Annotated in this window: 56 protein-coding genes and 1 rRNA gene (1 of these 57 running past the window's edge); 31 read left to right on the top strand and 26 right to left on the bottom strand. The window is 35.0% G+C overall.

The window, feature by feature from the left end:
• Positions 1-687: the 5' portion of a sensor histidine kinase gene (locus tag LY01_RS00290; protein ID WP_104513823.1), read on the bottom strand. The gene continues 519 nt to the left of window position 1, outside the view; the window shows 687 of its 1206 coding nt (coding positions 1-687); it begins with the start codon at positions 685-687; the stop codon falls past the left edge of the window.
• A gap of 784 nt (positions 688-1471) precedes the next feature.
• Here LY01_RS00290 and LY01_RS00285 point away from each other — a divergent pair.
• The 7 genes from LY01_RS00285 to LY01_RS00255 all read left to right on the top strand — a co-directional run bounded on the left by LY01_RS00285 (position 1472) and on the right by LY01_RS00255 (position 6850).
• Positions 1472-1879 (top strand): RrF2 family transcriptional regulator, encoded by a 408-nt coding sequence (locus tag LY01_RS00285; protein WP_104513822.1) that lies wholly within the window; start codon positions 1472-1474, stop codon positions 1877-1879.
• 414 nt (positions 1880-2293) lie between these two features.
• A complete protein-coding gene (locus LY01_RS00280) occupies positions 2294-2581 on the top strand; it encodes a DUF2061 domain-containing protein (protein WP_104513821.1) in 288 nt (95 codons plus the stop codon).
• Positions 2544-3170, top strand: a complete 627-nt coding sequence (locus tag LY01_RS00275; protein WP_104513820.1) for a phosphoadenosine phosphosulfate reductase domain-containing protein — start codon at positions 2544-2546, stop codon at positions 3168-3170. The genes LY01_RS00280 and LY01_RS00275 overlap by 38 nt, the downstream gene beginning before the upstream one ends.
• Positions 3154-4065, top strand: a complete 912-nt coding sequence (gene cysD / locus LY01_RS00270) for a sulfate adenylyltransferase subunit CysD (RefSeq protein WP_394340822.1) — start codon at positions 3154-3156, stop codon at positions 4063-4065. The genes LY01_RS00275 and cysD overlap by 17 nt, the downstream gene beginning before the upstream one ends.
• Before the next feature lie 11 nt (positions 4066-4076).
• Positions 4077-5312 carry a sulfate adenylyltransferase subunit 1 gene (locus tag LY01_RS00265; RefSeq protein WP_104513818.1) on the top strand — a complete coding sequence of 412 codons (1236 nt, stop codon included), beginning with the start codon at positions 4077-4079 and terminating at the stop codon, positions 5310-5312.
• A 146-nt stretch (positions 5313-5458) separates the two neighbouring features.
• The gene (locus tag LY01_RS00260) at positions 5459-6526 is read left to right on the top strand and encodes an NAD(P)/FAD-dependent oxidoreductase (protein WP_104514692.1); all 1068 of its coding nucleotides are present in this window, start codon (positions 5459-5461) and stop codon (positions 6524-6526) included.
• Positions 6527-6850 (top strand): 2Fe-2S iron-sulfur cluster-binding protein, encoded by a 324-nt coding sequence (locus tag LY01_RS00255; protein ID WP_104513817.1) that lies wholly within the window; start codon positions 6527-6529, stop codon positions 6848-6850.
• Positions 6851-6948: 98 nt separating this feature from the next.
• On the opposite strand, the gene LY01_RS00250 is transcribed toward LY01_RS00255, so the two are convergent.
• The 3 genes from LY01_RS00250 to LY01_RS00240 form a co-directional block, all read right to left on the bottom strand.
• Positions 6949-7554: a DUF2911 domain-containing protein gene (locus tag LY01_RS00250; RefSeq protein ID WP_104513816.1), complete on the bottom strand. Its 606-nt coding sequence runs from the start codon at positions 7552-7554 to the stop codon at positions 6949-6951.
• 80 nt (positions 7555-7634) lie between these two features.
• Positions 7635-8441 (bottom strand): tRNA pseudouridine synthase A, encoded by an 807-nt coding sequence (locus LY01_RS00245; RefSeq protein WP_104513815.1) that lies wholly within the window; start codon positions 8439-8441, stop codon positions 7635-7637.
• A 42-nt stretch (positions 8442-8483) separates the two neighbouring features.
• Positions 8484-9137, bottom strand: coding sequence for an HD domain-containing protein (locus LY01_RS00240; protein WP_104513814.1), 654 nt, complete (start codon positions 9135-9137; stop codon positions 8484-8486).
• A 406-nt stretch (positions 9138-9543) separates the two neighbouring features.
• Here LY01_RS00240 and LY01_RS00235 point away from each other — a divergent pair, with 406 nt between their 5' ends.
• Both LY01_RS00235 and LY01_RS00230 read left to right on the top strand, forming a co-directional pair.
• A complete protein-coding gene (locus tag LY01_RS00235) occupies positions 9544-9909 on the top strand; it encodes a hypothetical protein (protein WP_104513813.1) in 366 nt (121 codons plus the stop codon).
• Complete coding sequence (locus tag LY01_RS00230; protein WP_104513812.1) at positions 9906-10415, top strand: endonuclease V; 510 nt, start codon at positions 9906-9908, stop codon at positions 10413-10415. The genes LY01_RS00235 and LY01_RS00230 overlap by 4 nt, the downstream gene beginning before the upstream one ends.
• A 442-nt stretch (positions 10416-10857) precedes the next feature.
• Here LY01_RS00230 and LY01_RS00225 read toward each other — a convergent pair whose 3' ends face one another.
• Positions 10858-11265, bottom strand: coding sequence for a BLUF domain-containing protein (locus LY01_RS00225; RefSeq protein ID WP_104513811.1), 408 nt, complete (start codon positions 11263-11265; stop codon positions 10858-10860).
• Between the two features lie 106 nt (positions 11266-11371).
• Here LY01_RS00225 and LY01_RS00220 point away from each other — a divergent pair, with 106 nt between their 5' ends.
• From LY01_RS00220 to LY01_RS00200, 6 genes are all read left to right on the top strand, one after another.
• Positions 11372-11878, top strand: a complete 507-nt coding sequence (locus tag LY01_RS00220; protein WP_104513810.1) for a GbsR/MarR family transcriptional regulator — start codon at positions 11372-11374, stop codon at positions 11876-11878.
• Positions 11879-12103: 225 nt separating this feature from the next.
• Entirely contained in the window at positions 12104-12310 is a 207-nt protein-coding gene (locus LY01_RS14975; RefSeq protein WP_146080348.1) for a hypothetical protein, read from the top strand.
• Positions 12311-12356: 46 nt separating this feature from the next.
• Entirely contained in the window at positions 12357-13235 is an 879-nt protein-coding gene (locus LY01_RS00210; protein ID WP_104513808.1) for an SAM-dependent methyltransferase, read from the top strand.
• Positions 13236-13260: 25 nt separating this feature from the next.
• On the top strand, positions 13261-13653 hold the full coding sequence (locus LY01_RS15205) for a hypothetical protein (protein ID WP_211289251.1): 393 nt from the start codon (positions 13261-13263) through the stop codon (positions 13651-13653).
• A gap of 48 nt (positions 13654-13701) precedes the next feature.
• Positions 13702-14088, top strand: coding sequence for a hypothetical protein (locus LY01_RS15200; RefSeq protein ID WP_211289250.1), 387 nt, complete (start codon positions 13702-13704; stop codon positions 14086-14088).
• Positions 14089-14098: 10 nt separating this feature from the next.
• Positions 14099-15037, top strand: coding sequence for a TIGR01777 family oxidoreductase (locus LY01_RS00200; protein WP_104513807.1), 939 nt, complete (start codon positions 14099-14101; stop codon positions 15035-15037).
• Here the strand turns inward: LY01_RS00200 and LY01_RS00195 are convergent.
• The 3 genes from LY01_RS00195 to LY01_RS00185 are packed head-to-tail and all read right to left on the bottom strand — an operon-like array spanning position 15026 to position 18113.
• A complete protein-coding gene (locus LY01_RS00195; RefSeq protein WP_104513806.1) occupies positions 15026-15412 on the bottom strand; it encodes an RDD family protein in 387 nt (128 codons plus the stop codon). The genes LY01_RS00200 and LY01_RS00195 overlap by 12 nt on opposite strands.
• A gap of 1 nt (position 15413) precedes the next feature.
• Complete coding sequence (locus LY01_RS00190; RefSeq protein WP_104513805.1) at positions 15414-17081, bottom strand: M1 family metallopeptidase; 1668 nt, start codon at positions 17079-17081, stop codon at positions 15414-15416.
• Positions 17082-17108: 27 nt separating this feature from the next.
• Positions 17109-18113: a glycoside hydrolase family 113 gene (locus LY01_RS00185; RefSeq protein ID WP_104513804.1), complete on the bottom strand. Its 1005-nt coding sequence runs from the start codon at positions 18111-18113 to the stop codon at positions 17109-17111.
• 376 nt (positions 18114-18489) lie between these two features.
• On the opposite strand from LY01_RS00185, the gene LY01_RS00180 reads away from it, so the two are divergent.
• The gene (locus LY01_RS00180; protein ID WP_104513803.1) at positions 18490-19830 is read left to right on the top strand and encodes an NAD(P)/FAD-dependent oxidoreductase; all 1341 of its coding nucleotides are present in this window, start codon (positions 18490-18492) and stop codon (positions 19828-19830) included.
• Positions 19831-19860: 30 nt separating this feature from the next.
• On the top strand, positions 19861-21489 hold the full coding sequence (locus LY01_RS00175) for a 4Fe-4S binding protein (protein ID WP_104513802.1): 1629 nt from the start codon (positions 19861-19863) through the stop codon (positions 21487-21489).
• A 156-nt stretch (positions 21490-21645) separates the two neighbouring features.
• Here the strand turns inward: LY01_RS00175 and LY01_RS00170 are convergent, their stop codons facing one another.
• The 4 genes from LY01_RS00170 to tamL form a co-directional block, all read right to left on the bottom strand.
• Positions 21646-22608 (bottom strand): YpdA family putative bacillithiol disulfide reductase, encoded by a 963-nt coding sequence (locus LY01_RS00170; RefSeq protein WP_104513801.1) that lies wholly within the window; start codon positions 22606-22608, stop codon positions 21646-21648.
• A gap of 210 nt (positions 22609-22818) precedes the next feature.
• A complete protein-coding gene (gene accD, locus LY01_RS00165; RefSeq protein WP_104513800.1) occupies positions 22819-23682 on the bottom strand; it encodes an acetyl-CoA carboxylase, carboxyltransferase subunit beta in 864 nt (287 codons plus the stop codon).
• A 115-nt stretch (positions 23683-23797) separates the two neighbouring features.
• Positions 23798-24865 (bottom strand): class II fructose-bisphosphate aldolase, encoded by a 1068-nt coding sequence (gene fbaA, locus LY01_RS00160; protein ID WP_104513799.1) that lies wholly within the window; start codon positions 24863-24865, stop codon positions 23798-23800.
• Positions 24866-24921: 56 nt separating this feature from the next.
• The gene (tamL, locus tag LY01_RS00155) at positions 24922-27474 is read right to left on the bottom strand and encodes a translocation and assembly module lipoprotein TamL (protein ID WP_104513798.1); all 2553 of its coding nucleotides are present in this window, start codon (positions 27472-27474) and stop codon (positions 24922-24924) included.
• A 28-nt stretch (positions 27475-27502) separates the two neighbouring features.
• On the opposite strand from tamL, the gene LY01_RS00150 reads away from it, so the two are divergent.
• Positions 27503-28231: a TrmH family RNA methyltransferase gene (locus tag LY01_RS00150; RefSeq protein ID WP_104513797.1), complete on the top strand. Its 729-nt coding sequence runs from the start codon at positions 27503-27505 to the stop codon at positions 28229-28231.
• On the opposite strand, the gene porT is transcribed toward LY01_RS00150, so the two are convergent.
• Positions 28218-28919 carry a type IX secretion/gliding motility protein PorT/SprT gene (gene porT, locus LY01_RS00145; RefSeq protein ID WP_104513796.1) on the bottom strand — a complete coding sequence of 234 codons (702 nt, stop codon included), beginning with the start codon at positions 28917-28919 and terminating at the stop codon, positions 28218-28220. The two genes, LY01_RS00150 and porT, sit on opposite strands and share 14 nt — an antisense overlap.
• A gap of 1 nt (position 28920) precedes the next feature.
• Positions 28921-29655 carry a bifunctional demethylmenaquinone methyltransferase/2-methoxy-6-polyprenyl-1,4-benzoquinol methylase UbiE gene (ubiE, locus tag LY01_RS00140; RefSeq protein ID WP_104513795.1) on the bottom strand — a complete coding sequence of 245 codons (735 nt, stop codon included), beginning with the start codon at positions 29653-29655 and terminating at the stop codon, positions 28921-28923.
• 161 nt (positions 29656-29816) lie between these two features.
• On the opposite strand from ubiE, the gene trkA reads away from it, so the two are divergent.
• Both trkA and LY01_RS00130 read left to right on the top strand, forming a co-directional pair.
• Positions 29817-31166, top strand: coding sequence for a Trk system potassium transporter TrkA (gene trkA / locus LY01_RS00135; RefSeq protein ID WP_104513794.1), 1350 nt, complete (start codon positions 29817-29819; stop codon positions 31164-31166).
• Entirely contained in the window at positions 31166-32671 is a 1506-nt protein-coding gene (locus LY01_RS00130; RefSeq protein WP_104513793.1) for a TrkH family potassium uptake protein, read from the top strand. The genes trkA and LY01_RS00130 overlap by 1 nt, the downstream gene beginning before the upstream one ends.
• Positions 32672-32749: 78 nt before the next feature.
• On the opposite strand, the gene LY01_RS00125 is transcribed toward LY01_RS00130, so the two are convergent.
• Positions 32750-33937: a pyridoxal phosphate-dependent aminotransferase gene (locus tag LY01_RS00125; RefSeq protein ID WP_104513792.1), complete on the bottom strand. Its 1188-nt coding sequence runs from the start codon at positions 33935-33937 to the stop codon at positions 32750-32752.
• Positions 33938-34033: 96 nt separating this feature from the next.
• Here LY01_RS00125 and rsmG point away from each other — a divergent pair, with 96 nt between their 5' ends.
• Positions 34034-34678 carry a 16S rRNA (guanine(527)-N(7))-methyltransferase RsmG gene (rsmG, locus tag LY01_RS00120; RefSeq protein ID WP_104513791.1) on the top strand — a complete coding sequence of 215 codons (645 nt, stop codon included), beginning with the start codon at positions 34034-34036 and terminating at the stop codon, positions 34676-34678.
• Positions 34679-34761: 83 nt separating this feature from the next.
• On the opposite strand, the gene pruA is transcribed toward rsmG, so the two are convergent.
• The 5 genes from pruA to LY01_RS00090 form a co-directional block, all read right to left on the bottom strand.
• Positions 34762-36390, bottom strand: coding sequence for an L-glutamate gamma-semialdehyde dehydrogenase (gene pruA / locus LY01_RS00115; protein ID WP_104513790.1), 1629 nt, complete (start codon positions 36388-36390; stop codon positions 34762-34764).
• A gap of 142 nt (positions 36391-36532) precedes the next feature.
• Positions 36533-36919: a Co2+/Mg2+ efflux protein ApaG gene (apaG, locus tag LY01_RS00110; RefSeq protein ID WP_104513789.1), complete on the bottom strand. Its 387-nt coding sequence runs from the start codon at positions 36917-36919 to the stop codon at positions 36533-36535.
• 3 nt (positions 36920-36922) lie between these two features.
• Positions 36923-38116, bottom strand: coding sequence for a DUF3667 domain-containing protein (locus LY01_RS00105; RefSeq protein WP_104513788.1), 1194 nt, complete (start codon positions 38114-38116; stop codon positions 36923-36925).
• Between the two features lie 56 nt (positions 38117-38172).
• A complete protein-coding gene (locus LY01_RS00100; RefSeq protein ID WP_104513787.1) occupies positions 38173-39492 on the bottom strand; it encodes a hypothetical protein in 1320 nt (439 codons plus the stop codon).
• A gap of 523 nt (positions 39493-40015) precedes the next feature.
• Positions 40016-41275 carry a type IX secretion system plug protein gene (locus LY01_RS00090; RefSeq protein ID WP_104513785.1) on the bottom strand — a complete coding sequence of 420 codons (1260 nt, stop codon included), beginning with the start codon at positions 41273-41275 and terminating at the stop codon, positions 40016-40018.
• Positions 41276-41459: 184 nt separating this feature from the next.
• Between LY01_RS00090 and LY01_RS00085 the strand changes: the two genes are divergently transcribed.
• The 6 genes from LY01_RS00085 to nqrF are packed head-to-tail and all read left to right on the top strand — an operon-like array spanning position 41460 to position 47404.
• Positions 41460-42803 carry a Na(+)-translocating NADH-quinone reductase subunit A gene (locus tag LY01_RS00085; protein ID WP_104513784.1) on the top strand — a complete coding sequence of 448 codons (1344 nt, stop codon included), beginning with the start codon at positions 41460-41462 and terminating at the stop codon, positions 42801-42803.
• Between the two features lie 3 nt (positions 42804-42806).
• A complete protein-coding gene (locus tag LY01_RS00080; protein WP_104513783.1) occupies positions 42807-43982 on the top strand; it encodes an NADH:ubiquinone reductase (Na(+)-transporting) subunit B in 1176 nt (391 codons plus the stop codon).
• Positions 43983-43984: 2 nt separating this feature from the next.
• A complete protein-coding gene (locus LY01_RS00075; RefSeq protein WP_104513782.1) occupies positions 43985-44710 on the top strand; it encodes a Na(+)-translocating NADH-quinone reductase subunit C in 726 nt (241 codons plus the stop codon).
• Positions 44711-44755: 45 nt separating this feature from the next.
• On the top strand, positions 44756-45457 hold the full coding sequence (locus LY01_RS00070) for an NADH:ubiquinone reductase (Na(+)-transporting) subunit D (protein ID WP_104513781.1): 702 nt from the start codon (positions 44756-44758) through the stop codon (positions 45455-45457).
• An 18-nt stretch (positions 45458-45475) separates the two neighbouring features.
• Positions 45476-46090: an NADH:ubiquinone reductase (Na(+)-transporting) subunit E gene (gene nqrE, locus LY01_RS00065; protein WP_104513780.1), complete on the top strand. Its 615-nt coding sequence runs from the start codon at positions 45476-45478 to the stop codon at positions 46088-46090.
• Positions 46091-46117: 27 nt separating this feature from the next.
• The gene (gene nqrF, locus LY01_RS00060) at positions 46118-47404 is read left to right on the top strand and encodes an NADH:ubiquinone reductase (Na(+)-transporting) subunit F (RefSeq protein WP_104514691.1); all 1287 of its coding nucleotides are present in this window, start codon (positions 46118-46120) and stop codon (positions 47402-47404) included.
• 141 nt (positions 47405-47545) lie between these two features.
• Here the strand turns inward: nqrF and LY01_RS00055 are convergent, their stop codons facing one another.
• The 5 genes from LY01_RS00055 to LY01_RS00030 form a co-directional block, all read right to left on the bottom strand.
• Positions 47546-47950: a RidA family protein gene (locus LY01_RS00055; protein ID WP_104513779.1), complete on the bottom strand. Its 405-nt coding sequence runs from the start codon at positions 47948-47950 to the stop codon at positions 47546-47548.
• Positions 47951-48026: 76 nt separating this feature from the next.
• Positions 48027-49421 carry an FAD-dependent oxidoreductase gene (locus LY01_RS00050; protein ID WP_104513778.1) on the bottom strand — a complete coding sequence of 465 codons (1395 nt, stop codon included), beginning with the start codon at positions 49419-49421 and terminating at the stop codon, positions 48027-48029.
• A 452-nt stretch (positions 49422-49873) separates the two neighbouring features.
• Positions 49874-50398, bottom strand: a complete 525-nt coding sequence (locus LY01_RS00040) for a hypothetical protein (RefSeq protein ID WP_146080347.1) — start codon at positions 50396-50398, stop codon at positions 49874-49876.
• A gap of 71 nt (positions 50399-50469) precedes the next feature.
• Complete coding sequence (gene kynU / locus LY01_RS00035) at positions 50470-51732, bottom strand: kynureninase (protein WP_104513775.1); 1263 nt, start codon at positions 51730-51732, stop codon at positions 50470-50472.
• Positions 51732-52433, bottom strand: a complete 702-nt coding sequence (locus LY01_RS00030; RefSeq protein ID WP_104513774.1) for a selenophosphate synthetase — start codon at positions 52431-52433, stop codon at positions 51732-51734. The genes kynU and LY01_RS00030 overlap by 1 nt, the downstream gene beginning before the upstream one ends.
• Positions 52434-52539: 106 nt before the next feature.
• Here LY01_RS00030 and LY01_RS00025 point away from each other — a divergent pair, with 106 nt between their 5' ends.
• Entirely contained in the window at positions 52540-53832 is a 1293-nt protein-coding gene (locus LY01_RS00025) for a multidrug effflux MFS transporter (protein WP_104513773.1), read from the top strand.
• A 136-nt stretch (positions 53833-53968) separates the two neighbouring features.
• On the opposite strand, the gene LY01_RS00020 is transcribed toward LY01_RS00025, so the two are convergent.
• Positions 53969-54865, bottom strand: a complete 897-nt coding sequence (locus tag LY01_RS00020) for an anti-sigma factor (protein WP_104513772.1) — start codon at positions 54863-54865, stop codon at positions 53969-53971.
• Positions 54866-54988: 123 nt separating this feature from the next.
• Between LY01_RS00020 and LY01_RS00015 the strand changes: the two genes are divergently transcribed.
• The 3 genes from LY01_RS00015 to LY01_RS00005 all read left to right on the top strand — a co-directional run.
• Positions 54989-55684, top strand: a complete 696-nt coding sequence (locus LY01_RS00015) for a response regulator transcription factor (RefSeq protein ID WP_104513771.1) — start codon at positions 54989-54991, stop codon at positions 55682-55684.
• Positions 55685-55686: 2 nt separating this feature from the next.
• Positions 55687-57177, top strand: a complete 1491-nt coding sequence (locus tag LY01_RS00010; RefSeq protein ID WP_104513770.1) for a sensor histidine kinase — start codon at positions 55687-55689, stop codon at positions 57175-57177.
• A 430-nt stretch (positions 57178-57607) separates the two neighbouring features.
• Positions 57608-57671 (top strand): 16S ribosomal RNA (locus LY01_RS00005); the annotation flags it as partial.

Genomic DNA, 57671 nt, shown 5'->3' with positions numbered 1-57671 from the left:
TTTTTTGAGATAACTAAGGTATTCTCTACCTGAATCATCTAAAATACTCGAGTATTTTTTATTTAAAATATCAGAAGTCACAATAAGATTTGCCAGTGGCATTTTCATATCATGTGATACGGTACCTGCAAAATCTTTTAAAAGATCATTGTGTTTTTTTAAATGGGATCTAGACACTTTAAGCTCTGTATTGAGTACGTGTAGTTTTAAGAGCTCTTGAACCTGTTGAGCTAGGTTAAGTAAGCCTTTTCTTTGTTTATCACTCAGTTTTTTAGGCTTGTTATCTAGTACACAAAGAGTTCCTAACGCAAATCCTGTCTGGTCTAGTATAGGTACACCTGCATAAAATATTACAGGATTATCCTTATCATGCACAAGTGGATTATTTTTAAATCTAGGGTCTTCTAGAGCATTAGGGATTTCCATCAACTCACTAGGATTATGAATAGCGTGTGCACAAAAACTAACCTCTCGTGGCGTCTCACAAACTGCCATACCTAGATTAGATTTAAACCACTGTCTGTTCTCGTCTACTAAAGAAATTACCGCATTACGAGTGCCACATATATAGGACGCAAGTTCAGTAATATTATCATATTGCTGTTCTGGCAAAGAGTCTAAAATGTTAAGGCTTTCTAATGCCTTCATTCTAGCTTTTTCATTAAGTGGCAAGGGTGCTGCAATCATAAAGTGAAATTCGTGGTTTTTGCAGTTCTATGTTTGAAGTAAAACTCATTCAAAGTTAAGGGTTAAGATTGGTGTTTAGGTTAAGTAGATCGGTATTTTCGATAACATGATGTTTTGGAAATTATTTATATTCAGTTGTTTACAGGAGTATTGGTGATTTTTTTCTTGTAAGAAAAAAAATATATAATTTGTTTTATTTTCAGTTCTAATTAAGTCATTAACTAAAACAATGTTTTAAGAATCAGTGGTTTTTCAATAATTTATAAAATTTAATTTGTAGGAAAAAATATACAATACACTAATTTATTACATCTGTTTTTACATGAGTAACTAGTCATATGATCAATAATCATTCATGCCGTTTATCGATTAATTTTAATTGATTTGAGTGTGTTACTTTAACTTTTGTTCTTTTTATTCGTTTTATTGCTTGTCTTTTTTGAGCTGTTTTAGTTTAATTAGCAACAATCTACCGGTAGTTAATAGCTATGAGTTTATCTTATTCTTGATCTTTTATTTAAGATAAGAGCTATAAGTATTATGGCTATGAAACAGTTAGAGCTTGTGTAATCTATTGTTTCAAAGAATTTTATATTGATTTAATTACTTGTTTCATGATGATGAATGAAAATCTAATACCTCTTACTATATAATTACTGGTTAGAACTACTATATGTAGTTGTGAGATGATTAGATAATACTATTGTATTAATGTAGATCGGTTTTGATAAAAGAAACGTTTCTATCTGTTAACGTAGAATCTAAGAATGTATTAAATTTGAGAATGCTATCTAGAAAAACAAAATACGGTATAAAAGCACTCACTTATCTTGCTAGACAAGAAGATCAGGTGCCTACTTCTATTGCTACTATTGCAGAGTCAGAAAAAATTCCACACAAATTTCTTGAAGCTATTCTTTTAGAACTACGTAAGAACAGTATTCTAGGTAGTCGCAAGGGAAAAGGTGGTGGTTATTATCTAATGCAATTACCTGAGAAAATTAGAATGTCCACAGTGCATCGCATTTTAGAAGGTCCTATTGCTATGTTGCCTTGTGTCAGTCTTAATTTCTATGAAAAGTGTGAAGACTGTGTGGATGAAGATGCTTGTGCTGTTAATAAGTTAATGATTCAGGTAAGAGATAATACGCTTGCAATTTTAGAAAATCAAACGCTTAAAGATTTGATCTAGATAGGCTGTAATCATTAAAATAATCAGTTTTGTGTGATAGGATTATCATATCCTCAAAATTTAATTAGCAAAATATTAATACGATATTATCCTATAAGGCTTGTAGGGTTTAAAAATTGTTATATATTTGCACTGTTAAGTTTTAACAATAGTTTTGGATAGGTCACACAACGCGAGTAGCTTACGATATTAAGATGGGCTGTTTTCTTATTATAACTGCTCGCGGCTGGCCGTTCAAAAACAATCACTCTCCATCTACTTAGATGGATTTTTTGTTTCTACCAATTTCTCATTTTCTAAACCGACTTTACGATTTAAATAAACACCTTAGAATATTTATTTGAATAATTACTCTACGAACCCTATAGGGTAAATCTTTTATTCTTTAATTTTGCATTTTAAATAGAAGTTCCTTTGATTTTAGATAGAATTTATAAACCTGAATTTTTTGATAATGAAAAATCTAGTGATCCCAACTGGAAAATTGCATTATGGAAAACAATAAGCTGGCGTGTCATAGGTACATTAGATACCATAATGATATCGTGGTTACTTACTTCCAAAATAGATGTAGCACTTACTATAGGAAGTATAGAGGTTTTTAGTAAAATGGTTTTATACTTTATTCATGAACGTCTATGGGATAAAATCACAAATCCAAATAATGAAAAAAATAAACAAACAGTCCGTACAAAAGTATAATGAGGCTCTCAAAAATGAGCAGCCTTTGTATAGAGTTAGCCAGGTACTAGAAGAAGCGGTGAACCCTATTATAACAACTAATTTCAGACCCTATGAAGTGGCTATTCTTCATTTGATAACACAAGTAAAAAAAGATATACCAGTCATTTGGTGCGATACAGGTTATAATACCATTCAGACTTATAAGCATGTAGAGTATGTAAGAGAGTTACTTGATTTAAATCTCAAAATATATGTACCTAAGCAATCTGTAGCATATAGAAATGTAATTATGGGTATTCCTGAATTGGATAATCCGTCTCATGCTCTTTTTAGTGAACAAGTAAAGTTAGAACCTTTTAAACGTGCTATGAAGGAATGGAGTCCTGACGTGTGGTTTACAAATCTGAGAAAAGGACAGACTGCATTTAGAGATTCTATAGATGTGCTTTCTTATGGTGCAAATGACGTTCTTAAGGTATCTCCTTTTTATGATTATGATGATAACCAACTGGACGAATACCTAGAACAAAATAATTTAAAAAACGAATTCAAATATTATGACCCCACAAAAGTTATCGAAAATAGAGAATGTGGAATCCACAATTAACAAGCTTCTAGAACCTAATATTTTAGAGTCAGAAGCTATCTATATCATAAGAGAAGTAGTTGGTCAGTTTGAAAAGCCAGTTTTATTATTCTCTGGAGGTAAGGATAGTATCACATTAGTACATCTTGCTCATAAAGCTTTTTATCCGGCGCCTATTCCTTTTCCGTTATTGCATATTGATACTGGTCATAATTTCCCTGAGACCATTTCTTTTAGAGATGAGTTGGTAGAAAAACTAGGCCTGAAATTAATTGTTGCTCACGTACAAGATGATATAGATGCAGGTATTTCAAAAGAAGAATCAGGACGTTATGCCAGTAGGAATTTATTACAAACGGCTACTTTACTTAATGCGATTGAAAAACATGGGTTTGATGTATGTATAGGTGGTGCTCGTAGAGATGAAGAAAAAGCAAGAGCAAAAGAGCGTGTGTTTTCTGTACGCAATGAATTTGGTGAATGGGACGAGAAAAATCAAAGGCCAGAAGTTTTTGAATTACTTAATGGCACCATAGATCATGGACAGAATGTACGCGCATTTCCATTATCTAACTGGACAGAACTAGATGTGTGGAATTACATAAGATCTGAAAAAATAGGAATTCCTAGTATTTATTTTGCTCATGAACGCGAGGTTTTTATTAGAGATAGTATGATCTGGTCCGTGTCTCCACATGTTTATAAAGATGAAGATGAGGTGACTCAAAAAAGTTGGGTGCGATTTAGAACGGTAGGAGACATGAGTTGTACCGCAGCGGTATTCAGTCATGCGACAGAAATTGATGCGGTTATTAATGAAATTACAGATAGTACAATTTCAGAACGTGGCGCAAGAATAGATGATAAACGTAGTGAAGGTGCGATGGAAAAACGCAAGCAACAAGGCTATTTTTAAAAGAAAGAATTATGAAGAATGTGCTTAAAATAGCAACAGCAGGAAGTGTCGATGATGGTAAAAGTACTTTAATAGGTAGACTGCTGTATGAAACTAAATCCCTAGAAGAAGATAAATTAAAAGCGATAGAGACCAGTAGTAGAAATAAAGGTTATGATTACTTGGACTTTTCTCTGGCAACAGATGGTTTAATAGCCGAAAGAGAACAAGGTATTACTATAGATGTAGCGCATATTTATTTTTCTACAAATTTGCGTAGTTACATTATTGCAGATACTCCTGGACATGAAGAGTACACTAGAAATATGATTACAGGAGCTAGTAATAGTGATGTTGCCATCATATTAATAGACGCTAGAAAAGGAAAGTTGCCACAAACAGAAAGACACTTTTTAATCAATCATTTGTTACTTACTAATCATATTATTGTTGCGGTAAATAAAATGGATCTAGTTGATTATAGTGAAGAAATATTCCTAGATATAAAGAAAACCATTGAAGAACTTGCAATAGAATACCCTGATGCAAATAGAACGATACATTTTGTTCCTATATCTGCACTTAAGGGAGATAATATTATAGAGCCTTCATTAAATACCTCCTGGTATACACAGCAGTCTGTTTTAAATATATTAGAAAGTATAGAAGTTAATAATACCTTTAATACAGTTTCTTTAAATATTCAAAACGTTATCAGGCCTAAAACAGAACAGTACCATGATTTTAGAGGTTATGCCGCTACAGTGCGAGGTGGAGACCTTTCTGTAGGTGATGCAGTAGAAGTAGTCGCGTCCAGTCAGAAATCAACAATAAAAAGTATTTATCTAGCAGGAAAATCTTTTCAAACAGCTAGAGAAGAGTCGGCTGTGATAGTAGAATTAGAAAATGATATTAATGTAACTAGAGGTGATTTCTTAATAGTAGGAAGTGATAAATATGTAAAGCAAAAAAACATAGAAGCACAATTGTGCTGGATGGATCATACTGCTCTATCAGAAAGATCTACCTACCTTCTACAACAAGGTACTTCTAGAGTACGATGTAAATTAAAGATAAGTGGGGGAAAATTAATGAAGAATCACCATAATGAAACCGATACTTTAGCAATAAACGATATAGGTACAGTCACGGTAAAAACTAGTAAGGAGATTATAGGAACCTCTTATGCAACAGATAAAAACCTAGGTAGATTTATAATTATAGATGAAAAAACTAATAACACAGCGGGCGTAGGTTTCATCTTATAAATTCAATATCCGTTAATATAATCCAATTAAGAAAAATCTAAACATGGAATCGTTTAGATTTTTCTTAATCATTTGCTTAACAAGTTATTGATCACGACCTTTGCAATAGCCACATTATAGGCATACAAGTTGCTATGGAACAAGACATGATCACTACAGATATTTTAATAATAGGTGCAGGGCCTACAGGTTTATTTACTGTTTTTGAAGCAGGTTTATTAAAACTTAAATGCCATCTTATTGATGCACTAGCACAACCAGGTGGGCAGTGTTCAGAGCTGTATCCTAAAAAACCTATCTACGACATACCTGGTTTTCCAGAGGTTCTCGCTGGCGATCTTGTAGATAATTTAATGAAACAAATAGAGCCTTTTCAACCTGGTTTTACCCTAGGAGAAAGAGCTGAAGAGATAGAAAAACTAGAAGACGGCACATTTATAGTCACTACTAGTAAAGGCACAAAACACCACACAAAAGTAGTTGCCATAGCCGGTGGATTAGGTTCTTTTGAACCGCGCAAACCTGCTATAGATGGAATTGAAAAGTATGAAGACAACGGTCTAGCATACATGATTAAAGATCCAGAAGTTTATAGAGATAAAAAAGTTGTTATCGCTGGTGGAGGAGACTCAGCACTAGACTGGTCTATTTTTCTAGCAGACGTAGCCTCTGAGGTGACTTTAGTACATAGAAGAGAAGAATTCCGTGGGGCGCTGGATAGTGTAGAAAAAGTTCAAGATCTCGTAGATGCTAAAAAAATAAGACTTGTTACTCCTGCACAAATTCTTGATGTAAAAGGTGAGGATAAAGTAGAGTCTGTTTTGTTACAACATAATGATGAGGCAAAGCGTATGGAAGTTATCGAGTGCGATGCTTTTATACCATTATTCGGTCTTGCACCTAAATTAGGACCTATCGCAAACTGGGGATTAGAGATAGAAAAAAATGCTATCAAAGTAGATAACACACTAGATTATCAAACTAATATACCTGGTATTTATGCCATAGGAGATGTAAATACATATCCAGGAAAATTAAAGCTGATTCTGTGTGGTTTTCACGAGGCTACATTAATGTGTCAAAGTGCCTACCAGCGCATCTTTCCAGATAAACGGTATGTAATGAAATACACGACTGTAGGTGGTGTAGACGGATTTGATGGTACTCGTAAAGAGGCAGAAAAAGCGGTAGTAAAAAAAATAGGTAATAAATAAATGCAAGACGTAAACATTACCATTATAGATAGAGAAGGTGTGGAGCATAAAGTTCTTGCTCCTACAGACATGAACATGAATCTCATGGAAGTATGTAAATCTTATGACTTACCAGTACAGGCGGTTTGTGGCGGTATGGCCATGTGTGCGACCTGTCAGTGTTATGTGATAAGCGATCATGATCTAGGAGAACGTAATGATGACGAGCAAGCCATGCTTTGGGAGGCTGAGAACGTAAAAGAAAACTCTCGATTAGGTTGTCAGGTACCTATTACTGAGGCTCTAGACGGATTAGTTGTAGAACTAGCTCCAGAAGCAGATTAGATTTTTGTTAATTATTCCGCTTTCGCGAAAGCGGAAACTAAAAAAGCAGTTTAACTATTTAAAGTTAAACTGCTTTTTATAAATTATTAAAGCGCTAATTACTTTAAAACAATAGGAAGCTCAGCTCTGTAAGTTCCCCATCCAGCTTTTAAATGTACTGTGTTATCCTTTTTTGGAGAATAAAGTGCAATACTTAATTGCTCTAGACTTTTACCATCGTTAGTAACAGGAACAGAAACCGTTACTACATCTAGATTTGCTTTATGAGAATAGTTACCCCATCCATCATTTTCAGTATTGATGTGGAATGTCCATTCTTTTTCAGTAGGCGTTACTACTATAGAGTAACGACCAGCCTTAACTAGTTTACCACCTATCATAGCGTCTGTCATTAAAAGTAGCTCTGTACTTTCATTTGCTCCTAGTCTCCATGATTTACCATATTGAGTAATACCATCTTTTTTGTTCTCAGTAGTTCTAAAAACGTTACGGCCATTAAGAGCTGGACGTCCATAAAGAACTCTAATTTTAGGCTCTGCAGCCATTTTAGCTTCATCAGTTTTTGCAAACGCACGGTGTGCCGCTCCAGAAGGAAAGAACGCAGCATCCATAGGACTCTTGTCTAATTTTAATTTTGTAAGATCTTGTGCAAAAAGAGTACTACTAGAAAGTACCACAGCTAGCAATAAAATGTATTTTTTCATGATTGTGTTTTTATGAGCTCTAAAAATAGAGACTACTTATCACGAAAACATCACTTTAACACTTCTATAAGAATTAAGATTTACTTGAGCTCTGTTTTATAGAGCATTAAACCACTAGGCGGTGCTATGTGAGATAAATGTATTTTTTTACTGCCCTCTAGAGTTTCCTTAAACTCATCTAGCGTGAGTTTGTGCATACCTAAGTCAAATAGCATTCCTACCATTAAACGTACTTGATGACGCTTAAAACCTTCTCCTTTTACTCTAAAAACAAAGCTCTCCTCGGGAAAGAAATTTGCGGTAAAAAGCTCATTCTTTTCTATAAAACAACTTTCTATAGTAGAAGTAGTAATGGTAGTCTCTGTAGGTTTATAAGTGTAAGACCAGAAATCATGAGTGCCTTCAAAAAGTCTAGCCGCTTGCATCATTATATCGATGTCTAGCGATTCTTTCATGTACACCATCATAGAAGCACAAAAGGGATGGAATTTCTCCCCATGAGAGAAAAGGTAGATGTACTCCTTTACTTTAGGAGCCTGTATTACATTAAAATTCTTATCTGTTTTTTGAACCGCTAGCGCTCTTATGTCACTGGGTAAATTCTGATTAAAATCTATTAGAAACTGCTCCATTTCTAGTTCTTCACTAGCATCTAGAAAAAGCTCTATCCACGCTTCATTAACAGATACCTTTGCATCTGTTCTTCCTGCCGCGAGAATTTTAAAATTAGAATGATCTAGAACATATCGCAAGGTTCTAGTTACCATGTGCTCTACGGTAGGTATGTTGTTGGGTTGTTTCTGCCAGCCGTGAAATCTAAATCCCAGATACTGCATTTTTATCAGAAAAAACTGTCTTCTATGTTGTGCAAAAGGTCCTGGATTCATGAAATAGATTAAGAAGGTAAAAGTACAAAGTTAAAAGACCATTTATAGTTCTCCGTTCCACTCTGCATGAAATTGATCTAAAAAGCCTTGCATGTAATCATGACGTTTTTGTGCTATTTCTTTACCAGAATCTGTATTCATTAAATCTTTTAAGAGAAGTAATTTTTCATAAAAATGATTGATAGTAGGTGCCGTGCTTTTTTTATACTGTTCCTTAGTCATGTTTAAGTCTGGAGCAATATTGGGGTCATAAATGGCTCTATTTTTAAAACCTCCGTAATTTAAACTACGTGCTATTCCTATCGCACCTAGTGCGTCCAGTCTGTCTGCATCTTGTACTATATCTAGTTCTTTACTAGTAAAATCTTTACTCTGGTGACCACCTTTATAAGATATGTATTTGATTATATTTTCTACATGGACTATGACCTCTTCTGGTAATTCTAGAGATGTAAGAAACTCTCTTGCAACGCGCGGCCCTACGGTTTCATCTCCGTCGTGAAATTTTGAGTCGGCTATGTCGTGTAATAGTGCCCCTAATTCTACAATGCCTTTATCGCAATCTTCATTTTGAGCAATCAACTTTGCATTTCTCCACACACGTTCTATGTGGAACCAGTCATGTCCACCTTCGGCTCCTTGTAATTGTGTTTTTACAAATTCTACCGTACTCTCTATAACTTGTTGCTGTGTCATGAGGTAAAGGTAGCACGCTTTCGCGAAAGCGAGAACAAAACAACCCTTGAAATAAAGAATAGAATTTGTTAACCTAAAGAAGAATACCTAGCTTTACTATATGACAAAAGCAGAAAGAGAAACGCTGGAACGATTAACCGATTTTGACTATGCCTGGTACAAAGAAAATGTTCTACGTCGAGAGCATTTATAATGTGTTTGATATTTCATGACATTTACAATGCCTTACACGTCGAGCGCATTTATAATGCGTTTGATATTTTTATGGCATTTGCAATGCTTGAGGCATTTTTCTTAACTTTCAAACAGATTTGCGCATTGCAAATGCGCTTTTAGTGCACACGCATCAACAGATGCGCGCGACGTGGAAGTAACCTTTATAATTAAGTTTGATTAAATAAATATTATGATAAGAGTAGATATTGAGACTAATGAGCCACTTCTGGACATGATGGCAGAAGTAACACCTTCTGGAGGAGGACGTATTTTTTATAATGGCTTGCCTTTTACTGGAATTATCTATGGATACCATCCAGGTACTCAAATCTTAGATTTTGAATGGGAAGTCTTTGATGGATATGAAGAGGGAAGAAAAGTTGAATATTATTTGAACGGTAATAAAAGAGTTGAGTATTATGTTAGAAATGGAGGGATTTACAAATTTTCGAAAAAATGGGATGAGCAAGGAGTTCTCACATACCATGTAGATTATGATGAAGAAGGTAATAAACTACGTATTGTGAAACACCCTAATCCTGCTTTAGAAGAATGATTTTAGTTGTTGACTTGCATTATAAAGAAGATGACTCTGCAAAAGCGGTTGGGATACTATGTGAATGGGAAGATAAAGAGGCAATAGAAATTATTATTGAGCAATTAGAGAATGTAGAACCTTACGTACCTGGTGAATTTTACAAAAGAGAGCTGCCAGGAATCTTAAAAATAATTGAAAGAGTAGAGTTTGAGAAAATAGAGGCAATAATAGTCGATGGTCATGTATACGTAGATAATGATAAAAATTATGGATTAGGTGGTTATTTATGGGAACAATTAAAAAAGAAAACTCCAGTCATAGGAGTGGCAAAAAGAGGTTTTTATAGTAATAAAGAAACTGTAATAGAGGTGATTAGAGGAAATAGTAAAAATCCTTTATATGTATCAGCTGTAGGTGTTGATAAAGAGATAGCTGCAAGGCAAATACAAATTATGAAAGGAGATTATAGAATCCCAACAATATTGAAAAAAGTAGATTCTTTGACCAAAAGTAGTGATGAGTAGAGTGAATATTATTGATTATAGATTCGCTTTCGCGAAAGTGATATCAAGAAAAAGAATGGAACAATGAGATATAATGATCATTTCAATATTAAAAAGTAGTAGAGTAAAAAAATAAAGAGAACAAAGTAATAAGATTAACGATATGCCCAGTAATAGCACACCTGTTTTAGTAGATAGATTTTATCCTACACTTGCCACAGTGGTAAATGAGGATGAGATCCCACGTCGAGCGCATTTGCAATGCGTTTGATATTTTTATGGCATTTGTAATGCCTTACATTGATTCTTTTAACTTTAAATCAGATTTGCGCATTGCAAATGCGCTTTTAGTACACACGCATCAATAGATGCGGGCGACGGGATATTAGGGATTTTAAAAGAAGGAGAATTTCAAGTAACCTTATACTGTGCTAAATTTATCGTTAGATAAGTGAAGCGATGCTTAATGATGTCCAATGAATTTTTTTGATAGACTGATGAGTTGATCGGCAGGCAGGTAATTAGCATTTCTTATCCAACGATAATAGGTTAATAGCTTATCAAAATTTTTGTTTTTTTGGAATATTTCAAACTCACCAGAATTGTAAGCGGTAAATAACCGATCTAACAATTCGTTTTCTAAAAGTTTAATGATATTATGATGTCTTTTATCATTAGAAATAGTCTTGTAGAGTTTATCGATTTGATGATTTTCACCTTCTATAATTTGAAAAAAGTGCTTGTTTCTTATAATTAAGATTCCAGTAATGTTATTTTTTTTATTGTTACTAGCTATTTTTTTTATTAATTCATTAATAACAGACTTATTGATGTCGTCTGCAAATATGCTTATGTAACAAATACATTTCATAAATTATTTCTTAGGGTAATTTACAACTTTTGAAATAAATGAATGTTTTCAAAATAAAACTTTCAGAAATTATTGAAAGTTTAAAAAGTAGTTGTATATTTGGCGTATGAAATTAGAAGAAGGAAGATCAAAATTTATTCAGGCATGGGGTTCTTTAGGAAGCTCTTGGGGAATATCTAAGTCCATGGCACAAATCCATGCACTATTGCTTTCTTATCCTGAAGGATTAAGTGCAGACGAGATCATGGAGCAAGTACAGTTGAGTAGAGGGAATGTCAATACCAACGTACGTGAATTAATTAACTGGAGACTAGTGCGTAAAGAAACAGTTTTAGGAGAGCGCAAAGAGTTTTTTGTAGCGTTGCACGATGTGCATACTATTTCACAAAACATCATGGAAGAGCGCAAACGCAGGGAACTGGAACCAGTAAGACGACTTTTAAACGAGCTTAAAGCAGCAACTTTAGAAGGGAAAGAAGAAGATGTAAAACACTTTCAATCTTTACTGTCTGACCTAGCTGATTTTGTAAGCCAGATGGAAAATTTAACCAACTTAATGACTAAAATTAATAACAATAACTACATGAAAAAGCTGATCAAAGCGATCTCTTAGCTTTTTTTATTTAAATCAAACTTTCAGTTTTTATTGAAAGTTCTAAAACTATAAATTATGAGACTTTTGTTTAAAATTAATAAGTATGTTTTAATTACTAACCTAGTATTATTTCTAATTCCTCCATTTGGTATGTTATTTATGATGCTTCTTGGACTATTTCAAGTCGTATCTAGTGTCTATTTATTAACTCGTTATAACAAAATCTCTAAAACAGTACGTTGGATGACAATTTCTCATTTACTTCTATCCTTATTTATAGTAACATTCTTTTTTATGTTATTTAATGATATGCTTGAATTTAACCACCATCAAGACATGAATGCTTTTTCAATAGGTATGATATTATCTGGTTTGACAGCTTTTTACTTCATATTCATTTCATACAATAGTAGTGTCGGTCGTAAACAAATTTTTCTTACTCAAGGTTAGATAATAGAACCAAAAATTCTTTTTCAATTTATCAAAATTTAAAAATATGGAATCAATCAACCTATCAACTCAGTTGGAATCAAATGAAAAGGAAATCACTACCGTAGATTTATACGATGAGGCTACTCAGGATTATGAATTTTGGAGTAAGGATTTTAATATGCATTTTGGTTACTATAGCTTTAATAGCACTTCTTTGTTAAAAAGAGATACCATGCTCAATGAAATGAATAACCAAGTGCTAAAAAGATTACATGTCTTAAAAGGTGACAAAACGATGATCGATTTAGGATGTGGTGTCGGGAACTCCATGCGCTATGCACTTTCTCGCAATTCTGATTTAAAAGCTACCGGTGTAACCTTATCAAAATATCAAGTTGACCTAGGGAATCAACTACTAGAGCCTTATAATACTTCAATTGAATTACAAAACTATAATAACACCTCTTTTGATTCTAATAGTTTTGATGCGGCTCTCGCGATAGAAAGCTTTTGTCATGGTGGACATTCTATTACTTCATTAAGAGAAGCGCATAGAATTCTTAAACCAGGTGGACGACTTGTTATTGCAGATGCATTTTTAAAGAAAAATCATCAACAATTATGCTCAGGTGGGCGATTTGCATACAATAAACTATGTAATCACTGGGATTTAGATCAATTAGAAAACATCAATAATTATAAATTCAATCTTGAAAAAGTAGGTTTTAAGAATGTAAAAGTAGAAGATGTATCTTTTAGAGTAGCACCATCAGTACTACACGTGCCATTTGCTATTGCTGGTTTTGTAATTAAAGAGTTATTCAACAAAAGAACATTTAAAAAAGAAAGTTTACATAACCTAAAAGGTTCTTTCTATGCACTTTTATCTGGCTTACATATGAAAAGCTTTGGATATTACTTGATTACGGCTACTAAAGGGTAATTCAGCTCAATTTAAATTAACTACAATGATCTCAAACCACAAATTACTCATCGATAAAAACTGTCCTATGTGTGTGGTGTACGGCAATACATTTACTAAACTGGGCATGGTAGACAGCGATACTATAAGTCCTTATCAATTAGTAGGTCAGGATCTTACCGCAACCATCGATATGCATCGTGCACAAAATGAAGTAGCGCTGCACGATACAGTTACGGGCACAACCATCTATGGACTGGATTCTATGATTGAGCTTTTCTCGCAAGAGAAAAGCTGGATCAAGAAACCTTTGAAGTTTCCTTTCATCTACTTTCCACTAAAACAGTTGTATAAATTCATTACCTACAATAGAAAAGTCATTGCTGGAAATAAAAGGAGCCCTGTAGAAGATAGAATCTGCGAGCCAGACTTTAACTAATTCTACCGTACATTATTCATCTTTTTTACGGCGATATTTACTGGATTAGTGCTCAACTCTTATACGTATCAAATTACTGATTATTTCGGATTTCAAACTCCTTGGTATGTAGAATATATGATCTGTTTTGGTCAGGTAGTATGGCAAGGTGTGATGATTACCTTATGGTCACGCAAAAACAGTTGGGATTATTTAGGTAACATGAGTGCCGTGTCTACATTAGGTGGAATTTTATTGTTGCCCATATTACTACTACAGCAATTTATAGAATTGCACCCATTCCTTTATATAGGTTACTTTATGCTCGTAGTAGGAGTGATGTTATTGGAACATATAAGGCGTTGTGGTAATATGAAATTGGGTTATTTACCTACCGTTTCTTGGTTATCTTTCCGCTGTGTAGTATTAATTATCATTCTTACATTGTTTAATTAAAAAACTATTCTTGTTCCCTTTCCTCTGGAAAGGGCTAGAGATAGGCTCTATTCTTATGAAAAAAATAGTTATCGCTGGTGGAACCGGTTTTTTAGGAATGGCTCTCAAGAATTATTTTGAGGAGAAAGGGTTTGTTGTAGTTACGCTTTCGCGAAAGCGAGACCCAAAAACAACTTACTGGAACGGTAAAGATCTAGGAGAGTGGACCGAGCATCTAGAAGGTGCTACCGCGTTAATAAATCTAGCAGGAAAATCGGTGGACTGTCGTTATACCGATAAAAATAAAGCGGCGATTTTAAGTTCTCGTATAGACAGTACACGAGTATTAAATCTAGCAATGGAACAAGCGGTAGATAAGCCAAAAGTATTTATAAATTCTAGTACAGCGACCATTTATGTACATTCTGAAACGACTATTAATACAGAAGAAACTGGTGTGATAGGAGATGATTTCTCGATGAACATTGCCAAATCATGGGAGAAGGAATTCTACTCAACCACCATAGAAAATGTGCGTAAAATAGCCATACGTAGTTCTATAGTCATGGGTAAAGATGGTGGTGCTTTTCCTAAGTTGAAAACCATTACTAGATTAGGAATGGGTGGCAAACAAGGAAATGGAAACCAATTTATAAGCTGGATTCATATTAATGATTTTTGTAAAGCAATCGACTTTTTATTCTCATCTCAATTATCAGGATCTGTAAATGTCACTGCGCCACAGCCTAGACCAAATAATGAATTCATGGGTATTTTAAGGAAAGAGTTGTCTGTTCCTTTTGGTATATCACAGTCTAAATGGCTCGTAGAATTGGGCAGCGCGATTATAGGATCAGAATCTGAATTGTTAATGAAAAGTAGGTATGTATATCCGCAACGATTGTTAGATGCTGGTTTTAAGTTTGATTATGAGACTGTAGAGGATTGTTTGAAAGAATTAGTTTCTTAGCACTATAGATTTTACTATGGAATCATGAATAGCTTGTTTCTTTGGGCTACTACTTATAGTTAATAGAGAGATCCAACCTAGAGAATATTTTAGTAAGGTTCTTATAATAACTAGAAAAAAGTTGACTGCTGTTCCTTGATCGTTATCCTTTTCTACTTTAATATTTATATACTGCTGTCCTATGGTTCCTTTAAAAAAGGATATACATATAGGTTCATACAAAAAGAAGAAGGATATAAATAATAGCATCCTTAGTGACGTAGGTACATTTTCAAAATTAGAAAGTAATTCTGAGGTAATAAACATAGTGACTATGAGTAGTATTTGATCAATTGTAAAAGCTTTGATTCTATCGGAAAGGCTGGCATAATTCATATTAGCTCAATTTACTCCTTTTCTTATACTTCACATAAAAATCTTCTATAACTTCAAATTCTGATTTCTTAGAAGGTAACTTCATTTTTTGAATCTTTGAAGTAGGAGTGATCCAAGTTTTTTCTCCATCGATCAATACTTGAATAGGCATTTCAAAACCTTCTACTACATCTACCCAGCGGTAGTGCAGGTTTCTTTTTTTGATAGAATATTCTAATTTAGGAATGCGAGTATCACGCAAGTATTGATTAAAAACAGGATTTAAATCCATTTCCATTTGATCAGAAATATAATTTTCTATTTGTGCGGTGGTTACTGTTTTATGATAGAATTCAAAATTAAGACCACGCAAGATCTGTCTCCATTTTTCGTCATCATTAGTAATCTGTCTCAGAGTATGTAAAAAGTTGGCGCCTTTGTAATACATGTCTCCAGAGCCTTCATTATTAACATCATATTTACCTATCAAAGGTTTGTCATTCATCACCTTGCGGCGTGTGCCTATTACATAGGCTGCGCTCGCTTCTTTACCATAATAATAGTCGACAAACAGGTTTTCTGAATATGAGGTAAAGCTTTCATGAATCCACATGTCTGCTATATCCTTATTTGTAATGTTATTTGCAAACCATTCATGACCAGATTCATGTATGATGATAAAGTCAAATTTCATTCCCCAACCGCTACCAGAAAGATCACTACCTAGATAGCCATTTACATATCTGTTACCATAGGTTACAGAGCTTTGATGTTCCATACCTAGATAAGGCACTTCTACTAGTTTATAGCTATCTGCATAAAATGGGTAGGGCCCGAACCAGTGTTCAAAGGCTTTCATCATTTTAGGAGCGTCCTTGAATTGTTTTTTGGCTTTATCTAGGTTATCACGTAAAACATAGTAATTCATATCCAGCGGGCCAGCCTCTCCTTGATATACTTCAGAGAAGTTTACATAATCACCTATGTTTATATTCACACCATAATTGTTGATAGGATTTCTTACTTCCCATGTGTAGGTAGAACTACCGTCTGGTTTTAATTCTGTACCGGTTAAACGTCCATTAGATACATTCATCAATCCTGCAGGAGCATTTACAGAGATAGTCATGCCATCTACTTCTTGATACATATGATCTTTACATGGCCACCACACACTAGCACCTAGACCTTGATTAGAGGTGGCGATAAAATCTTTTCCATTGCTATCTTTTCTCCAAGAAAAACCACCATCCCATGGCGCATTTCTAGCCTCACGTGGATGCCCTTCAAAGTCTATTTTTATTTGATTCTTAGAACCAGTAGTTTGGTTTTCTTGTAGGGTGATAAAATGAGCATTTCCTTCATGTTTTACTTCTAGTTCTTTACCATTTTGTGTCACCATAGTAATGTACATAGGCTCTTGCAGGTCTATTTGCATAACCTGATATGGTTCTAGCACTTTATAAGTTATGGTATTAGAACCGTAAATGAATTTATCTTCTGGTAGTACAGTTACATCTAGATTATAATAGGTAATATCCCACCAGGCACGTTCTGGAGTAATAGAGCCACGTAAAGAATCTTGTCTTGTAAATTGATCTTTGTCGTGTAGTAATTGCGCTGTACTCAAAGAACTTGCACTGAACAGAATAAATAGAAATACTATAAATGGATACTTGTTAAAACTCATAAAGAAGATGTTGAAATACACTAACTATTAATACTGTTTGCTGTAAGCGGCATGCACGGTTTTTTGTGCTTTTTTATCTTGCGTAGTAAATCTTTTTTCAAGACTACGTCTGCCTTTTACAGGATGGTGTTTCCATAAAAAGCCGCCAGCCATCCAGTTTTCATGCCATACATTATTATATAGACCTTCTAGTAGTATATGTTGTGCTTCTTGATTCACAGCTTTGTCTTCACCAGCATTTGCCCACGGCTCTTTACCTGCATAATCGGCACTTATATAACCGTATTCAGTAAAAAGAATTTGTTTGTTGTATTTATCTGAAACATCTTTAAGTTCTTTTTTCCATTTTTTCCAACTGTTAGTGATGGTATTATGGTCAGGTGTTTTTTCTTCACTCATAGGGAAATAAGCATCTACTCCTATATAGTCTAACTGATCCCAAAAAGAAACATATTTATAACTATCCCAGTTACCAGCATAAGTAAGTTTACCCTTGTAGATTTTACGTATTTCTTTAATTAGTTTTTGCCAGTAATCTGGTCTTGCTTTTACAAAAGAGTCTAATTCAGTACCTATACAAAACATACTTATATTTTCTTGAGCAGCAACCTGGGCAAATCTCATGATGTACGCTGTGTAACTATCTTCTAGAATCTTCCATTCGGCATCGGTCTTTAAATTTATATGACCTGTGTACTGTCCGCGACCTATCCATAATTGAGGTTTTAAAAGAACCTTTAAATCTTGGTTTTTCATGTGCTTAGACGTTACAGAAACACCATGTGATTTTTCACCCCACCAGCCTTCTCTTTCATTAAAAACAACTAGAGGCTCTTCTAGACTTCTCATCCAGGCATATGGGATTACCGCAGCATAATTTGCATGATACTTTTTTAACGGTGTTATAGAAGATTCTTTAACGGTGTCTCGAGTTGCGACAAATGATATACCGTTAATCTTTGTTTTACTAGTGTTTTGAGATAGGCAAGAAAACGTGCTGATCAATAGAAATAAGGGCAAATAAAATTTCATAAATAGAAGTGTTGAGAAGCTACCGTAAAAGAATTAATATATAGTTGTAGCTACAATAATCTTCTTTTTTTTGGTAAAAACAATTTAATTAATACAATTTTAGCTTTGAGTTTGAATATGTAGGAAATATCAATTTTCTTGCCAGCTTGTTTTAAGAGTGTATAAGATTGTTTTTAACTCGCTTTCGCGAAAGCGGAACTTTTAAACATACCCTTGTTATTAAAATGTGATATGTATTACGGATTATTGTGTAAATTAGAAACGTCAATATTTTCTTAATATAATGTTTAGGGAATAATGTACTATGCGAAGTGTGGTATGTGATTATTTCTAATATAAAGAAAATAGTTGATTTGTCATTTTTAATAATCAAGCCATGGAACATATAGTTATAATAGGAAACGGTGTCGCAGGAGTCACGGTAGCAAGGCATATCAGGAAAAATTCTGATAAGCGCATCACAATCATTTCTGGAGAGACAGATTACTTTTTTTCTCGCACAGCATTAATGTATGTCTACATGGGGCATATGAAATTTGAGCATACACAACCGTATGAGAGTTGGTTTTGGAAAAAGAACCGCATCGAGTTAAAAAGCGCTTGGGTAGAAAGTGTTTCTGGTGCAAATAAAAGCATACAATTTAATGACGGTCAGTCTATGAGCTTTGATAAGTTGATTATAGCTACCGGTAGTATTCCTAATAAATTTGGCTGGCCAGGTCAGGATTTAGACGGCGTGCAAGGTATGTATCACAAGCAAGATCTAGAAAAATTAGAAAAAAATGCGCCTAATAATAAGGTGTGTAAACGTGCTGTAATAGTAGGTGGTGGTTTAATAGGAATAGAGATGGCAGAGATGCTACACTCACGTCATATACCGGTTACCTTTTTAGTAAGAGAAAACAGTTTCTGGAACGGTGTTTTACCGGCTGGAGAAAGTGCTCTAGTAAATGAAGAGATTCTTGCAAATGGTATTGATTTACGATTAGAACAAAATCTAGAAGAAATTATAGACGATGGAAACGGGAAGTGTAAAGCAATTAAAATCCAAGAAACAGGTGAAATTATAGAGTGTGATGTAGTTGGTCTAACGGCTGGTGTGTCGCCTAATGTAAGTTTCTTAAAAAATTCTGATATAGAATTAGGTCGTGGTGTCATGGTAAATAGATTGCTCGAGACTAGTGTTAAAGATGTTTATGCCATAGGTGACTGTGCAGAGCAACGCGAGGGAATAGGTAGACGTAGACCTATTGAGGCCGTATGGTATACAGGCCGTATGATGGGTGAGGCGCTAGCACAAACTATATGTGGTAATGCGACAGAGTATAATCCTGGACACTGGTTTAATAGTGCTAAGTTTATGGATGTCGAATATCAAACTTATGGATGGGTAAGTGGTTCTAGAAAACCAGAATTTGAAGATCAATTTCACTGGAGACATCCTGTAGAGAATATATGTGTAACAGTATCATATCATAAAGATACAGACGAGTTTTTAGGTATCAACACCTTTGGTATAAGAATGCGTCACGAGATATTTGATCGCTGGTTAACTGAAAACCGTAAAGTAGATGATGTAATGGCTTATCTTAAAGATGCCAATTTTGATCCTGAATTTTATTCTAAGCATGAAGATGCGATCATCTCACATTATAATCAAGAAAGGGGAAAACAAATTAAACCGGTTAAAAAAAGCTGGAAACGCATTTTTGCTTAATTAAACACAATCTCAAATAATCACAGCTTTATGAAAGCAATACACCATATAGGATTAGTCATTTTTTTAATAGGACTAACCATTTTTACAGGATCTATTTTTGCAGGTTCTTTTGATCTTCAAAAAGAGCAGCTTAACTCATTTCTGGAGTCTAAAGGAATAGCAAATGAGTTTATAATTAAAGAATTAAATGAAGACGTGGTCTCTAAAGGACCTATGGGGATTTTTGAATTCTCCAGCAGTGTGCGAGGTGCATTAGAAAAAAACAATGTGCATTATGATGCGCTTATTGCAAAGTATGATGCCGCAAAGGACTGGGATAATAAAGGGAAACAGTATCAGTATAGAATTAACGAGAAGGATTTCCGTGCGATGAGTTTTTCTCTAGCTAAAAAGTCTGCAATAGGCTTTGTGGTAGAGAACAAAGGCCTAATGTGGTTCCTAACTTTTGGGTTAGGTATTCTAGGTGCGCTTATGTTTATAGCACCGCAATTACAACTATTAGGTAGAAAAGGAATTAAGAATAACGGTATTTATCACAGTGCTGCCACTAGCCGTGGTTGGATAGCATGGTTAGTACTGGTATATCTAGTATTATTTTATATCACACTCTACTTCATGGCAGACTATGTGGTAAACTGGACGTTTATAGTAGATCCTATCAGTTTATTCTTAAGTGGTAATGAGGCGAGCCAGTGGTTTGTTTACGGTTTCCTTTACTGTGTTCTTATGTCTGTAATGGCTGTGAGAATGTATATCAAATACCGTCATAATAAATATCAAGTATTAAGGACGACATCTGTATTGTTTTTTCAGATTGTGCTAGCATTCTTAATTCCTGAAATAATGACCAGCTTGCAAATGCCAGCATATGATTTTAAAAATGCATTTCCGCTAGATTATGATTTCTTCTTCTCATGGAATCTGGATAGTTTACTAGATAGTGGTGCGATAGGTTTATTTATACTAGTATGGGGTATCGTTCTAACAGTAATTATTGTACCGGTTATGGTATACTTCTTTGGTAAAAGATGGTACTGTAGTTGGGTATGTGGATGTGGTGGACTAGCAGAAACACTAGGAGATCCATATAGACAGAATTCTAGTAAGAAATTAATTTCATGGAAACTAGAACGCTGGTTAATTCACTCGGTTTTAGTATTCTCTCTAGTAATGACCATAGTAACACTTTATGCTTATTTTACAGGTGCAAATTCTTTACTAGGTATTCCAGCAGACTGGATTAAAGATGCTTATAGTGTATTGATAGGAGCATGGTTTGCAGGAGTTATCGGTACTGGTTTCTATCCTATTTTTGGTAACCGTGTATGGTGTCGTTTCGGTTGTCCACTAGCTGCTTATTTAGGGCTTGTACAACGTTTTAAATCTCGTTTTAGAATTACTACTAACGGTGGTCAGTGTATCTCATGTGGTAACTGTTCTACCTACTGTGAGCAAGGTATCGATGTAAGAGCTTATGCACAAAAAGGAGAAAACATTGTAAGAGCTAGTTGTGTAGGTTGTGGTGTGTGTAGTGCGGTATGTCCTCGTGGTGTATTGAAACTAGAAAATGGTCCTGAAGATGGACGTATCAATCCTACAGAAGTATTGCTGGGTAATGATGTTGATTTAATGGACTTACTTAATAAAGGAAAATAATAGTTAGTGGTGTGTTCCGCTTTCGCGAAAGCGGAACACATATCCTTTTTCAAATAAAGAAAAAGACTATAATTGATTTGCTTTCAATTTAAAACACCTTATCCAGCCGTGATGGTTAGATAAGGTGTTTTTGCTTTTAATAAAATAGGATTGTTGTTATGGAGCGATAGTGTCCATGATTTGAGAAGCATGCACACGGCTATTTTCAATAAACCATTTATGAGTTTCCAGACCACCACAAATAACACCTGCTAGAAAAAGCCCCTTCACATTAGTCTCCATAGTGATATCATCATAGGTGGGTATTTGTTTTTCTCCGACTAGTTCTACTCCGATAGATTTTAAGAAGCTAAAATCAGGTCGGTAGCCAGTAAGTGCAACTACAAAGTCATTTTCTATTTTAATGATTTTACCTCCGTGATTAATAACAATATTATCTTCTAGTATTTCTTTTACTTCACTGTTGTAATAAGCTTTTATAGAACCTTCTTTAATGCGATTTTCTATATCGGGCTTTACCCAGTATTTAACTCGGTCTCCTATAGAGTCTCCACGTATAATCATAGTTACATGACCTCCTTTTCTATATATTTCTAAAGCAGCATCTACAGCACTATTACTTGCCCCTATAACAGCTACATTTTGAAATGCATATAAGTGTGGGTCGTTATAATAATGAGTTAGTTTAGGGAGTTCTTCTCCCTTTACGTTCATTTTATTAGGTAGGTCATAAAACCCTGTAGAGACGATAATGTTCTTTGCGTGATAAGAACATGTGTCTGTTGTGACTTTAAAGTTTTTAATTTGATCTACAGAAAGTACTTTTTCAAACAAATTAATGTTTAAGCCGTTAGATACAGCAATGCGTCTATAGTATTCTAGAGCTTCTTGCTTACTAGGTTTAGGGTCTTTAGAAATAAATGGAATGTTGTCCAGTTCTAGTTTCTCACTTGTAGAAAAGAACTGCATGTTTGCAGGATAATTATATAGTGAGTTTACTAGTGGTCCTTTTTCTATGACTAGATAAGATAATTTTTTCTTCTTTGCTTCTAGTGCACAATTAATACCTATAGGTCCAGCACCTATGATGATAACGTCAAATAACTTTCCATTTTTCATAAGCTTCAAAGTTAATTTTACTGTAGAATAATGCTCTTAAGAAAAGATTAATGATTGTTAATTATTGCGTTTAAATGGGATATGAGAAATAGAATCCAGCAGAATTGTTGGGGTCAACTTGAGAATTTTATTTTTAATGCATAAAAAAATCGTCTTGAGAATAAGTTAGTTTCTCAAGACGATTTATCTTTTAAAAAAGAAGACACCGTATTATGCGCTTATCTCTACTTTTCTATTTAATATCAAATTAAGGTAAAGGTTTACTTTGTCCTTTAATTCATGTCTAGGACAGATAAAGTCTAAGAAACCTTTTTCAAGAAGAAACTCTGCGGTTTGAAAACCTTCTGGTAATTCTTTTCCTGTAGTATCTCTTACTACACGTGGACCTGCAAAAGCAATTAATGCACCTGGTTCTCCAATGTTAATGTCTCCTAACATAGCAAATGATGCTGTTGTACCACCAGTAGTTGGATCTGTACATAAAGAAACATAAGGAATACCAGCGTCACTTAATTGAGCAAGTTTTGCACTAGTTTTTGCAAGTTGCATTAATGATAATGCAGCTTCCATCATACGGGCACCACCAGATTTTGAAATAATCATGAATGGAATATTGTTCTTAAGAGAGTAGTCTGCAGCGCGAGCAATTTTTTCTCCTACTACACTACCCATAGAACCACCTATGAAGGCAAAATCCATACAGGCTACAACTAGGTCGTTTCCTTTTGATTTACCTACAGCAGTGCGCACAGCGTCTTTAAGACCTGTTTTCTTTTGAGCTGCCTCTACACGGTCTGTGTATTTCTTAGTGTCCTCAAATTTTAATGGATCTTTTGAAACAATGTTAGGGTTCAATTCTTTGAACTCATTGTTGTCAAATAAAATTTCAAAGTATTCATTACTTCCTATTCTTACGTGATAACCATCTTCTGGACTAACGTAAAAATTATTTTTAAGTTGATCTGTGTCTACTACTTTACCAGTAGGTGACTTATACCACAAACCTCTAGGAGTGTCCTTCTTTGCCTCTGTAGGTGTGGTAATACCTTTTTTATCTCTTTTAAACCAAGCCATATTCTAGTTCTAAATTAAGTGTTGAAGTAAGGAATATTACCTAAATCACTTATTGTTTTTAATGTTTCTACCAGTATAATTACAGAATACTTATCGTAAAAAGTAGAAACAGTTATTATAATGTATTGATATTATTTAAATCTTCAAAAGCTTGTTTTAGTCTAGCTTTAAAAGACTCTTCTCCATGACGCAACCATTTACGTGGGTCATAATATTTTTTATTAGGAAGGTCTGCTCCATTAGGGTTTCCTATTTGAGAAAGTAGGAAATCGTTGTTAGCATCCATGTATTTCTTTACACCGTCAGAAAATGCCCATTGAAGATCTGTGTCAATATTCATTTTTACAACACCGTAACCTATAGCTTCTCTTATTTCCTCTAGTGTAGAACCAGAACCACCGTGGAATACAAAATCGATGTGATTATGCTCTACGTTATATTTCTTAGAGATAAATTCTTGAGAATTCTTAAGAATTTTAGGAGTAAGTTTTACATTACCAGGCTTGTATACACCATGAACGTTACCAAATGCTGCGGCGATAGTAAATTTATCGCTCACCTTCATAAGCTCTTCATAAGCATAGGCTACCTCTTCTGGTTGTGTGTATAATTTAGACTCATCTACATCGCTATTATCAACACCATCTTCTTCACCACCGGTAATACCTAATTCTATTTCTAGAGTCATGTCCATTTTAGACATTCTTTCTAGATATCTTTTACATATTTCTATGTTTTCTTCTAGAGGTTCTTCACTCAAGTCTATCATGTGTGAAGAGTATAAACTTTTTCCGCTTTCGCGAAAGCGTGCCTCACTAGCATCTAATAAACCATCTATCCAAGGAAGTAATTTCTTTGCACAGTGGTCGGTATGAAGAATTACACTAGCTCCATATGCTTCAGCTAGTCTGTGAACATGCTCGGCACCTGCAATACCACCTAAAATAGCAGCTCTATGGTTGTCATTATTTAAACCTTTACCAGCATTAAATACACTACCTCCATTAGAGAACTGAATAATTACTGGAGAGTTTAACTCTGCAGCGGTCTCCATCACAGAGTTTACCGTGTTAGATCCTACAACATTAACAGCAGGAAGTGCATATCCATTTGCTTTTGCATGATTAAAAATCTCTTGTACTTGGTCGCCAGTGGCAACACCTGGTTTTATATTGTGACTCATAATTTTTATTCTTGGAATAGCAAAAATAAGCAAAAATAAACGCCTATTTTCAGATTCTAGAACGGATAATTAATACCTACGTTAAGAACAGATTTTGAAATTTTAAATTCTTTAAACCATCTTCTATCTTCTTCTAGTGCAGGGTTGTAGGTTTTAAAGCCCATGTCAAATCTCAACACAAAAAAACCGAAGTCATATCGTAATCCAGCACCTGTACCTAGTGCTAGGTATTCTAGGTCGCTTATATCATTAAAAATGGCGTCAGGATCTTCTTCACTATCTAGAACGTTATAGATGTTACCTATGTCTGCAAATACGGCACCTTTAAAGGCTCCAGAAATAGGGAATCGATATTCTGCATTGAGGGCTATTTTCATATTAGCCTCATTAAAATCATTTAATCCGCCTGTTTTACCTGGTCCTAATTCATAGGCTTGCCACGCTCTATTATCATTAGGTCCACCTGCAAAGAAAGATCTTATGAATGGTATGTTATCAGAATTACCATATGGAATGGCAATACCACCGAAGGCTCTTATGGCAAAAACATGATTGTTTACATATTGCCAGTGTTTAATGTAGTCAATCTCTGTCTTTACATACTGACTGTATTCTACACCAAAAACACGCCTTCTATTGTTTTCATTTTTATCTATTCCAGCAAGACTAGAAATACCAGAAAGTACATTACCGGCGCCTTCTATTCTAAAGTTGAATCTCGAGAAGTCGTCATCATAAATTCCCTCTCTATTGTTACGAGTCCAGCTATAACTGGTAGATACGATCAGGTTATTTTGTGATAACCTGTCTCTACGTTCTCTTACGTTTCTTATTTGTTCTCTTTGATCATCACTTACAGATAGGCTTCCATTTAGGGAATTGTTAATGAAGGCCGTAGTACCATCTGGTATGGTAAGATTACCAGAGTCATTAACATAAATAGGATCGGTAAGGTTAAGGTCGCTAGCTATATCATTAATACTGCTGTAACTACTTTGGTAGACATTAAAAAAGTTACCAGGATCTAGGTTGCGCACATACTGAGCATTGATTAAATCTAATCTAGTACTTTTTATCTCAGTCTGTCTCCAGTTATAAGTAAGTGCTCCATTTAAGCTCTGTTTATCGAGTCCTATATTGGTCTGACTGAAATATCCTAGAGAAAAATTAGTAGATGGTGACATGTACTTAGGTATCAAGTTATCTACATTAAAGGGTAAAAATAATCTAGGGAAACTAAGCTTAGCATCTGCTCCTAATTCTTGTAAGTCAAAAAATCTTGAATCGCCATTAGCAGCATTGGTACTCGCACCTATATTACCTCTAAAAGAAATGTCCAAAAGCTCACTACCTCTAAATAAATTTCTAATTAAAAGAGATGTGTTAAGACCTACACCTATAGCCTGTATATTACTATGTGTTGCTTCTACTCCATAAGTGAATTCAAACTTTTTCTTTGACGTAAGTAACACATTTGCTATAAGATCAGTACCTGTTGAGTCTCTAGGGTCTTCAATATATCTTATGGTAGGATATTGAAAACTTTGTAGCTCTGTGATTCTCCTATATGTTCTATCTCTATCTATGTCTTTATAAAGATCGCCTTTGTGAATAAATATGGCATCTGTTAAGGTAGATTTTTTGTACTTGCGCTCGCCAAAACGTAATATGTTGTAATCTTCATAAGCCAGTGTATCTGCCTCTTTGTTACTTATCGCGTTTTGATAATCTGGTATAATATTAACCTCACTTATTTTATGAATCTTATAAGGAAGACTTATTGTAGAGTCAGCGTCCTGCACTTCTCTATCTTTAATAATAAGAGTGATGTTTGCTTTATTTTTAGTGTTTACCGTATCTCCCTCAAATCTTATATTATCTTTTTCCATATAATAGACTCCATTATTACGGAAATATGTATTCAATCGGTCCTTCTCGGCATTTATATCTGGAGTGTAATATTGCTCACCTTTTTTAAGAATACTTTCAGAATCGACCAGTTGGTATAAAGAGTCAATAACAGGTGTTGCGATTTGAGTATTGAGACTATCGATAAGATAAGGGGTGTGCCTATTTACATAATATTCAATACGAGCCTTTTTATCATCTTTAGAATCTATGATTTTATGATCTACCTCTGTATTGAACCATCCTTGATTCCAGTACCATGCTCTTAATCTTTCTTTTGATTTCTCAATAGCTGTTTTATCAATTAAGCTAGGCGCTTCTCCAGTTCTTTTAAGCCAATTATTAAAATTAACAAGACTTTGACCTAATTCCATGGTTTGCTTTTCTGAAAGTATAGCATTACGTCTTTTTAAGCCTTTAGGATTATCCTGCATCCATTTTAAGTAAATGGAATCTCTATGAGGTCGTGCAAGGTTGTAAATATGGAGCCTTAATGGATAATTAAGAAGTTTTTGATTGGGCTGTAGTGTAGGTAGAGTAAGTACTCTTGGGTCTTTAGGTGACAGACTATCAACTAGAATCGTGTTTTTAGTAAGCAGTTGCTTACCATCAGGTACTCGTTTAATTGCATTGCAAGAAACCAATAAAATAATAAGCAATATAAATAAGCCTATTTTTGCATGAAGTCCCGATTTTCCCATAGTACAATATTCAAAAATACGATTATAAATGATTACCAAAAGTAAGTTAAAGCTTATCAAATCTCTCAGCAGAAAAAAAACTCGAGAAGAGCACCAGCTTTTTATTGTTGAAGGATACAAATCTATAAGAGAACTAGTTAATTCTGGTCTTATTGTAGAAGATATTCTCATAACTTCAGGAAATAATCACTTAGATGGATTAGATCCAGTAACAATTAGTGAAAAAGACATGAATTCTATCTCTAGTTTAAAGACTCCACCAGGTTATCTGGCCGTTTTTAAAATGAATAAGAAGTTAGAATTGCCTCAAGTGGGTAAAGTAATAGCGCTAGATGATATTAAGGACCCAGGTAATTTAGGTACTATTATTAGACTAGCAGACTGGTTTGGGATTTCAGATATCGTGTGCAGTAAAGAAACGGTAGACGTTTATAATTCTAAATGTGTGCAAGCAAGCATGGCTTCTCTTGCTAGAGTACAAGTTCATTATACTGACTTGCATGACTATTTAAAACAGTCTTTGCTACCTATATATCCTACGGCAATGAATGGGGAAAATATTTATACCAGTACATTACCAGAAGAAGGTATTATAGTCATGGGAAATGAGTCTGCTGGTGTAAGTGATGCTATTCTTAAAATAGGAAACTCTATCAGTATACCACAATATGGAAAAGTTCAAGAAACTGAAAGTCTCAATGTAGCCATGGCAACATCTCTTATACTAGGCGAGTGGTTGCGTACTACTGGAATGTAAAGTTGATAAAAATACCTCTAGTCTGCATGCTGTCTATGTTTCCAGTCCACGGACTGTTAGGATCTGCGTCGCGTACTAGTTCGTCTTCTATAGCAAATACACCTCTTATCGATGGTGAAAACTTAAAGTAATATAAGTATAGATCAAATCCTATACCTAGTTCATAGTTAAGAACACTAGACGTCTGTCTAAACTGTCCAGAACTATTGTCATCTGGATTATCAAAATTACTTGATAAGTTATTGGACCATGATGCTCCAGCAACAACAAAGGGTTTCCAGTTATTTAATCTTTTAGTAGAAAACTTAACTAATAATGGTATGTGTATGTACGTAGAAGTAACCTCACGCTCCATTTGAGCAGCAGTAGTAAGTGATGCGTCTGGAAAGGTTAGATTTCTTGTAGCAAACACGATACCTGGTTCCAGTCTTAAGTTAATGTATTCATTAATGCGCATGTCACCTATAAGACCTACATTAAAACCGGCACTAGATTCTGTAACGATCTCTTCGGTAATCTCGTTATAATCAAATTTATAATCATAAGAGTTAAAACCTAAATAGTAACCCCAAGTAAGAAATTGCTTGTCAAAGTTTTCTAGGTTTTTAATTTTTTCTTTTGAAAATAATTGAGCACTAGCGGTTTGAAAACCTAGTGCTAAAATAATGATGACTATAACCTGTCTCATATTATGCTTTTACTGCTTTATAAATGGTAGATGCACCATGAAATTGTAACTCGTTTTCTACCTCTTTAAACCCTACTTTCTTTAAAATATTGTTGAAACGCTCTCCATATGGAAATTTAGAAGCGCTTTCTGATAAATATCCATAAGCGATTTTATCCTTAGAAAACAATTTACCTAAGGTAGGTACGATAATGCCTGAGTAAAAATAATACCCTTGTTTAAATGGAAACTTTGTAGGGACACTAGTTTCTAGCACCACTAGAATACCACCAGGTTTTAAAACTCTTAATATTTCACCCAGTCCTTTTTCCAGATCTTCAAAATTACGTACTCCATAAGAAACGGTAACGGCATCTATAGAATTATCTTCAAACTGTAGGTTTTCAGAATCTCCTAATACCATTTCTATGCGGCTATCTAGATTTTCTTCTTTTACCTTAACCTTTCCTACTTCTAACATACCGCTAGAAATATCGAGTCCTATTAATCTTTTTGCATCGGTTTGTTGCGCCATTTTAATGACTAGGTCGCCAGTACCGGTAGCGATGTCCATAATCACTTGTGGCTTATGAGCAGCTATCATTTTAACAACGTTATCTCTCCATTTTTGATCCAGGCCTAAAGATATCATTCTATTTAGTCCATCATATTCACCACTTATGGTGTCAAACATTTTGGTAACCTGTTCTTTTTTTCCAGAATCTTCTCCGTTATATGGCTTTACTTCTTCAGACACGAGCTTTAATTTAGATAGCAAAGATAATGCAGCGCGTTGAGGTTATTGCTATTCCGCTTTCGCGAAAGCGAGATAAACATCCATAAAACCGTTAAAAATCAAGCTTTTTTTAAATTATAGATCACATAACAGTATCTTTGGGACACTACAGAAACGATTGTATGAAAATCATTATTGCAGGTGCTGGTGAGGTAGGTTTTCACCTAGCCAAGCTGTTATCCTACGAGTCACAGAATATTACATTAATAGATCCAGAACAGGATAATTTACATTATGCTGATACTCACCTAGATATTAGGGTGGTACGAGGCGATTCTACCTCTATAAAAATTCTTCAAGATTCTAGAGTAGACGAGGCAGATCTGGTAATAGCTGTTACTAGTAGCGAGACGACTAATATTACTATTTGTGTACTGGCCAAACAATTAGGTGCAAAACGCACCGTTGCTCGTATTACAAATACAGAGTTTCTAGAGCATCAAGATGCTATAGGTTTTTCTGGTTTTGGTATTGATGAGTTGATATCTCCAGAGGCACTGGCGAGTAAAGAGATAGAATTACTGCTCAATCAAAGTGCGTTTAATGATAGTTATGAATTTGAGGACGGCGCTCTAACTATGGTAGGTGTTAACCTGCAACGTACGGCACAATTTGTAGGTAAAACAGTGCAACAAGCTGGTGAGATTTTTCCAGAGATTCATTTTATGCCTATTGCTATACAAAGATTTGGTACCCAATACACGTTAATACCTCGAGGTGATACACAGTTTAAAGAAGGAGATCAAGTGTATTTTATTACCACAGCAGGTGGTGTAGAAGAACTATATAAGTTAACTGGTAAGACTAAACATGCCATGCGCAATGTGATGATTTTAGGCGGTAGTAATATAGGTAAGCAAACGGCACAACAACTTTCTAAAGCAGGGATTAACGTAAAGTTGATAGAGAACGATGCAAAAAAGGCATTTGACCTAGCAGACGCTCTACCTGAAGTTCTTGTTTTAAATGGCGACGGACGTAACGTAGAGTTGCTCCAAGAAGAAAACATTCATGAAATGGATGCATTTATAGCCGTGACAGGTAATAGTGAGACTAATATTATCTCTTGTCTTATGGCAAAGAGTAAAAGTGTGAAGAAAACTATATCTCTAGTAGAGAACATGGATTATTTTCAATTATCTCACAGTATAGGAATAGATACACTGATTAATAAAAAATTACTTGCAGCCAATAATATTTTTAGATACGTACGTAAAGGTGAGGTAGTTGCAATGACTAAGCTCAACAACATGAATGCAGAGCTACTAGAATTTATCGTACAGCCAGAAAGTGCTGTTTGTGGTAAAACTATTGCCAATGCCGGTGTACCTAGAAGTGCTATTATAGGTGGTGTAATAAGACAGGGAATAGGTAATATAGTTTTAGGTAGCTTTAAGATAGAGGCTGGTGATAGAGTGGTAGTTTGTTGTTTGCCACGTTCTATTACTAAGGTAGAAAAACTGTTTTTATAATGACTAGAATTACTAAACTTAATTATAAAATTATAGTCTTTATCATGGGACTACTACTGGTTTTTAACGGTGGTTTCATGTCTGTGTCTGCCTTGGTAAGTGCTATTTATAGAGAGAGTGAAGGATTTGATATTCTAGCAGCATCTGGTGTTGCAGTTTCTATAGGAGCTATCTTGATGTACTTAACTCGCAATCATGTAAAGGAATTGCGTAAAAAAGAAGGGTATTTAATTGTGACACTTGGTTGGTTGATCATGGCTTTTGCCGGGACGATGCCTTATATGTTTACAGGTTCAATACCTAATTATACTGACGCATTTTTTGAAACTATGAGTGGTTTTACAACTACTGGTGCCAGTGTGGTTAATGATATAGAGATTTTACCTAAAGGAATATTATTCTGGCGTAGTATGACTCACTGGATAGGAGGTATGGGAATTATAGTTCTAGCAGTTGCCATATTGCCATTATTAGGAATAGGCGGTATGCAGCTATTTGCTGCCGAAGCTCCTGGACCTAGCGCAGATAAATTGCATCCACGTATAACAGATACTGCAAAAAGACTATGGCTTATTTATGTAGGTTTTACAGCTATAGAAACCGTACTTCTTAAAATAGCAGGTATGGGCTGGTTTGATGCTATTAACCATGCATTGAGTACGCTGTCTACAGGAGGTTTCTCTACAAAAAATGCGAGTACAGCTTACTGGAATGATAATCCAGCTATACAGTGGATTATCATAATCTTTATGTTTATAGCTGGAGCTAACTTCGTACTAAGTTACTTTGCTTTTAAGGGTAAATTCAGCAAGGTGTGGCGAGATACTGAGTTTAAATGGTATACCAGTTTTGTGGTTGGTTTTTCTGTTTTGGGAGGCACATTAATCTATTTATATGCAGACCCTTCCATATCTTCCATAGATCATCCTATGGTATTGGGTGAGATGGAGAGTGCTTTTAGACACAGTACATTTCAGGTACTTGCAGTAATGACCACGACAGGTTTTGTTACGGCAGACTATACTTTGTGGACTCCATTTCTTACCATTATGTTTTTTGGTTTGTTCTTTTTAGGTGGTAGTGCAGGATCTACGTCTGGTGGTGTTAAAGTAGTGCGACACATTATATTAATACGTAATGGTATTATGGAATTTAAAAGAACATTACATCCTAATGCAATATTACCTGTGCGATATAATGGTAGAGCATTACAGAGTGGTATTGTTTTTAATGTGCTAGGATTCTTTATTCTTTATATGCTTTCCTTTATAGTCGGTGCGATTGTGCTTGCTGCTCTCGGACTAGATTTTGATACCGCTATAGGTGGTGCGTTAAGTACGCTAGGTAATGTAGGTCCAGCATTTGGAGACCTCTCTCCAGTAGATAATTTTGCCGGATTGCCACAACTAGGTAAATGGTGGTGTAGTTTCTTGATGCTTATCGGTAGATTAGAGCTCTTTACTGTCTTGATATTGTTAACTCCTTTCTTCTGGAGGAATAGGTAGAAACTAAAATAATGATAAAAAAAAGGTTGATTAGATAATTCTAATCAACCTTTTTTTTATGAATGAAATCTAGATTGATTAATCTAGCACCTCTTTAATTCTTCTCATCGCTTCAACGATTTGTTCTTCACTTGCTGCATAAGAAATACGTATGCAATTAGGTGCACCAAAGGCATCTCCAGAAACCGTTGCCACATTTGCTTCTTCTAGAATCATAAGAGAGAAATCTGTTGAGGTTTCTATTTTATGGCCTTTTACCGTTTTACCAAACCACTCAGAAACATCTGGGAATATATAGAAAGCTCCTTCTGGACTGTCTGTTGTAAATCCTTTTATTTCTGACGCTAGTCCTAGTATCAAGTCACGACGCTTTGCAAAAGCATCGATCATGTATTGAATCTTAGAAATCGGTGCTTCTAGTGCTGTAATAACCGCACGTTGTGCAATACAGTTAGTACCACTAGTAATCTGTCCTTGCATCTTGTTACACGCTCTTGCTATCCATGTAGGTGCGCCTATGTAACCTACTCTCCAGCCAGTCATGGCAAATGCTTTACTAACTCCATTAATAGTAACCGTGCGATCATACATACTAGGTATAGCAGCGATACTAGCATGTTTACCAGTATAATTAATGTGCTCATAGATTTCATCACTTACTACCACGATATCTGGATAGTCTGCAAGTACGTCTGCAAATGCTTGTAACTCTTCTTCACTAAATAAACTACCACTAGGGTTGTTAGGAGAAGAGAACAACATCATCTTAGTCTTAGGCGTGATGGCAGCTCTCAGTTGCTCTGCAGTTATTTTAAAATTTTGTTCTACACCAGCTCTTACTTCTACAGGAACACCTTCTGCTAGTTCTACTATAGCGGCATAACTTACCCAGTAAGGTGCAGGAAGAATACATTCATCACCTTTGTTAAGTAAAACCATGGCTACATTTGCAATAGATTGCTTTGCTCCAGTAGATACTACTATCTGACTGCGGTCATAAGTAAGGTTGTTATCTCTTTTAAATTTATTGATAATAGCATCCTTTAATTCTGGATAACCATCTACAGGAGTGTAGCTATTATAGTTCTCGTTAATAGCATTTATAGCTGCTTCTTTAACAAAGTCTGGTGTGTTAAAATCAGGCTCACCTAGACTTAAACCTATAATGTCTTTTCCTTGTTCTTTTAATTCACGAGCTTTTGCGGCCATAGCCAGCGTTGCACTAACAGGTAAATTATTGATGCGATCAGATAATTGAGATTTCATAACGATATAATTGAATTACAAAAATATCATAACACTTGAATTAACAATCGCATTGAACGAGAATTATTATTTTATTTTTGCACAAACTTATAAATAGTGCATCAAATTATAAAAGAACATTTTCCGCATATTACAGATCATCAATTAGAGCAGTTTTCTAGACTAGGTGATTTGTATGCAGAATGGAACGCTCAGATCAATGTTATCTCAAGAAAAGACATCGATCAACTGTATACTCGACATGTTTTACACTCTCTAGGAATTGTGTCTGTAGTCCGCTTTCGCGAAAGCTTACCCAATAAAACAGGTGGTACGAGAGTACTGGACGTAGGGACTGGTGGTGGATTTCCTGGAATACCACTCGCTATTATGTTTCCTAAAACTAGTTTTCATCTTATCGATGCGATAGGTAAGAAGATCAAAGTAGTAGATGCTGTAGTTGAAGCGTTGGGACTTACTAACGTAACTACAGAGCATGGAAGAGCAGAAAAAGTTAAGGGACGTTTTGATTTTGTAGTCTCTAGAGCAGTGACTAATATGCCAGATTTTGTAAGTTGGGTAAGAAATAAAATCAGAAAAGAGAGTTGTCACAACTTAAAAAATGGAATTTTGTATCTTAAAGGTGGTGATCTTACAGAAGAATTAAAAGATTTCCCCAAGGCACAAATCTATGAACTAGAAGATGTTTTTGAAGATCCATTCTTTGAAACTAAAAAAGTGGTTCATTTACCGTTAAAGTAAGTAATACTCTTGTAATTAAGAATCAAAAAAAAGCCGTTATCAAATTAATGATAACGGCTTTTATTATTTTATAGAGAGATAAATTACTCTCCTAAGAAAGGATATCTGTAATCTACTGGAGTTACAAATGTTTCTTTAATCATACGTGGAGAAACCCATCTAAGTAAGTTCAATTTAGAACCTGCCTTATCATTAGTTCCAGAAGCACGAGCACCACCAAAAGGTTGTTGTCCCACTACTGCTCCAGTACATTTATCATTGATGTAAAAGTTACCAGCACAGTTCTCTAAAGCTGTAGTAGCTTGAGATACTGCATAACGATCTTGACCTAAAATAGCACCAGTTAATGCATATTCACTAGTCTCATCAACTAGCTTCAACATTTCAGCATATTGATCATCTTCATACACATAAATAGTAATTACAGGACCGAATAATTCAGTCTCCATAGTTACATACTTAGGGTCTGTAGTAACGATAACAGTTGGGTCTACAAACCATCCTTTAGATTTGTCATAGTTACCACCTATAACCACCTCTGCATTTGAGTCGCTTTTTGCGCCATCTATATATTTAGCAAGCTTGTCAAAAGAACCTTCGTGAATTACAGCAGTAATAAAATTACTCATGTCTTCTGGAGATCCCATTTTAAAGCTCTCTACATCTGTTCTAATTAACTGTTCTACCTCTGCCCACATACTTTTAGGTATGTAAGCACGAGAAGCAGCACTACATTTCTGACCTTGGAATTCAAAGGCACCTCTAACTATAGCAGTTGCAACCTGTGCAGGTACAGCGCTACTGTGAGCTACTATAAAGTCTTTACCACCAGTTTCTCCTACTATTTTAGGATAGGTTTTATAAGTATTAATGTTCTCACCTACTTTAGTCCATAGACTTTTAAATACGGCTGTAGAACCAGTAAAGTGAACACCAGCAAAATCTGGGTGTGTCATTACCTCGTCAGTCATCATAACAGGATCTGCATTAACCATGTTGATAACACCATCAGGTACACCAGCTTCTCTAAATACTTCTACAATTACTTGAGCACTTAACATCTGGTGGTCACTAGGTTTCCATACACAAACGTTACCCATTAAGGCAGCACTAGCAGGTAGGTTACCAGCAATAGCAGTAAAGTTAAATGGAGAGATACAGTATACAAAACCTTCTAGAGGTCTGTATTCTAGTCTATTCCATGCTCCAGAAGTAGATTCTGGTTGTTCAGCATAGATCTCTGTCATATACTGTACGTTAAATCTTAAGAAGTCTATAAGTTCACAAGCGGCATCTATTTCTGCTTGGAAAATAGTTTTAGACTGGTTGATCATAGTAGCCGCATTGATACGTGCTCTATATGGACCAGCAATAAGCTCTGCCGCTTTTAAGAAAATACCAGCTCTTTGTTCCCATGGTAATTGTGACCATGATTTACGAGCTTCTATAGCAGTTTCTATAGCTTGTTGAACTTCTTTCTTACTACCTCTGTGGTAGTTACCTACTACATTTTGGTGATCATGTGGCGGTCTTATAGCTGCGGTATCACCGGTTTTAACCTCTTTACCATTAATATATAGCGGTACTTCTGTGTTAGCATTCCACAATTCTTTGTAAGCTGCTAGCACTTGATCTCTTTCTACAGTTCCTGGAGCATAAGTCTTAATAGGCTCATTTACAGCAACTGGGACTTTGAAAAATCCTTTTCCCATGATATAATTTTGTTTATTAATTTGAGCGTGAAATTACAAAGAATCTATCGCATCAGGAAGTGGTAAGGTGGTAAAGTAGTCTTAATGTCGTTGAGGTGGCGGTTGTGGGTTCCGCTTTCGCGAAAGCGAGATCTACAACTATCTAATTTAAAGCAAATGGAGCACTTAGTTTAAATGCTGGTATGATAACGCTGAATTGTTTACTGTTAGAAAAGTTTACCATATTATAAAAGCCACTCATATTACCAAATGGCGATGCAAGAAGGCAGCCACTTTGATAGGTGTGAGATTCTCCTGGTTTGAGTACAGGTTTTTTACCTATAACGCCCTCGCCATCTACATGTTCTGTGCGGCTTAGACTATCTTTAATTCTCCAGTGACGTGTGTGCAGTTGTACAGAGTCCTTGCTCTGGTTTTCTATGGTTATGATATAGGCAAAGGCAAAGTGCATCTTATAGTTTTTATAAAATGTACCCTCAAAACTCGTATGAACCGAGATCTTAATTCCTCTGGTAACCTGTTGTATCATAATTTAATAAAGCGCTATTCCTACCAAAAGTAGTAAACTTACTCCTGTAATAAGTCCGATTACAAATATAAAACTTACTAAAAGAAATTTTAGTATAGTTTTTATGCGTCGCTGCCCATAAAAATTGCGCATGGATTTGTAAAAATAGAAAGGTCCAATAAACCAGAAAAAGAATTGAGCAAGATTAATATACCCAAAGGTGATCCATTTTACTAAGAATAGCAATATCATACTTAGAAATACAAAGGTAAACACGTTAAATGCAAATACCAGATGTTCCATGTAAGTGAAATCTCTACGTGCGTATAATAGCCAAAGAAACAGAGTTAAAACTGGAGTAAATAGAAATAAGAATATAGGTAGTTTAGGTAATATAATATCAACTAGAATAGTAGGGTCTCGACTTATACTTTCCATTAATACCATTTTCTCATATAACGACTGATTCCATTTTGTGTTATCATGCCCCATTTTTCTTAAGGCCGTTTCTGGGTCTGCTATTTTATGTTTCTCTGTGTAAGACTCATAATAATTAACTTGTTTAAAAAATCTCTCAGTAGAACTTAGACTGTCTAGTTGTGCTTGGGTAACAGGTGTAAGCTCGGTTTCTTTGTGATCTTTTGTAGCTTCAGAAACTATACTGTCGGTTTGTGCTTGTATGTTTTGTTGTTCTCTTATTTGTTGAGCAACCATTTTACCTACATAAGGTTGGTTCTCTATCTCTTTAAGTTGTTCTTCGGTTAAGGGTTCGTTATTATTAGTGTCATCTAATTTTACTGAGAATAAACCGTTACCCACATCTATATCTGCTTCTTGATTTTTAGCTTTTGTATTTTCTACTACGCTATCGGTAAATAACTCAAAAAACTCTTGTGCTTGTATCATTAAGAAAAAGACAATACAGACACTAAGGAAGAAACGAAATGGATTTGCATAACTCAATCGTTTTCCTTTGATAAACTCCTTACTTACAAAACCAGGTTTGAACAGTAATTGTTTGATCGTGCGCCATATTCTACTATCATAAGAAAACAGATTAGAAAAGAACTCGCCAAAGAAATCTTTTAATGCCAGTTGCTTAGTAGAATTAAGCTGTCCACATTGATGGCAATACTTATCTTCTGCATCTAACGGAGTACCGCAATTGAGGCATTCTTCTCCTCTATATCTAATAAGTGATCTTGTAGTAGGTTTCATGGGCGGTGGTTAGTCGCTGGTAAAAATAGGGAAACTTAACCTTTATAACGCTCAGTTTACTCTACTCTTAATTTAACAGGTAGAGTAAAAAGTACTCTCACTAATTCACCGTCTGAGTTTAGAGCAGGAGTTAGAGAAGGTACTTCGTTAATTACTCTTATAGCTTCTTCAGCAAATTTTACATTCTTGAAGCCATGAGCAGATATAACTGTTATTTCACCTTTTTTATCAATGAAAAATTGAAAACTCATATTTTCATTAATAGATTGATTGTTTTGTTTATTAATGATGTAATTTTTACTTATAAATATATTTAATTCTTTGCTCAAGCATTTTTTAGCTTCTTTGACGTCAGAAAATTCATCGCAATGAGGGTGTTTAGGGTAACGACTCATTTTATGATTGTCCACTGGTTTGGTAGTCATTTGATAACTGTAATAATCATGCTTAAATTCAATGGGTAAATTTGTTAGAATAGGCTTTTCTTGATCGTCAAAACTTAATTTGTAAAAAATATTTATGGTAGAACTGTAGTAATCTAGATTAGATGGGATTGTTTTAAATAATGGTTCAAATGTCATTAGATGCAATGCGTCTTCAATAGAATCCAAAGGATCATTTGAATTAAGAATGCTTGCTCTAGTTAATGTTGTGTCTAATCCGTCTACTTTATGCATGTATAGATTAAGTTGAAGATTGATGACATCATTTATGGCACTGGTATTTAGTTGATCGTTACCTAGTTCAATAATTGCTGAAGATAACTCTTCTTGTAAATGATTGTAAAATGCTACTTCTGGATTGTTATCGTTTTTAGAATTCGTGGTTACTAAGTTAATTCTATCGATATTATTTTTAATTAACTTTCTTCGTGGTATATCGTATACTGTTTCAAATGGAATAGGTTCTAAATTTCCGCTTTCCTTCAACACGTAGAGGAGATCATAATTGATATAATTATAATCAGAAAATTTTCTTTTAACCCTTTTATTCGGTTTAAATTTTTCTAATGTTATTCCTTCAACGGCTATAGGTGTTGAAAATAAATTTTTATAAAATGCATCCATTAAGAAAGCTTTTCTAGCATTACCTTTTTTATTTATCTGAATAGAAAGTGCAACAACTACAGTGTCTTGAACCGCTTTTTTTCTGAGTTGTTCAACTTGTTCTACAGATAAATATTTAATTACCTTAGATTGAAAGTTTTCATACATAATTCTATTGAAATCGTCATCCTTTTCTAAGCCTTTTGCAATTGCATCTTGGTTTTTATCGCTGTTTTTTATCGTACTGCTAGTTCTTCTTTGATACGATTGAGCAATGGAAAGTTGACAGGTCATGATGATGACCAGCAGTGTAGAGATTTTCTGAAACATTAAAATTTGATTGATTGGTTTTAAAGCTATTGCAAAAGTAATTAATTCGCGAGTTAGCTTCGACTGAATATTTTATGGAATCGATAGGTTGTTCTGCTTTAAATGTAACTTTAGTTGGTAGTCTTGCTTGTTATGAAATTTTAACTGCGTTATATTTAACAGCTGTAGATGATTGTGATATACAATTACAAAGATGTAATAGGTGATGCAACCTAAATATATTTAATTATGGTTATAGATCAAAGAAATCAACATGTAATCGCATATTTTTTGATTCTAGCAATAGGAACATCATTTTTTAAACTTTCTTATTTTGAAGATAGTTTTTTAAATAGGATGATTTTTTATGGGATGTTATTGATTTTAGGAATAGCAATGTTAATCTATCACCGCAAATCATTAAATAAAAATGTCCTTATAGTTCAATTTTCATTTGTGGTTTTAATGATAACCTTTATGTTAGTTACCTATCTTTAAAAAGGTAAATTTCAAAAATGCTTAGAACATCCTTCTAAGCATTTTTTTAATTCGTAATATTCTGCGAGTTGGCTTCGCCTATTCCTATTAATCTGTCATAGCGACCACCTAGTTCTCGATAATAAGCAAGTACAGAATATTGATTTTCTGTTTGCCATTTGTTACCACTTATAAATCCTGGGTCTTGAGAACCGTCATTGTAGACTATCGTGTATCGGTAATTGTAAAACCCTTGTTTAAGTAAAATAATAGCCTCGTATTTTCCTGTTTTTGGATTTAAAACAGCCTCGTTCTCTGGTTGTAATTGGTAAGCGTTATAGTTACCTAATATATAAATCTTTGCATCTGGCGGCACCTCGATACCTTGTGCGTCTAGAGCAAAATGAATATTCACATATTCTGCTTGTATGTCGTTATCTTCATTATCTAGTGTTGTTACTAGGTAGTTACCATTGATGTCAGGATTGTAAGTGTATTCAATATCTCTGCGTGCACCATCTATAAAAAGGTAAGCGTTGTACAGGTCTTTCTTACGCACAAAATCAATGTTTATATTAGGAGATCTAAAATCTTTATTCTCAAAATTAAGAAACTCATTTCCTCCCCAGAAAGAAGTCTCTTCATCATACTTGTATACCTGTTTATTGCCTAGATTAAATTGAGGTTTTACATTAGTAATAGCAGTCTTTAAATCACTATTTTGTAGAATCACCGTTTTTAATTGCTGGTCTGGATTGATAAAATTGATCTCTTGAGAGTCGATAAAGAACTGTACCCTTTGCTGGTGTAAAACATAATTTAAATCTCTAGCACGTTTAATTTCTACACCTACCGACGCTTTTTCATCTAAGACCATAAATTTTCTAGAAAAAATAAGTTCATGAGCGTCATTATAGAAATGAATCATGTAATTACCACTTACTTTAAAACCTTTGGTAAACTGATTAGGTACCGTTAGGTCATAATGAGAATAAGGTTGTATGGTAGTAAAAGAGTTGCGATAGTTAAAAATGCGCATGTCATCGATACCTTCTAGAAACTCATTTTTAAATAATTTACTAGGTTTCCAGTCATAATCGTAGTGCTCAAATTGATAATAATAATCTGCCTCGTCACCTATCACATCGTCAAAACTGATCTGAAAAGTGTCTCCTAGATTGAAAATAGGGAGCATGTTTTCAGGCGGTTTGTTAAAAGTTACCGACTTAATGTAGTCAGGGTCAATAACTAGTTCTTTTTCACTTTGAGAATTGCCTTGAAAAAAGAAAAGAAAAACTGTAATAAAAAGTAAAATATACGACTTCATAAATGGTTTACACTAAGTGATAAATATAATATAATTGTTAGTTATAGTTACGCTTTCGCGAAAGCGATGCCAAAACAGGCTATTTTGTTTATTTAGATTATTTCTAAATAGTTATATCTACCGGTTTTAAAGGCTTTATTGCGTAAATTTGCGAACTTTAAAAAAAGACTAAATATAACATCCTATGTCAAAGGACATTAGAGTAAGAAAAGGGCTTGATCTAAAGCTCAAAGGTGAGGCTGACAAGAAAATTGTCAATGCGCCGCAGTCTTCCATTTATGCAATAAAACCTGCCGATTTTCACGCTGTAGTACCTAAGTTAGTACTTAAGGAAGGAGCGTCTGTAAAGGCTGGGGAAACCGTATTTTATTCCAAGTATGATGAAAAAGTAAAGTTTGCTGCTCCTGTGAGTGGAACTATTACTGAGATTCTACGTGGTGCTAAAAGAAGGATTCTTGAGGTTAAAATTACTGCAAATGGAACTAACGACGCTATAAATCGTGGTAAGGTGAATCCTGCTTCTGCTAGTGCAGACCAGGTACGTAGCTTACTTCTAGAAAGCGGTTGCTGGCCATTTATTATACAACGACCGTACAGTATCGTTGCAAATTCTGAAGATACACCTAAATCTATCTTTATATCTGCTTACACAACAGCGCCTCTAGCAGGTGATGCTGAGGTAATTCTAGCAGATAAAAAAGAAGCTTTTCAGGCTGGAGTTACCGCTCTTAGTAAACTTACTTCAGGTGCAGTGCACTTGTGTGTAGGGAAAGGGTCGGATCTTAAGAATATTAAAGATGCTGAGGTACATACGGTAAAAGGACCGCACCCTGCTGGAAATGTAGGTGTGCAAATTCATAAACTAGATCCTGTGAATATGGGAGATAGAGTATGGACTGTAGGTGCTGAAGATGTTGCTACCATAGGTAATCTATTCTTAACTGGTGAGTTTAAACCAGAAAGGACTATTGCTCTAGTAGGTACTGATGCAAAAGAGTCTGATCGTAAGTATTACCGTACTGTAGTAGGTGCAAATGTGAATAGCATAGCAGGTACTGTAGATACTAATGATACACGTATTATTTCTGGTGATGTTTTAACTGGAGATAAGTTATCAAATGATCAGTTTCTTAACTTCTACAACAATACATTAACTCTTATTCCAGAAGGTAATGAATATGCATTACTAGGCTGGTTGCCATTTACACGTAATAAAGTACCGTCTAATGCTGGTACATCTTTCTCTAGATTATTAGGAGGAAAACGTAAGGTAGATACTAACTTAAATGGTGAAGAAAGAGCTCTAGTAGTAACTGGTGAGATGGAAGAAGTTTTACCGATGGATATTTATCCTTTACAGCTTATCAAAGCCTGTATGAGTGGTGATATTGAAAAAATGGAAAATCTAGGTATCTATGAAGTAGCGCCAGAAGATTTTGCTCTTATTGATTTTACAAATACGTCTAAACTAGAAGCACAAGAAGTGATACGTCTAGGATTAGATTTAATGATAACAGAAGTAGGATAGACTATGAAATGGGTTAGAAACAAATTAGACCAAGCTAGAAAGCCATTTGAACCTGGACAAAAATTAGAAAAATTTGCTCCAGCGATCAATGCTTTTGATACTTTTTTATATACTCCTAATCACACGACTAAAAAAGGAGCGCATATACGCGACGTTGTAGATTTAAAGCGTACAATGATTACCGTTGTATTTGCTTTGATACCAGCACTTCTTTTTGGAATGTGGAATACAGGTGCTCAGTACTTGTATCAAGATATGGGATTAGAAAATGTAACTGATGTTCCTTTTTGGGATGCTTTTATAGAAGGAGCACTTTTAGTAACTCCTCTTATTTTAGTGAGTTATATAGTAGGACTTACAATTGAATTTATTTTTGCGATCTATAGAGGTCATGAGGTTAATGAAGGTTACTTAGTAACTGGTATGTTAATTCCTATGATTTTCCCTGTAGACATTCCATTATGGATGCTTGCCATATCTGTAGCTTTTGCTGTATTGATAGGTAAAGAAGCTTTCGGTGGTACAGGAATGAATATCTTAAACCCTGCTCTTACAGCACGTGCATTTGCATTCTTTGCATATCCATTGTATATGTCTGGTAATGCGATATGGGTACATGAAGGTTCTACAGACGGTATTTCTGGAGAGACTATTTTAGGTACTCTTGCACAAGGTAAATCGGTTGCATATAGCTTCTTTGATGCAGCTGCTGGATTTATTCCAGGTTCCGTGTCAGAAACATCTACTATTGCAGTTTTAATAGGTGCAGCAATTCTTATACTTACTAAAGTAGGTAGTTGGAGAATTATCCTTAGTGGTTTTGCTGGTGCAGCGATCATGGGATTAATATTCAATGCTTTTGGATTAAATGCTCTAATGGAATTTAAATGGTACATGCACCTAGTAGTAGGTGGGTTATCTTTTGGTATTGTCTTTATGGCTACCGACCCTGTAAGTGCAGCACAAACCTTAAAAGGTAAGTGGATATATGGATTCCTTTGTGGTTTCTTTGGTGTTATGATACGTGTATTTAACCCAGCATATCCAGAAGGTATCATGCTTGCTATTTTATTGATGAACGTATTTGCTCCAACTATTGATCATTATGTAGTACAGGCAAACGTGAATAAACGTAAAAAACGCCTTTCTAAAGCAAAGGCAAAACTTCAAACAGCTTAGAAATGGATAGAAATTCAAATGCTTATACATTCATATTTGCAGTGATTCTTGTAGCTGTTGTAGCAAGTGCTCTTGCATTTGCAGCAACACAATTACAACCAGCACAAGCAGAGAATGTAAAGAACGAAAAAATGCAAAACATTCTTGGTACCGTAGGTATCGAGGTGTCTAGAGATAGCGCAGCTGTACCTTTTGATAAATACATCGTAGAGCGTATTGCTCTAGATAGTAAAGGTCAGGAAAAAACAGAAGTGAATGCCTTTGAAGTAGATCTTAAGAAAGAACTTAAGAAAGATGTAGAAGAGCAGTCTTTTCCACTATACGTTGCAAACGTAGAAGGAGCAAAATACTATATCGTACCATTAAGAGGTAAAGGTCTTTGGGATGCTATATGGGGTTATATCGCTCTTAAAGACGATGTGAACACTATTAAAGGTGCTGTTTTTGACCACAAAGGAGAAACTCCTGGTTTAGGTGGAGAGATTACACAAGTATGGTTCAAGAAAAGATTTGATGATGAAAAAGTCTTTGATGAATCAGGAAACTTTATAGGTGTGTCTGTTGCTAAGGGTTACCAAGGTGGAGATAATAAGGATGATAATGCAGTAGATGCTATTTCTGGTGCCACTATTACAGGTGATGGTGTTACTGATATGATCTCTGAGCGTCTTGAGAGATACCTTCCTTACTTTAAAAATAAAACTAACGTAAAAGTGGCAGCTAACTAGTAGTTAGTTACGCTTTCGCGAAAGCGATATAAAAAAACAACGGCAATGGCTGAAAATAAAGAATTAACTAAAAAAGAAGATCTTATTCTTTTCTTATCAGATACTGATGAGAGGGAAGGACTTCTAGGTAAGAAAAATAGAAAGTTACTTTCTGATCCACTTACAGACAATAACCCAATTACAGTACAGGTATTAGGTATTTGTAGTGCACTTGCAATTACAGTTCAATTAGAGCCGGCGATTGTAATGTCTCTTGCGGTTATGGCGGTAATGGCTTTTAGTAACATGATCATATCGATGTTACGTAATTTAATACCTTCTCGTATTCGTATTATCGTACAACTAGTAATTGTTGCAGCGTTAGTAATTCTTGTTGATCAAGTATTAAGAGCTTATGCATACGATGTGTCTAAACAACTGTCGGTATTTGTAGGTCTTATTATTACTAACTGTATCGTAATGGGGCGTCTAGAGGCATTTGCTTTAGGTAACGGTGTTTATAAATCATTCTTAGATGGAATAGGTAATGCAGCAGGTTATGCATTTATCCTTATTCTAGTAGCTTTCTTTAGAGAGTTATTAGGAGCAGGTAAATTATTTGGTGCTCAAATCATTCCAGATTCATGGTATGAAGCTGGTTATTCTAATAACGGTTTAATGCTATTATCACCTATGGCATTGATTACTGTAGGTATCATTATATGGGTACAGCGTAGTCGCAATAGATCTTTAATAGAACAAAATTAATTTAAGAAATAGAACAAAATGGATTTAATCAATCTTTTCGTAAGAAGTGTTTTTATAGAGAACATGATATTTGCCTATTTCTTAGGTATGTGTTCTTACTTAGCCGTTTCAAAATCGGTTAAGACTGCGGTAGGTCTAGGAGCTGCTGTTGTATTTGTACTAGGTATTACAGTACCTATTAACTGGTTACTTGATACTTATTTGTTAAAGCCTGGTGCTTTAGAATGGCTAGGTACTGAGTATGCTGATGTTGATTTATCATTCTTAAGTTTTATCATGTTTATCGCTGTTATCGCGAGTATGGTACAACTAGTAGAAATGGTGGTAGAGCGTTTTGCTCCGTCACTTTATAGTGCGTTAGGTATTTTCCTTCCTTTAATTGCTGTAAACTGTGCCATTTTAGGTGGTTCGTTATTTATGCAACAAAAAGATTTTTCAGGAATATCAGAATCACTTACTTACGGTGTAGGTAGTGGTGTAGGTTTTTTCCTTGCAATATTAGCCATTGCTGCTATACGTGAGAAAATATCTTACTCTAACGTGCCAGCACCTTTAAGAGGTCTAGGTATTACGTTTATTATAACTGGACTTATGGCGATAGGCTTCATGAGTTTTATGGGAATAGAAATTTAAAAAGGAAACATAGATATGGATTCTAATATGATAACGATTTTAGCGAGTGTAGTGATTTTTCTTACACTTATCTTATTACTGGTTTCTCTTTTACTAGGAGCAAAGTCTAAGCTACTTCCTTCTGGACCGGTTACTATTAATGTAAATGGAGAGAAAGATATTACTACAGGTTCTGGTGGGACACTACTAGGTACTTTGGGTGATAATAAATTATTCTTACCATCTGCCTGTGGTGGTGGTGGTACCTGTGTACAATGTAAATGTATCGTATCTGACGGTGGTGGATCTATTCTACCTACTGAGGTGCCTCACTTTACAAGAAAAGAAATTGCCGAAGGATGGAGATTAGGATGTCAGGTTAAAGTAAAGCAGGACATGAAAATCGAGATTCCAGAAGAAGTTTTTGGTATCAAGAAGTGGGAAGCAGAGGTTGTACGTAATTATAACGTAGCATCTTTTATTAAGGAATTTGTAGTTCTTCTTCCAGAAGATATGCATTATGAAGCTGGTGGTTATATCCAAATCGAAATTCCTAAGTGTGAAGTACGCTTTGAAGATATGGACATCACGGCTCACCCAGAAGAACATGAAACGCCAGATAAATTTCAAGCAGAATGGGATAAGTTCAACTTATGGCCACTTGTAATGAAAAATAACGAAACGGTAGAAAGAGCTTATTCTATGGCTTCTTTCCCTGCAGAAGGTCGTGAAATCATGCTTAACGTGCGTATTGCTACGCCGCCATGGGATAGAGCAAAGAATGGATGGATGGATGTTAATCCTGGTGTAGCTAGTTCTTATATCTTTAACCAAAAGAAAGGAGATAAAGTAATAGTTTCTGGACCTTATGGAGAATTCTTTATCAACCATTCTGAGGCAGAAATGCTTTACGTAGGTGGTGGAGCAGGAATGGCACCTATGCGTTCTCACTTATATGAGCTTTTCAAAACATTGAAAACTAACCGTAAGGTGACTTACTGGTATGGTGGTCGTTCTAAAAGAGAATTGTTTTACATTGAGCATTTCCGTTCACTAGAACGTGACTTCCCTAACTTCAAATTCTACCTTGCACTTTCTGAGCCAGCTGAAGAAGATAACTGGAAAGTAAAAGATGATATTCATGCAGAAGGAGATGGATTTGTAGGATTCATTCACCAGGTAGTAATAGATCAATATTTAACTAAACATGATGCTCCAGAAGATCTAGAAGTTTATTTCTGTGGACCACCATTGATGAATAACGCGGTAGGTAAAATGGCCGAAGACTTTGGAGTAGATCCTGAGAATATTCGTTTTGATGATTTCGGAGGATAGTAACTATTCACCCAACTATATTAAAAAGCCTGATCTTATTAAGATCAGGCTTTTTTGTGTTTATTAATCAATTGAATTATTTAGACCTTCATTGATTATTATAATTATTCATATCACTTCTTGAGGCTTAAATATTCCTTTTTAAAGCGGTTTATAAGCCATCGCTTTGATCTCTATCAGTAAGTGTGGATGTGGCAGTTGATGCACTGCTACCGTTGTTCTTGTAGGTCCATCATAATCAAAGTAAGTACCATAGATTTCATTATATCCACCAAAGTCATTCATGTTTACTAGGAAGCTAGTCACATCTACCACATCTTTTATAGATGCACCTTCGGTTTTGAGAATAGCGTCTATGTTTTCTAATACCGCTGCAGTTTGTTCTTTTATATCAAGATTAGTGGTTCCCATTTCATCTACTTCTACGCCTGCAAAAGTGTTGTCTTTTCGACGACTACTAGTTCCTGATACGAAAAGAAAATCACCCACACGTTTTACGTGTGGATATTTACCTCTAGGTGTCGCTTTATCTTTTAATACTGCCATGTTGTTATTTTTTTTCTATATCCCAACCCAAAGGTTTTTAAAACGTTTGGGTCTTTATTAAATCTCGATTTTACTTTTATCCACGCAACCAAAGAACCTCTTCCGTCTTTACCTTTATCTTGCTCAACAATGAATCCAATTCATCATTAACGGTTATGTCTCCATTTTCTAGCAACCACAAGATTGCTTTGTCTTGGGCACGTCCTTTAAGCATAGCCTCTTCATAACCTATTCCTTTTTCAGGGAACGTTACAAGTGAGTATTTGGATTGGTATTCCGCTTTCGCGAAAGCGGATTCTAAACGCATCTCAATCTGTCGTTTTAATTGGAAGTTAGGGTTTGCAACGCTATCCCTCATCTCTACAAAGTTATCTAGAGCAAGATCTGCGATAGCATCTGCATCTGGTTTTCTAGTGGTAGAGAATGATTTGAATGCATCTGCCCAGGTTTCATTTGTATCGATCATTTCATCAAAGACAACTACATCTTCAAAACTCGCATTCATTCCTTGTCCATAGAAAGGTACAATCGCGTGTGCAGCATCTCCTAAAATAAGACTTGTACTATTTGCTGTCCATGGAGAACAACGCACAGTGCCTAATGATGGCGATGGATTTGCTTTGTATTGCTCTACAAGATCTGGAATATGTTCTATGACATCTTTAAAGTAAGTGTTGAAAAAGTCTTTTATCTCTTGATCTGTATTTATATTATTAAACGCTGGTCCATCTCCATCATATTGCATGAACAGAGTTAGTGTAAAACTACCATCTAGATTAGGTAAGGCGATTAACATAAAACCACCACGTGGCCAGATGTGTAGAAAATTCTTTTCTATACGCCATTTTCCATCTGCTGTAGGTGGTATGCTCAATTCTTTATAACCATGAGGCAACCAATTCATACTGTGTGAAAAAAGAAAATCACGCTGTTTCATCATTGCTTTACGGACTACAGAGCCTGCACCATCCGTTCCTAAAAGTATATCAGCCTTCCATTCTTTATCAGTGCCAGTTTCAGAATCGTAATATGTAACCGATGCGTTTTTTAAATCAACGGCTGTAACCTTATCATCAAAGTCTATTTGAACATCTTCATATTTATCGGCCTCGTCGAGTAGTAGCTTGTTAAGTTCTTCTCTAGAGATGGAATTGATATATTCTCCATCACGGCCACTGTAGTTAGAAGCAAAAGTATTTCCTTCTACATCGTGAATTAATCTACCATTCATAGGAATACATAACTCACGGACTTTGTCTTCTAGTCCTACTAACTTTAAAGCAGCCAGACCACGATCAGAAAGTGCTAGGTTAATAGAACGACCACCATCTACTACTGCTTTGCGCATATCAGGTCTTTTCTCAAGTATATCTACATGATAACCCTTTTGCGCTAGTCGTAATCCTAAAAGCGAACCGCAAAGTCCAGCGCCAGTGATTAATATTTTAGTTTTTTTGTTAGTTGTTTTCATTCCGGTATTGTTCTTTAGAAAGTATCAAAGATTTGTAAACTATATAGCTAGGTAAAATAGCTATTGATAAAGAGAAACAAAGGTTTATTATTTGTGTACTTGTGATGATGGATTGAGCTCCTTTATATAATATAAATATATAAGCTATTAGTTGACATATAAGAACTAAACTAACAATAGAATTTATAGTTATGCAGCTGATTTTGAAAACTAGAAAAAACTCTTTTTTTATATAAAGAAAATAAATTGATAGATTTATTAAAAAAGTTAAAGATACTATTAGTGCTATTTTAAACCTTGAACCTTCTGATTGATTATAAAGGCTGCCAAAACTCAAAAAGCCTAATATAAAAAGCCAGATTTGTAGAAGTAGTTTTAGTTTCATATTCGGTTTAGTAGCAAAACGTATTCGTCAAGCTAGACGAATATCTTCAATTATTAATTATTAGAATCTAAAAAGAACCCCATGCTATTTCTGAAAATTTCACCCACTTAGAATCTTTCTTTTTATAGAATTGCAAAGTCGGTGTTCCTGATATGTTACTTCCATATATTTCCCAAGCTCTAAAAATTGCCATAGTTCCATTTTGAAAAATAACTGGCTTAGATAACAAAAGACTTATTTTCCTTTTAGAAAGTTTAAGGTTTTCAAGAATAGGCGCTTTCTTATATTCAACCAGTCTAAAATTATCTGGAAATTGAACATTGTTCCAATCGATCGGTTCGTCTTTTTTAAGTTCCTTAATTAGTATTTTCTTTAACTTCTTATTTAAAATGTAAGGAGAGTTTATATCTGTAGAGTCAGCTCTATTAATTAGGGTATCAGCTTTTGTTATTTTCCAACTCTTAAGATAATATTCAATTAAATCTTCATCAGTATTATCAAAAACTATAACTTCTGTGTTTTTATAAAATTCGGTTTTTTTATTAAAATCTTGAATAGAGATCATGTAAGACTGTAGAATTTCAGATTCCATAGTTTTATTTTCCTGAGATTCCACATTGTTAAGTAGCAGGAAGCAGAACATCGATGATACTAAATTTCTAATCATAACTCCGACTTCAACACATCCACAAACCTCCAGCAGTCTTCAAAATTATTATATAAAGGAACAGGTGCAATGCGTATTACATCTGGTTCACGCCAGTCTGCAATAACGCCTTTTGCTGTGATGGCGTCAAAAAGTGATCGATCGGCATTTTTAACAGCTAGTGATAATTGACAACCGCGATCTTTAGAATCGCTAGGGGTAATAATAGAAATGCGATCACCATCCAGTTCTTGTAATAAAAATTCTAGATAATTAGTCATTTTAATTGACTTCTCTCTTAGGTTTTCAAAACCTGCTTGGGCAAAAAGATCTAGACTTGCTCTTATAGCTACCATACTCAATATAGGAGGATTTGATAATTGCCAACCTTCGGCACCGCGCATAGGTTCAAAATCGTCGCGCATTTTAAAACGTGTGTCTTTATTATGTCCCCACCAGCCAGTAAAACGTGGTAAGTCGGCATTATCTGCATGGCGCTCATGTACAAAACAACCACCCAAACTACCAGGGCCAGCATTCATGTATTTGTATGTACACCATACGGCAAAGTCTGCTCCAGAATCGTGCAGCTGTAAGTCTACATTACCGGCACCGTGCGCACAATCATAACCGACCATGATGCCGTAAGAATGACATAAATCGGCTATTTTTTTAAGTTCAAAAAGTTGTCCTGTATAGTAATTTACCGCACCTATCATAACTAGTGCAATCTCGTCACCTTGATTCTTTAAAATAACTTCTAAGTCTTCAAATGATGGTGTATGATCGCTAGGTCTAGGTTGCCAGGTGATTAAATCGGTTTCTGGATCGCCACCATGAAATTTAATTTGTGATGCAACTGCATATCGATCACTTGGGAAAGCATCTCCTTCTATAAGAATTTTAGTGCGATTACCTTTAGGCTGATAAAAACTAACCATCATTAAATGCAAGTTAGTAGTCAGTGTATTCATAATGACTACTTCATGAGGTTTTGCACCTACTATCTGAGCGGTAGTTTCTGTTAAAAATTCATGATACGGCATCCATGGATGCTTTGCATGAAAATGTCCTTCTACACCTAGATTTGCCCAGTCTTCTAGCTCTTTATTTAAAAAGTCTTTAGTCTGTCTCGGTTGCAAGCCTAGAGAATTACCACATAAATAGATAGAGTCTGTTCCATCTTTATGCTTTGGAATATGGAAGCTTTCGCGAAAGCGAGATAATGAATCTTCTTGATCTAATTGTAATGCAAAGTTATGGTCAGTCTTGTAAGTCATTATTTCTTTTTAATAATTTCTATATCGGTAAAGTTAATACGAGTAAAACCGTCTGGTGTGAGATGGTCCGTTGCGATAGTTATTCCCTCAATGGTTTTATATTCTTTAAATGTGGTAGCCATAGTGATCACACTATCATTCTTACTGCGGTATGCCCATTCTTTAAATTTATGATCTTTATCATAATAAATGTCATAAGCGTCACCTGGAGTATAACCGCCTTCATTATTGTAAAGAATAGTAATCATATCTAGCTTTTCCTTTGATATAGGTGCTATTTGTGATTTTTTTTCTGTTATCTCGGTACCTTCATCCCATACTAATTTAAACTCTGGAATTAACCAGTAAACGTCGTTTATAAAACCACGATCAGTACTGGCTTGTATGCTGTCTAATTTTGAATTGCGGTTGTAATTAATGGTGTCGCCTAGTGAGATAAGTTGTACGTTATCAGTATTAGGATTCCATTTCCAGTTTCTAGTTAAAACGGTACGTCCATCCTTACCTACGTTAAAAGAAAATTTGATTTCTTCTACATTATCCCAGTTAGATATCCCTGCGTTTTCTGCTAGATGTTGAGCAATGGTAATTGCTGCGGTTTCTTTTTCTATCTCGTTATCTAGAGAGTTTTGAGATTTATAATCGTTTTTACAGCTAGTTATTAAAGCAATTATAGATAATAGTAAAAAAGCTTTTTTCATTATAATGTTTTATTTGGTTTAAAAGTACGAATTATCGGTCGTTATGAAATGGTAAAGCTTTGTGAATAATCCATCTTAAGAAAACGCTAAAACGTAGTTTTGTAAAATGAAAGTGAAGCTGGTAGAAAAGAATAAAATGAGCAAAGGACGTAGAGCAAGTGTGATACTTGTTCTAGGGACACTGATAGCGGTAGGACCTTTTTCTATAGATGCATACTTGCCTGCTTTTAGACAGATAGCTGGCGATTTTAAAGTAGATACTAGTGCTATAGGTATCACGCTAACTACTTATTTTATAGGAATAGGGTTGGGGCAGCTGGCATACGGTCCTTTAATGGATAGATATGGTAGGAGAAAACCATTAATCTTTGGATTAGTACTATACATAATCACTAGTATTTTAAGTGCCTATGCATGGGATGTAACTTCTCTTGCGACGTTGAGATTTTTTACATCTTTAGGAGCTTGTGCCGGTATGGTGGCTAGTAAAGCGATAGTTAGAGATCTATTTGACGAAGAAAAAGTGGCAGACGTTCTCTCTACGCTCATGTTAATTATGGGAATCGCACCTATCATCGCACCTACTATAGGAGGTTTTGTGATCCAGCATTATCACTGGGAAATGATATTTTATGGATTAGCTGGGTTTGCAACGTTAATGTTGTTTAACGTCATCTTTATATTGCCAGAAAGTACTAGGCCTAATAAAGCGACTAGTTTACATCCGGTACCTGTTTTACGAGAGTATATAGGGATTTATAAAAACAGAGACTTTTTTGTCTTTTCAACTACTCGTGGTTTTGTTGTAGGTTTATTATTAGGATATGTAGCAGCGGCTCCTTTTATCTTTATGGAGTACTTTGGGATGAGTCAGGATAGTTTCGGTTATATATTCGGTAGTAACGCAGCTGGATTAATAACAGGTAGTCAGTTAAATCGTTTGTTTTTAAAACGTTATACAACATTTCAAATTACCTACGTAGTAAGTACATTGCTCGTTTTAGTTACTGGTTTTGGATTTATTTATGTGTGGAATTTTACACCAACATTTTGGGTAGTTTACCCAACTTTGTTTTTTATGATGCTGTTGATAGGTTTTCAAAATCCTAATGCAACAGCTCTAGCTTTAAATCCATTTACACAACGTGCAGGTAGTGCTAGCGCTTTTGTCGGTGCGGTAAGTATGATTTTTGGTTCTATAGCGAGTTGGTATGTATCTCGATTTGTCACGGTTTCTTTGTTTCCTTTATTTGCTATGTTAGCAACTAGTGCAACGATGGCTCATATTGCAGTAGAATATTTTAGAATAAATTATGCTCGTGGTTACGCTTTCGCGAAAACGTATCTAAAACATCCCTATAAGTTTAAGAAGAGAGAAGAGCATATGTCAGATAACTAAGATAGATTAGTTCTGATTTAGTTTCTTGCAGATAGACTTCTAGTAAAGAACGAGAAAAGCTCAAAATTTTATAAAAGAAAACGCCCTATGAACTTTAACATAGAGCGCTTTCAAACTAACTAACCAACCAAAAAGTTTATCTAGTAACTGTCCCTGTAGGGAAAGTGTCAGATATGTTATCAAATGTTTGTGAACTTGGAGCTGTGTCTGCTGTTGCTATTTTTGCAAGAGGTTTTAATGTAAATGGTGCTGGAGAGTTATCTGGAACTGGCTCTACTGTTATAACTACATTACGGCCTACTACACTAAAAGGAAGTGATTCACCAGCTGGTAAATTGTTAAAGAAGTCTTCTCCAGGTACAGGAGGTCCTGCGTTGTTTTCAGTTCCCGAGAATCCGTTTCCTGAATCTACTGCAGAGAAATCTGTAAAAGTACCAGTAGATAATGGTCCTGCGTCTCCTATAACCCATCCTTCATATACCCATCCTGCTGGTAGGGTAGGTAAAGTCGCGTCTGCAGTAGGAGGCATTCCAGGAAGACCTAGCCATACACCATTTGTGTCATTACCGTTATTTGCAGTTCCTGCAGGCTCGTCTGTAGGTGTTCTTAAGAAAAAAGAACCAGTCGCTGTAGAGAAATCTCCAGGTGCTGGACCGAAGTTAGTCGATATACTAGCGTCATTATTATTAAATTCTCCTGCTAGATATTTTGAGTCTGCTGGTGCAGGATCGTTGTCTGGACTAGGTTCTATGGTTAAGATAAATGCTGTCGCAGCATCTAGTGCTTCAGTCGCTACAGAAAATGTAGTTTGACTTAAGTTTCCAGAACTATCTACCGTAAATACACCTGTTGTTACTGGTACATCATTTACTAGTACCCATCCTTCATATGCAAATCCAGGGCCTAAATCTTCAAGTCCATTGATGTTTAATGTAAGATCTTTGTTTAAATTAGTTGTGCCTGCATCATCGTCGTTTGAGCAACCGGTTAGTGCTAAAACAGCAAGAGCTGCTATTGATAAGTAAGTTTTCATGTATATTGTTTTAATTTTACAGTACAAACTAACCCTTATCTTATCTCAATTATATAACGATAGATTCAACTTTTGAAAATAATTCGTGAATGTTTTGTGATATGCTTTAACTTGTTTTGAATTATGGAAAATCGCATACTTATTGTTGAAGATGATTTAGAAATCGTCGGACTACTAGAAATACATATGAAGGATCTTAACGCTACAGTAGATAGTGTTAATGATGGACGCTCAGCACTTGAAAAAGCTCTTGCAATAGACTACGATTTGATTTTGCTAGATCTTTCTATACCTATAATAAATGGTGTAGAAGTATGTAGAGAACTTAGAAAGACTAAAGATACACCGGTTATAATGGTAACTGCAAAAAGTGAAGAGATAGATAAAGTTTTGGGGCTAGAAATAGGTGCAGATGATTATATCACTAAACCTTTTTCAATACGAGAGTTAAAAGCTCGAGCAAAAGCGGTTATGAGAAGAAGTGAGAAATCTGCTGTGAATTCTGCAGGAGAATCAGATATGGATTTTGGAGACTTAAAGATTAATGTTGAAATGAGACGTGTGACTCTAGACGGTCATAAGGTAGAATTGTCTCCAAAAGAATTTGAACTTTTAGTTCTTCTAGCAGGTCATCCTGGTAGAAGTTATAGCAGGTCAGAATTGTTAGATGTTATTTGGGGTTATAATTTTTCAGGTTATGAGCATACAGTAAATTCTCATGTAAATAGATTGAGGGCCAAAATAGAGCCAGATATGTCTCACCCTATTTATATATTGACTACTTGGGGTATAGGTTATCGTTTTAATGAAGAGATATAATAATGAATAAGCAATCTACTTTAACACCCAAATTAGTATTCAAACTATGGTTTGCACTTAGTGTTTTAATAGTTGGTATGGCGATTTGCTATATTCTAATTACTAATTATTATTCTAATCAACATCACTTAGCGACTCAACAAGAGATTAATTCTCCATTAGCTCAGCACTTGATCAACGAGAAGTTCACTGAAGATACTCCGCCTTTTCTAGAGGACGGTAGTGTTAATAAGGCTGTATTCGGTGATTTAATGCATGATATGATGGCTGTTAATCGTAGTATCGAAGTGTATATGCTTGGAGAAGATGGAGAGGTTCTTTATTCTGTAGTATTAGAACATGATCCAGGAGTGCCTTCTCAATATGTAGATGTAAAACCCATCGAAGATCTTTTGGCAAGTGGAGGTAAAGGATTTTGTTTAGGAGATGACCCTAGAGATCCTGATGAAAGGAAAATATTTTCTGTTGCTCATTTTGAAAACAAAATTAAGAATGGTTACATATATATCATACTTTCTGGTGAAGCTTATCAAACTGCGAGTGCTAACATATTCAGTAAGTATATTAAAAGCTTTGGGTTAGGAGCAATTGGGTTGACTACAATTTTCACCTTGTTATTTGGTTTAGGGGTTATTTGGTTTTTAACTAAGAACTTGAGAAAGATTACACAAGTAGCACGACGCTTCAAAGAAGGTGATCTAGATGCTCGAATTGATAATCCTGAAAATACTGATATATCTGTTTTTGCTCATACTTTTAATGAAATGGCAGATACAATTAATGAGAACCTAGAAGAAATAAAAAATGTAGATGAATTAAGAAGACAATTGATTGCAAATGTTTCCCATGATCTACGTACTCCACTAGCAATTTTGAAAGGTTATGCAGAGACATTGCAAGAAAAAAGTGAAGTTCTAGGTAAAGAAGAAACGCAAAGATATCTAGGTGTGATAAGTTCTAATAGTGATAAATTGACTAATCTAGTAGAGCAATTGTTTGAATACAGTAAATTAGAAGCTAAACAGATTGAGCCTTTAATGGAGCAGTTTTCAATTACAGACCTTTGTTTAGATCTTGTATCAAAGTATCAGCTAGTTGCAAAGGAAAAGAATATAGAGTTGTCTTTAGGTGTGGATCAAAATAAAAATATAATGGTCTATGCAGATATTAGTCTTATAGAAAGAGCGTTACAAAATCTTTTAGATAATGCGTTTAAGTTTACGCCTGAGAATGGAATAATTAAATTAAAACTAGATGATAGTAGTGGAAGTTGTAAGGTAGCTGTAAACGATTCAGGTATAGGAATAGCTCCAGAGCTTCAGAGCTCGGTTTTTGATAGGTTTAAACAAACTAGTGAAGGTTTCAGTAAAGATGGTGCTGGTTTAGGATTGGCTATCGTTAAAAAAATAATTGAATTACATAATTCAACAATTGAGGTGTACAGCAAGCATCACAAAGGAAGTGAATTTACTTTTGTATTACCTAAAATCTAGTTTTGCTTTAAGTTAAATTGATCCGAATAAAGTATTTATCAATAAATCTAATTTTTATTTTAAATAAATAAATATTTAGATGTTTTATTATAAGGTGGTTGCGTTTTTATTTTACAATTATTTAATATTTTGGACATAAAGATTAGGTTGATAGAAGAAGTTCTCTGTATATTTGCAGCCGCTTAGGAAAACAGCTAAATGTTTAACGAGGCAAATGTTCTTCAGATAGGTTAAAAGATCAGTTAGTGAGTCGTGAAGATTTGCAGTAAGATTTTAACTAAGGTATTTGAAGGAGTTCATTGAGATATTGACAGCACAAAAAAAAGATTTATTGTTTTAATAACAGTAGGTTAAAAAAAATAAGATAGACACAAAGCTAATTGAGTGGTTTCGATAAAGTCATATAATTAAATGATCTTTAAAAGATTCGACGATGAAGAGTTTGATCCTGGCTCAGGATGAACGCTAGCGGCAGGCCTAACACATGCAAGTCG

Source organism: Nonlabens xylanidelens, assembly GCF_002934445.1.
Lineage (GTDB): Bacteria > Bacteroidota > Bacteroidia > Flavobacteriales > Flavobacteriaceae > Nonlabens > Nonlabens xylanidelens.
Note: the sequence above shows the minus strand (reverse complement) of the source record. Positions and strands in the feature narration are given on the sequence as shown.

Coding starts and splice junctions, on each gene's coding strand:
- LY01_RS00230 (WP_104513812.1), top strand. CDS start 9,906: ATGATTTTAGTTGTTGACTTGCATTATAAAGAAGATGACTCTGCAAAA.
- LY01_RS00265 (WP_104513818.1), top strand. CDS start 4,077: ATGAAGAATGTGCTTAAAATAGCAACAGCAGGAAGTGTCGATGATGGT.
- LY01_RS00285 (WP_104513822.1), top strand. CDS start 1,472: ATGCTATCTAGAAAAACAAAATACGGTATAAAAGCACTCACTTATCTT.
- nqrE (WP_104513780.1), top strand. CDS start 45,476: ATGGATTTAATCAATCTTTTCGTAAGAAGTGTTTTTATAGAGAACATG.
- LY01_RS00040 (WP_146080347.1), bottom strand. CDS start 50,398: ATGGAATCTGAAATTCTACAGTCTTACATGATCTCTATTCAAGATTTT.
- LY01_RS00130 (WP_104513793.1), top strand. CDS start 31,166: ATGACTAGAATTACTAAACTTAATTATAAAATTATAGTCTTTATCATG.
- LY01_RS00015 (WP_104513771.1), top strand. CDS start 54,989: ATGGAAAATCGCATACTTATTGTTGAAGATGATTTAGAAATCGTCGGA.
- LY01_RS00240 (WP_104513814.1), bottom strand. CDS start 9,137: ATGACACAGCAACAAGTTATAGAGAGTACGGTAGAATTTGTAAAAACA.
- trkA (WP_104513794.1), top strand. CDS start 29,817: ATGAAAATCATTATTGCAGGTGCTGGTGAGGTAGGTTTTCACCTAGCC.
- LY01_RS00010 (WP_104513770.1), top strand. CDS start 55,687: ATGAATAAGCAATCTACTTTAACACCCAAATTAGTATTCAAACTATGG.
- fbaA (WP_104513799.1), bottom strand. CDS start 24,865: ATGAGTCACAATATAAAACCAGGTGTTGCCACTGGCGACCAAGTACAA.
- LY01_RS00170 (WP_104513801.1), bottom strand. CDS start 22,608: ATGAAAAATGGAAAGTTATTTGACGTTATCATCATAGGTGCTGGACCT.
- LY01_RS00025 (WP_104513773.1), top strand. CDS start 52,540: ATGAAAGTGAAGCTGGTAGAAAAGAATAAAATGAGCAAAGGACGTAGA.
- LY01_RS14975 (WP_146080348.1), top strand. CDS start 12,104: ATGACAATTTCTCATTTACTTCTATCCTTATTTATAGTAACATTCTTT.
- LY01_RS00150 (WP_104513797.1), top strand. CDS start 27,503: ATGATTACCAAAAGTAAGTTAAAGCTTATCAAATCTCTCAGCAGAAAA.
- LY01_RS00075 (WP_104513782.1), top strand. CDS start 43,985: ATGGATAGAAATTCAAATGCTTATACATTCATATTTGCAGTGATTCTT.
- LY01_RS00255 (WP_104513817.1), top strand. CDS start 6,527: ATGCAAGACGTAAACATTACCATTATAGATAGAGAAGGTGTGGAGCAT.
- LY01_RS00210 (WP_104513808.1), top strand. CDS start 12,357: ATGGAATCAATCAACCTATCAACTCAGTTGGAATCAAATGAAAAGGAA.
- LY01_RS00235 (WP_104513813.1), top strand. CDS start 9,544: ATGATAAGAGTAGATATTGAGACTAATGAGCCACTTCTGGACATGATG.
- LY01_RS00245 (WP_104513815.1), bottom strand. CDS start 8,441: ATGAATCCAGGACCTTTTGCACAACATAGAAGACAGTTTTTTCTGATA.
- LY01_RS00225 (WP_104513811.1), bottom strand. CDS start 11,265: ATGAAATGTATTTGTTACATAAGCATATTTGCAGACGACATCAATAAG.
- LY01_RS00275 (WP_104513820.1), top strand. CDS start 2,544: ATGAAAAAAATAAACAAACAGTCCGTACAAAAGTATAATGAGGCTCTC.
- accD (WP_104513800.1), bottom strand. CDS start 23,682: ATGGCTTGGTTTAAAAGAGATAAAAAAGGTATTACCACACCTACAGAG.
- LY01_RS15205 (WP_211289251.1), top strand. CDS start 13,261: ATGATCTCAAACCACAAATTACTCATCGATAAAAACTGTCCTATGTGT.
- LY01_RS00090 (WP_104513785.1), bottom strand. CDS start 41,275: ATGAAGTCGTATATTTTACTTTTTATTACAGTTTTTCTTTTCTTTTTT.
- LY01_RS00030 (WP_104513774.1), bottom strand. CDS start 52,433: ATGAAAAAAGCTTTTTTACTATTATCTATAATTGCTTTAATAACTAGC.
- LY01_RS00125 (WP_104513792.1), bottom strand. CDS start 33,937: ATGAAATCTCAATTATCTGATCGCATCAATAATTTACCTGTTAGTGCA.
- LY01_RS00020 (WP_104513772.1), bottom strand. CDS start 54,865: ATGAAAACTTACTTATCAATAGCAGCTCTTGCTGTTTTAGCACTAACC.
- LY01_RS00050 (WP_104513778.1), bottom strand. CDS start 49,421: ATGAAAACAACTAACAAAAAAACTAAAATATTAATCACTGGCGCTGGA.
- porT (WP_104513796.1), bottom strand. CDS start 28,919: ATGAGACAGGTTATAGTCATCATTATTTTAGCACTAGGTTTTCAAACC.
- LY01_RS00100 (WP_104513787.1), bottom strand. CDS start 39,492: ATGTTTCAGAAAATCTCTACACTGCTGGTCATCATCATGACCTGTCAA.
- LY01_RS00080 (WP_104513783.1), top strand. CDS start 42,807: ATGAAATGGGTTAGAAACAAATTAGACCAAGCTAGAAAGCCATTTGAA.
- apaG (WP_104513789.1), bottom strand. CDS start 36,919: ATGATACAACAGGTTACCAGAGGAATTAAGATCTCGGTTCATACGAGT.
- kynU (WP_104513775.1), bottom strand. CDS start 51,732: ATGACTTACAAGACTGACCATAACTTTGCATTACAATTAGATCAAGAA.
- LY01_RS00105 (WP_104513788.1), bottom strand. CDS start 38,116: ATGAAACCTACTACAAGATCACTTATTAGATATAGAGGAGAAGAATGC.
- LY01_RS00070 (WP_104513781.1), top strand. CDS start 44,756: ATGGCTGAAAATAAAGAATTAACTAAAAAAGAAGATCTTATTCTTTTC.
- LY01_RS00260 (WP_104514692.1), top strand. CDS start 5,459: ATGATCACTACAGATATTTTAATAATAGGTGCAGGGCCTACAGGTTTA.
- nqrF (WP_104514691.1), top strand. CDS start 46,118: ATGATAACGATTTTAGCGAGTGTAGTGATTTTTCTTACACTTATCTTA.
- LY01_RS00085 (WP_104513784.1), top strand. CDS start 41,460: ATGTCAAAGGACATTAGAGTAAGAAAAGGGCTTGATCTAAAGCTCAAA.
- LY01_RS00190 (WP_104513805.1), bottom strand. CDS start 17,081: ATGAGTTTTAACAAGTATCCATTTATAGTATTTCTATTTATTCTGTTC.
- LY01_RS00250 (WP_104513816.1), bottom strand. CDS start 7,554: ATGAAAAAATACATTTTATTGCTAGCTGTGGTACTTTCTAGTAGTACT.
- LY01_RS00220 (WP_104513810.1), top strand. CDS start 11,372: ATGAAATTAGAAGAAGGAAGATCAAAATTTATTCAGGCATGGGGTTCT.
- LY01_RS00195 (WP_104513806.1), bottom strand. CDS start 15,412: ATGAATTATGCCAGCCTTTCCGATAGAATCAAAGCTTTTACAATTGAT.
- LY01_RS00175 (WP_104513802.1), top strand. CDS start 19,861: ATGAAAGCAATACACCATATAGGATTAGTCATTTTTTTAATAGGACTA.
- tamL (WP_104513798.1), bottom strand. CDS start 27,474: ATGGGAAAATCGGGACTTCATGCAAAAATAGGCTTATTTATATTGCTT.
- LY01_RS00055 (WP_104513779.1), bottom strand. CDS start 47,950: ATGGCAGTATTAAAAGATAAAGCGACACCTAGAGGTAAATATCCACAC.
- pruA (WP_104513790.1), bottom strand. CDS start 36,390: ATGGGAAAAGGATTTTTCAAAGTCCCAGTTGCTGTAAATGAGCCTATT.
- LY01_RS00185 (WP_104513804.1), bottom strand. CDS start 18,113: ATGAAATTTTATTTGCCCTTATTTCTATTGATCAGCACGTTTTCTTGC.
- LY01_RS00180 (WP_104513803.1), top strand. CDS start 18,490: ATGGAACATATAGTTATAATAGGAAACGGTGTCGCAGGAGTCACGGTA.